54 protein-coding genes and 1 tRNA gene (2 of these 55 cut by a window edge) are annotated in these 56,921 nt (G+C 68.3%); 40 read left to right on the top strand and 15 right to left on the bottom strand.

All coding sequences use genetic code 11. From position 1 onward, the window contains the following. The 5 genes in view from mbtD to C6A86_RS18360 are tightly spaced (each overlapping or abutting the next) and all read left to right on the top strand, a layout consistent with a single transcriptional unit that may run on beyond the window. A protein-coding gene (mbtD, locus tag C6A86_RS18380; RefSeq protein ID WP_396835355.1) for a mycobactin polyketide synthase MbtD crosses the window boundary here: on the top strand, positions 1–1,798 show its 3' portion. The gene continues 1,115 nt to the left of window position 1, outside the view; 1,798 of the gene's 2,913 nt are visible here — the last part of the coding sequence; the start codon falls outside the window, past its left edge; the stop codon is at positions 1,796–1,798. Then, positions 1,795–7,203, top strand: a complete 5,409-nt coding sequence (locus tag C6A86_RS18375) for a non-ribosomal peptide synthetase (RefSeq protein WP_233213180.1) — start codon at positions 1,795–1,797, stop codon at positions 7,201–7,203. Before mbtD ends, C6A86_RS18375 begins: the two co-directional genes overlap by 4 nt. Beyond that, a complete protein-coding gene (locus C6A86_RS18370; protein WP_105365412.1) occupies positions 7,200–11,606 on the top strand; it encodes a non-ribosomal peptide synthetase in 4,407 nt (1,468 codons plus the stop codon). The genes C6A86_RS18375 and C6A86_RS18370 overlap by 4 nt, the downstream gene beginning before the upstream one ends. Then, on the top strand, positions 11,603–12,937 hold the full coding sequence (gene mbtG, locus C6A86_RS18365; RefSeq protein ID WP_304466033.1) for an NADPH-dependent L-lysine N(6)-monooxygenase MbtG: 1,335 nt from the start codon (positions 11,603–11,605) through the stop codon (positions 12,935–12,937). Before C6A86_RS18370 ends, mbtG begins: the two co-directional genes overlap by 4 nt. After that, positions 12,915–13,124, top strand: coding sequence for an MbtH family protein (locus C6A86_RS18360; RefSeq protein WP_105365411.1), 210 nt, complete (start codon positions 12,915–12,917; stop codon positions 13,122–13,124). Before mbtG ends, C6A86_RS18360 begins: the two co-directional genes overlap by 23 nt. Here the strand turns inward: C6A86_RS18360 and C6A86_RS18355 are convergent. Beyond that, positions 13,121–14,059: a hypothetical protein gene (locus C6A86_RS18355; protein WP_233213179.1), complete on the bottom strand. Its 939-nt coding sequence runs from the start codon at positions 14,057–14,059 to the stop codon at positions 13,121–13,123. The genes C6A86_RS18360 and C6A86_RS18355 overlap by 4 nt on opposite strands. A gap of 65 nt (positions 14,060–14,124) precedes the next feature. Between C6A86_RS18355 and C6A86_RS18350 the strand changes: the two genes are divergently transcribed. Then, complete coding sequence (locus C6A86_RS18350; protein WP_105365410.1) at positions 14,125–14,742, top strand: DUF998 domain-containing protein; 618 nt, start codon at positions 14,125–14,127, stop codon at positions 14,740–14,742. Here the strand turns inward: C6A86_RS18350 and C6A86_RS18345 are convergent. After that, positions 14,712–15,020 carry a type II toxin-antitoxin system VapB family antitoxin gene (locus tag C6A86_RS18345; protein ID WP_105365409.1) on the bottom strand — a complete coding sequence of 103 codons (309 nt, stop codon included), beginning with the start codon at positions 15,018–15,020 and terminating at the stop codon, positions 14,712–14,714. The two genes, C6A86_RS18350 and C6A86_RS18345, sit on opposite strands and share 31 nt — an antisense overlap. Positions 15,021–15,196: 176 nt before the next feature. Between C6A86_RS18345 and hrcA the strand changes: the two genes are divergently transcribed. The 8 genes from hrcA (at position 15,197) to era (ending at position 22,412) form a co-directional block, all read left to right on the top strand. Next, positions 15,197–16,228 carry a heat-inducible transcriptional repressor HrcA gene (gene hrcA, locus C6A86_RS18340; RefSeq protein WP_105365408.1) on the top strand — a complete coding sequence of 344 codons (1,032 nt, stop codon included), beginning with the start codon at positions 15,197–15,199 and terminating at the stop codon, positions 16,226–16,228. Between the two features lie 39 nt (positions 16,229–16,267). Beyond that, complete coding sequence (dnaJ, locus tag C6A86_RS18335; protein WP_105365407.1) at positions 16,268–17,422, top strand: molecular chaperone DnaJ; 1,155 nt, start codon at positions 16,268–16,270, stop codon at positions 17,420–17,422. A 24-nt stretch (positions 17,423–17,446) separates the two neighbouring features. Next, positions 17,447–18,190, top strand: a complete 744-nt coding sequence (locus C6A86_RS18330) for a 16S rRNA (uracil(1498)-N(3))-methyltransferase (protein WP_105365406.1) — start codon at positions 17,447–17,449, stop codon at positions 18,188–18,190. An 81-nt stretch (positions 18,191–18,271) separates the two neighbouring features. Further along, positions 18,272–19,312, top strand: a complete 1,041-nt coding sequence (locus C6A86_RS18325) for a PhoH family protein (protein ID WP_105365405.1) — start codon at positions 18,272–18,274, stop codon at positions 19,310–19,312. Between the two features lie 61 nt (positions 19,313–19,373). Continuing rightward, a complete protein-coding gene (gene ybeY, locus C6A86_RS18320; RefSeq protein ID WP_105365404.1) occupies positions 19,374–19,910 on the top strand; it encodes an rRNA maturation RNase YbeY in 537 nt (178 codons plus the stop codon). Further along, positions 19,907–21,190: a hemolysin family protein gene (locus C6A86_RS18315; protein WP_105365403.1), complete on the top strand. Its 1,284-nt coding sequence runs from the start codon at positions 19,907–19,909 to the stop codon at positions 21,188–21,190. Before ybeY ends, C6A86_RS18315 begins: the two co-directional genes overlap by 4 nt. 50 nt (positions 21,191–21,240) lie before the next feature. After that, positions 21,241–21,513 (top strand): cytidine deaminase, encoded by a 273-nt coding sequence (locus C6A86_RS18310; protein WP_233213183.1) that lies wholly within the window; start codon positions 21,241–21,243, stop codon positions 21,511–21,513. Further along, complete coding sequence (era, locus tag C6A86_RS18305) at positions 21,510–22,412, top strand: GTPase Era (protein WP_105365401.1); 903 nt, start codon at positions 21,510–21,512, stop codon at positions 22,410–22,412. The genes C6A86_RS18310 and era overlap by 4 nt, the downstream gene beginning before the upstream one ends. Here era and C6A86_RS18300 read toward each other — a convergent pair. Together C6A86_RS18300 and C6A86_RS18295 are read right to left on the bottom strand one after the other, a co-directional pair. Next, a complete protein-coding gene (locus tag C6A86_RS18300) occupies positions 22,409–22,957 on the bottom strand; it encodes a CAP domain-containing protein (protein ID WP_105365400.1) in 549 nt (182 codons plus the stop codon). The genes era and C6A86_RS18300 overlap by 4 nt on opposite strands. 11 nt (positions 22,958–22,968) lie before the next feature. Further along, the gene (locus C6A86_RS18295; RefSeq protein ID WP_199196359.1) at positions 22,969–24,426 is read right to left on the bottom strand and encodes an amidase; all 1,458 of its coding nucleotides are present in this window, start codon (positions 24,424–24,426) and stop codon (positions 22,969–22,971) included. Between the two features lie 66 nt (positions 24,427–24,492). Here C6A86_RS18295 and recO point away from each other — a divergent pair, with 66 nt between their 5' ends. The 4 genes from recO to C6A86_RS18275 all read left to right on the top strand — a co-directional run bounded on the left by recO (position 24,493) and on the right by C6A86_RS18275 (position 27,017). Next, the gene (recO, locus tag C6A86_RS18290; protein WP_311100818.1) at positions 24,493–25,335 is read left to right on the top strand and encodes a DNA repair protein RecO; all 843 of its coding nucleotides are present in this window, start codon (positions 24,493–24,495) and stop codon (positions 25,333–25,335) included. Next, positions 25,283–26,164, top strand: a complete 882-nt coding sequence (locus C6A86_RS18285; protein ID WP_105362240.1) for a decaprenyl diphosphate synthase — start codon at positions 25,283–25,285, stop codon at positions 26,162–26,164. The genes recO and C6A86_RS18285 overlap by 53 nt, the downstream gene beginning before the upstream one ends. A 71-nt stretch (positions 26,165–26,235) precedes the next feature. Beyond that, on the top strand, positions 26,236–26,622 hold the full coding sequence (locus C6A86_RS18280) for a hypothetical protein (RefSeq protein WP_105362251.1): 387 nt from the start codon (positions 26,236–26,238) through the stop codon (positions 26,620–26,622). Then, positions 26,619–27,017 carry an NUDIX domain-containing protein gene (locus C6A86_RS18275; protein WP_105362241.1) on the top strand — a complete coding sequence of 133 codons (399 nt, stop codon included), beginning with the start codon at positions 26,619–26,621 and terminating at the stop codon, positions 27,015–27,017. Before C6A86_RS18280 ends, C6A86_RS18275 begins: the two co-directional genes overlap by 4 nt. Here C6A86_RS18275 and C6A86_RS18270 read toward each other — a convergent pair. Together C6A86_RS18270 and C6A86_RS18265 are read right to left on the bottom strand one after the other, a co-directional pair. After that, positions 27,010–27,405: a Fur family transcriptional regulator gene (locus C6A86_RS18270; RefSeq protein ID WP_105362242.1), complete on the bottom strand. Its 396-nt coding sequence runs from the start codon at positions 27,403–27,405 to the stop codon at positions 27,010–27,012. The two genes, C6A86_RS18275 and C6A86_RS18270, sit on opposite strands and share 8 nt — an antisense overlap. After that, the gene (locus C6A86_RS18265; protein WP_105362243.1) at positions 27,402–27,755 is read right to left on the bottom strand and encodes a metalloregulator ArsR/SmtB family transcription factor; all 354 of its coding nucleotides are present in this window, start codon (positions 27,753–27,755) and stop codon (positions 27,402–27,404) included. The genes C6A86_RS18270 and C6A86_RS18265 overlap by 4 nt, the downstream gene beginning before the upstream one ends. A gap of 96 nt (positions 27,756–27,851) precedes the next feature. Between C6A86_RS18265 and C6A86_RS18260 the strand changes: the two genes are divergently transcribed. From C6A86_RS18260 to C6A86_RS18250, 3 genes are all read left to right on the top strand, one after another. After that, positions 27,852–29,234 (top strand): glycine--tRNA ligase, encoded by a 1,383-nt coding sequence (locus C6A86_RS18260; protein ID WP_105362244.1) that lies wholly within the window; start codon positions 27,852–27,854, stop codon positions 29,232–29,234. Between the two features lie 161 nt (positions 29,235–29,395). After that, entirely contained in the window at positions 29,396–30,283 is an 888-nt protein-coding gene (locus C6A86_RS18255; protein ID WP_105362245.1) for a type IV toxin-antitoxin system AbiEi family antitoxin domain-containing protein, read from the top strand. 282 nt (positions 30,284–30,565) lie between these two features. Continuing rightward, positions 30,566–30,973 carry an EspA/EspE family type VII secretion system effector gene (locus tag C6A86_RS18250; protein WP_233212908.1) on the top strand — a complete coding sequence of 136 codons (408 nt, stop codon included), beginning with the start codon at positions 30,566–30,568 and terminating at the stop codon, positions 30,971–30,973. 15 nt (positions 30,974–30,988) lie between these two features. Here the strand turns inward: C6A86_RS18250 and C6A86_RS18245 are convergent, their stop codons facing one another. Next, positions 30,989–33,013: a YgcG family protein gene (locus C6A86_RS18245; RefSeq protein ID WP_105362247.1), complete on the bottom strand. Its 2,025-nt coding sequence runs from the start codon at positions 33,011–33,013 to the stop codon at positions 30,989–30,991. Positions 33,014–33,094: 81 nt separating this feature from the next. Here C6A86_RS18245 and C6A86_RS18240 point away from each other — a divergent pair, with 81 nt between their 5' ends. From C6A86_RS18240 to C6A86_RS18230, 3 genes are read left to right on the top strand one after another with little or no spacing between them, the layout of a single operon-like run. Further along, a complete protein-coding gene (locus C6A86_RS18240) occupies positions 33,095–34,372 on the top strand; it encodes a deoxyguanosinetriphosphate triphosphohydrolase (RefSeq protein ID WP_105362248.1) in 1,278 nt (425 codons plus the stop codon). A gap of 20 nt (positions 34,373–34,392) precedes the next feature. Then, on the top strand, positions 34,393–36,342 hold the full coding sequence (dnaG, locus tag C6A86_RS18235) for a DNA primase (RefSeq protein WP_105362249.1): 1,950 nt from the start codon (positions 34,393–34,395) through the stop codon (positions 36,340–36,342). Between the two features lie 55 nt (positions 36,343–36,397). After that, the gene (locus tag C6A86_RS18230; RefSeq protein WP_105362250.1) at positions 36,398–36,688 is read left to right on the top strand and encodes a hypothetical protein; all 291 of its coding nucleotides are present in this window, start codon (positions 36,398–36,400) and stop codon (positions 36,686–36,688) included. Between the two features lies 1 nt (position 36,689). Here C6A86_RS18230 and C6A86_RS18225 read toward each other — a convergent pair whose 3' ends face one another. Further along, complete coding sequence (locus C6A86_RS18225; protein WP_057169726.1) at positions 36,690–36,965, bottom strand: hypothetical protein; 276 nt, start codon at positions 36,963–36,965, stop codon at positions 36,690–36,692. A 130-nt stretch (positions 36,966–37,095) separates the two neighbouring features. Here C6A86_RS18225 and C6A86_RS18220 point away from each other — a divergent pair. The 4 genes from C6A86_RS18220 (at position 37,096) to C6A86_RS18205 (ending at position 38,939) form a co-directional block, all read left to right on the top strand. Then, a tRNA-Asn gene (locus C6A86_RS18220) sits at positions 37,096–37,168 on the top strand. A gap of 408 nt (positions 37,169–37,576) precedes the next feature. Then, on the top strand, positions 37,577–37,855 hold the full coding sequence (locus C6A86_RS18215; RefSeq protein WP_105362911.1) for a hypothetical protein: 279 nt from the start codon (positions 37,577–37,579) through the stop codon (positions 37,853–37,855). A gap of 66 nt (positions 37,856–37,921) precedes the next feature. Beyond that, entirely contained in the window at positions 37,922–38,608 is a 687-nt protein-coding gene (locus tag C6A86_RS18210; protein ID WP_105362910.1) for a hypothetical protein, read from the top strand. A 25-nt stretch (positions 38,609–38,633) separates the two neighbouring features. After that, complete coding sequence (locus C6A86_RS18205) at positions 38,634–38,939, top strand: hypothetical protein (protein ID WP_105362909.1); 306 nt, start codon at positions 38,634–38,636, stop codon at positions 38,937–38,939. 295 nt (positions 38,940–39,234) lie between these two features. On the opposite strand, the gene C6A86_RS18200 is transcribed toward C6A86_RS18205, so the two are convergent. Continuing rightward, positions 39,235–39,588 carry a hypothetical protein gene (locus C6A86_RS18200; protein ID WP_105362908.1) on the bottom strand — a complete coding sequence of 118 codons (354 nt, stop codon included), beginning with the start codon at positions 39,586–39,588 and terminating at the stop codon, positions 39,235–39,237. A 60-nt stretch (positions 39,589–39,648) separates the two neighbouring features. Here C6A86_RS18200 and C6A86_RS18195 point away from each other — a divergent pair, with 60 nt between their 5' ends. Genes C6A86_RS18195 through C6A86_RS18185 form a run of 3 tightly spaced genes read left to right on the top strand, consistent with a single transcriptional unit; the run spans position 39,649 to position 40,653 of the window. Continuing rightward, a complete protein-coding gene (locus C6A86_RS18195; protein WP_105362907.1) occupies positions 39,649–39,933 on the top strand; it encodes a transposase in 285 nt (94 codons plus the stop codon). Beyond that, positions 39,933–40,421, top strand: coding sequence for a hypothetical protein (locus C6A86_RS18190; RefSeq protein WP_233212961.1), 489 nt, complete (start codon positions 39,933–39,935; stop codon positions 40,419–40,421). The genes C6A86_RS18195 and C6A86_RS18190 overlap by 1 nt, the downstream gene beginning before the upstream one ends. A 43-nt stretch (positions 40,422–40,464) precedes the next feature. Next, entirely contained in the window at positions 40,465–40,653 is a 189-nt protein-coding gene (locus C6A86_RS18185) for a hypothetical protein (RefSeq protein ID WP_105362906.1), read from the top strand. A gap of 8 nt (positions 40,654–40,661) precedes the next feature. On the opposite strand, the gene C6A86_RS18180 is transcribed toward C6A86_RS18185, so the two are convergent. Both C6A86_RS18180 and C6A86_RS18175 read right to left on the bottom strand, forming a co-directional pair. Continuing rightward, a complete protein-coding gene (locus tag C6A86_RS18180; RefSeq protein WP_199196151.1) occupies positions 40,662–41,555 on the bottom strand; it encodes a type II toxin-antitoxin system death-on-curing family toxin in 894 nt (297 codons plus the stop codon). Continuing rightward, entirely contained in the window at positions 41,552–41,719 is a 168-nt protein-coding gene (locus C6A86_RS18175) for a hypothetical protein (protein ID WP_158263258.1), read from the bottom strand. Before C6A86_RS18175 ends, C6A86_RS18180 begins: the two co-directional genes overlap by 4 nt. A 229-nt stretch (positions 41,720–41,948) precedes the next feature. On the opposite strand from C6A86_RS18175, the gene C6A86_RS18170 reads away from it, so the two are divergent. Then, on the top strand, positions 41,949–42,110 hold the full coding sequence (locus C6A86_RS18170; RefSeq protein ID WP_158263257.1) for a hypothetical protein: 162 nt from the start codon (positions 41,949–41,951) through the stop codon (positions 42,108–42,110). 225 nt (positions 42,111–42,335) lie between these two features. Here C6A86_RS18170 and C6A86_RS18165 read toward each other — a convergent pair whose 3' ends face one another. Further along, positions 42,336–42,998, bottom strand: a complete 663-nt coding sequence (locus C6A86_RS18165; protein ID WP_233212960.1) for a cutinase family protein — start codon at positions 42,996–42,998, stop codon at positions 42,336–42,338. 104 nt (positions 42,999–43,102) lie between these two features. Between C6A86_RS18165 and C6A86_RS18160 the strand changes: the two genes are divergently transcribed. After that, positions 43,103–43,588 carry an LppP/LprE family lipoprotein gene (locus C6A86_RS18160; protein WP_105362905.1) on the top strand — a complete coding sequence of 162 codons (486 nt, stop codon included), beginning with the start codon at positions 43,103–43,105 and terminating at the stop codon, positions 43,586–43,588. On the opposite strand, the gene C6A86_RS18155 is transcribed toward C6A86_RS18160, so the two are convergent. Then, on the bottom strand, positions 43,578–44,147 hold the full coding sequence (locus C6A86_RS18155; protein WP_105362904.1) for a TetR family transcriptional regulator C-terminal domain-containing protein: 570 nt from the start codon (positions 44,145–44,147) through the stop codon (positions 43,578–43,580). The two genes, C6A86_RS18160 and C6A86_RS18155, sit on opposite strands and share 11 nt — an antisense overlap. Positions 44,148–44,237: 90 nt before the next feature. Between C6A86_RS18155 and C6A86_RS18150 the strand changes: the two genes are divergently transcribed. Then, on the top strand, positions 44,238–47,288 hold the full coding sequence (locus C6A86_RS18150; protein WP_105362903.1) for an MMPL family transporter: 3,051 nt from the start codon (positions 44,238–44,240) through the stop codon (positions 47,286–47,288). 4 nt (positions 47,289–47,292) lie between these two features. Here the strand turns inward: C6A86_RS18150 and C6A86_RS18145 are convergent, their stop codons facing one another. After that, positions 47,293–49,266 carry an acyl-CoA dehydrogenase gene (locus C6A86_RS18145; protein ID WP_105362902.1) on the bottom strand — a complete coding sequence of 658 codons (1,974 nt, stop codon included), beginning with the start codon at positions 49,264–49,266 and terminating at the stop codon, positions 47,293–47,295. 81 nt (positions 49,267–49,347) lie between these two features. On the opposite strand from C6A86_RS18145, the gene C6A86_RS18140 reads away from it, so the two are divergent. Next, the gene (locus C6A86_RS18140) at positions 49,348–50,079 is read left to right on the top strand and encodes a VIT1/CCC1 transporter family protein (protein ID WP_105362901.1); all 732 of its coding nucleotides are present in this window, start codon (positions 49,348–49,350) and stop codon (positions 50,077–50,079) included. 61 nt (positions 50,080–50,140) lie between these two features. On the opposite strand, the gene C6A86_RS18135 is transcribed toward C6A86_RS18140, so the two are convergent. Continuing rightward, entirely contained in the window at positions 50,141–50,584 is a 444-nt protein-coding gene (locus C6A86_RS18135; protein ID WP_233212959.1) for a MarR family winged helix-turn-helix transcriptional regulator, read from the bottom strand. Between the two features lie 107 nt (positions 50,585–50,691). On the opposite strand from C6A86_RS18135, the gene C6A86_RS18130 reads away from it, so the two are divergent. From C6A86_RS18130 to C6A86_RS18110, 5 genes are all read left to right on the top strand, one after another. Then, entirely contained in the window at positions 50,692–52,701 is a 2,010-nt protein-coding gene (locus C6A86_RS18130) for a DUF2232 domain-containing protein (protein ID WP_199196150.1), read from the top strand. Further along, positions 52,698–53,519 carry a CbiQ family ECF transporter T component gene (locus C6A86_RS18125; protein ID WP_105362899.1) on the top strand — a complete coding sequence of 274 codons (822 nt, stop codon included), beginning with the start codon at positions 52,698–52,700 and terminating at the stop codon, positions 53,517–53,519. Before C6A86_RS18130 ends, C6A86_RS18125 begins: the two co-directional genes overlap by 4 nt. A 137-nt stretch (positions 53,520–53,656) precedes the next feature. Beyond that, a complete protein-coding gene (locus C6A86_RS18120; protein ID WP_311100817.1) occupies positions 53,657–54,907 on the top strand; it encodes an FAD-dependent oxidoreductase in 1,251 nt (416 codons plus the stop codon). Positions 54,908–54,985: 78 nt separating this feature from the next. After that, on the top strand, positions 54,986–56,503 hold the full coding sequence (locus C6A86_RS18115) for a TldD/PmbA family protein (RefSeq protein WP_105365454.1): 1,518 nt from the start codon (positions 54,986–54,988) through the stop codon (positions 56,501–56,503). After that, positions 56,500–56,921, top strand: partial view of a metallopeptidase TldD-related protein gene (locus C6A86_RS18110; RefSeq protein ID WP_105365424.1) — the start only. It continues 949 nt past the right edge of the window; only the first 422 of its 1,371 coding nucleotides appear in the window; it begins with the start codon at positions 56,500–56,502; its stop codon lies off the right edge, out of view. Before C6A86_RS18115 ends, C6A86_RS18110 begins: the two co-directional genes overlap by 4 nt.

The raw sequence follows: 56,921 nt of genomic DNA, 5'->3' as shown, positions 1-56,921 counted from the left end.
GGCACATCCGGCGTTGCTGTACGCCATGGCCGACGTGCTCGACGATGTGCCCGACCCGCCGTTGATGGTCGGGTCAGGCCGTCGTGACGAGCCCCTGGTCGAGCGGCTTTCCGCCAACCTGGCCGCGGTGGCGCTGGCCGACGCGGAATTCGGCTGGGGCGGGCAGTCCGCACCGCTGTTGCGCGACTTCCCGTTCGCGCCGATGCGCGCCCAGCATCACTGGGCCGCAGCCGAACCGCTGCCGCCGGTGCCCGGCCTCACGGTGCTGACCGAACGGTGGGAACGCCGCGCACCCGCCGCGCCCGGACCGCGCCGCGCCGCGATCGTGGACCTCGGCGCGGACGGCAGGCTCGCCGCCACCCTGGGATCGCACCTCGAGATCACCGAACCGGTCGAGGCCGACCTGCTCATCGTGCTGGCCCCGGTACTCGAACAGCTGGACGCGGTGGCCGCCGGCCATGCCCTGGCCGCCCTCATCGACGCCGGGCTGCTGGGCTACACCGACGCCATCGGGCCGCGCTGCCGCGACGTCTGGCTCGTCACCGTCGGCGGTGAACAGGTGCGCACCGGCGAACCGGGCCCGCTGCCGGCCCAGGCCGCACTGGCGGCCATGCACCGCAGCATCGGGCTGGAGCTGCCCGATCAATCCTTCGGCCATCTTGACCTGCCGGCCTGGGATCTCGATGATGCGGCGGCCACCCTCGCGGCCGTCGCGCTGGCCGGTACGGCCACCGAAGTGGCGCTGCGCCATAGCGATTCCGGTCCGGCACTGTTCGGGCGCGGCACCGTCGAGGAGCGGCTGCCGCAGCCGGGCTGGGGTGCACCCGGAGTGCTCGACGAGGTGGTGATCACCGGCGGCTCCGGCGCCGTCGGCACCCACTTCGTCCATTACCTTGCCGCGCACGGAGCGCGACGCATCGTGCTGCTCGGCCGCAGCGGTGCGGACCGGCGGCGGGTGGCCGGTGCCGAGGTGCTGGCACCGCCCTGCGATATCACCGACCCGGCAGCCCTGGCCGCCACCGCGGCCGAATTCGGGGGCGGCGGCGCATCGCTGGTCATCCACGCGGCGGGTGCGGCCACCATGGTCGGCCACCGCGACCTCACCGGCCCGGTGTTCGCCGAGGCCGTGTCGGCCAAGGTCGGCGGGCTGGCCGCATTCACCGCGTGCTGGCCGCTGCGCGCGGATGCCCGCATCGTGGCGTGCTCCTCGGTGTCCGGTCTGTGGGGCGGCAGCGGGCACACCGCCTACTCGGCGGCCAACCGGCTGCTCGATGTGCTGGCCGGCCGGTTGCGGGCCGTCGGCAGCCACTGCACCTCGGTGCGCTGGGGGCTGTGGCCGGGCGCCGGCATCATCGACGCCGACGAGATCGCCCGCGTCGAACGGTCGGGCCTGCACGCCATGACCCCGGAGCGGGCCGTCGAGACCTGCCTGCGGGACTTCGCCGCCGACCCGCTGGTGTTCTCCGCCGACCCGACGCGACTGCGGGTGTTCCTGGGGGAAGCACAGGCCGAACCGGCACCGGGGCAGCCGGAACCGTCGTTGGACGGACTGGATGCGGCCGGCGTGCTGCGGGTCGCGCTCGGGTCGGTGCTCAACCTGCCCGCGGGCACCGCGCTGGAGCCGTCCGCGTCACTGCTCGATCTGGGCGTCGACTCGCTGTTGGCGCTCGACCTACGCAAGAAGCTCAAGAAGGCGGCCGGGGTCAATGTCCCGCTGGCGACCATTCTCGGCGGCGCCACTGTCGCCGAGGTCCTTGAGCACCTGGAAGAACCCGACAAGAAGGCGCGCCTGAAGTGACTGACACCGTAGCCGCATCCGTTGACTCATCCCGCCTGGAGTTGATGCGCCGCAAGCTCGCCGAGCGGGGCCTGTCCTCGAGCACGGCCGACGAGATCGATGACAAGGCACTGTCCGACGGCCAGCGCCGGATGTGGTTCGTCCAGGCCTTCGACCCCACCGGTGTGCTGCTGAACATCAGCCTGTCCTACCGGCTGACCGGCGCCCTGGATGCCGACCGCCTGCACGCCGCGCTGAACGCCGTGGCACGCAGGCACCCGTTGCTGCGCACCACCTATTCCGCCGACGAGAACGGTGAACCCCAGGCCGTCCTGCACGAGGACCTGAGCCCGGCGTGGGCCTTCCATGATCTTTCGGGGATGTCCGAGCGGGCCCGCGGGCTGCGCCTGGAGGTGTTGGCCCAGCGCGAGTTCGGCCGGAGCTTCGACCTTTCCGCCGACTCGCCGCTGCGGATCACCGTGGTGCGTCTGGGCGCCGACGAGCACATGATGCTGCTGGTCGCCCACCACATCGCCTGGGATGACGGCAGCTGGAGGGTGTTCTTCGGGGATCTGACCACCGCCTACGGCGGCGCCGACCTCGGGCCGACCCCGCGCCCGCCCGCGCCGGCCGCCGACACCGGCGAGGAGGATCTGGCGCACTGGCGCGCGGTGATGACTGATCCGCCCGAGCCCCTGGAACTTCCGGGCCCCACCGGTTCGGCCATCCCGACCGGATTCCGTTCCCAGCGCACCTCTTTGGCGCTGGCACCGGAAACCGTCACCAAGGTGTCCGCGCTGGCCCGCGACACCGGCGCCACCCCGTACATGGTCCTGCTCGCCGCCTTCGGCGCCCTGATCAACCGCTACACCCACACCGATGACTTCCTGGTCGCCAGCCCGGTGCTGAACCGCGGCACCGACGATGCCATCGGCTACTACGGCAACACCGTGGCCATGCGGCTGCGCCCGCAGCCCACGATGGGTTTCCGCGACCTGGTGCTGGCCACCCGCGACACCGCGCTGGGCGCCTTCGCCCACCAGCGCATCAACCTGGATCGGGTGGTGCGCGAACTGAACCCGGACCGTCGCCACGGCGCCGAGCGGATGACCCGGGTCAGTTTCGGCTTCCGCGAACCCGACGGCGGCGGTTTCCGACCCGAGGGCGTGCGGTGCGCCCGCGGCGAACTACGCGGACACGTCACCCAGCTGCCGTTGGGCTTCATGGTCGAGTTCGATGGCACCAACGCCGTTGTCGAGGCCGAGCACCTCACCGAGATCATCGACGCCGACCTGGCCGAACGCATGCTCACGTCATTTGCGGTGCTGCTGGACAGCGCACTGACCGACCCGGAGCGCCCGCTGGCACGGCTGGATATTCTCTCGGCCAAGGACGCCGAATGGTTGCGCGCGATGTCGCACGGAGAGCGGTTCGACGCCCCCGCCACCACGCTGACCGCGCTGGTGCAGGAGCAGGCTGCCAAGACCCCCGATGTCACCGCCGTGGTGTACGAGGGCCGCCACTACAGCTACCGCGAGATCAATGAGACCGCGAACCGTTTGGCGCACAAGCTCATTGCCCAGGGAATCGGCACCGAGGACCGTGTCGCGGTACTGATGGAGAAGTCGCCGGAACTGGTCATCACCGCGCTCGGGATCGTCAAGGCCGGCGCGGTGTACCTGCCGGTCGACCCGACCTATCCGCAGGACCGGCTGAGCTACATCCTGTCCGACTCCGACCCCAAGGTCGTCCTCCGCGAACTGGACACCGACCTGGACGGCTATGCCTGCGCCGATCCCACCGACACCGACCGGGTACGCCCGCTGCTGCCGGAGAACACCGCCTACCTGATCTACACCTCCGGTTCCACCGGACTGCCCAAGGGTGTGCCGGTGCCGCACCGCCCGATCGCCGAGTACTTCGCCTGGTTCGGACCGGAATATCAGGTCTCCGATCAGGACCGGTTGCTGCAGGTGGCCTCGCAGGGCTTCGACGTCTCGATCGGTGAGATCTTCGGCATGCTCGCCGCCGGCGCCCGCCTGGTGATCCCCAAGCCCGACGGACTGACCGATATCAGCTACCTCACCGACCTGCTGCGCAACGAGGGTGTCACCTCGATGCATTTCGTCCCGTCGCTGCTGGGCCTGTTCCTGTCGCTGCCGGGGGTCAACGAATGGCGCACCCTGCAGCGTGTCCCGATCGGCGGCGAGGCGCTGCCCGGCGAGGTGGCCGACAAGTTCCACGCCATGTTCGACTCGCTGCTGCACAACTTCTACGGCCCCACCGAGACCGTGCTCAACTGCAGCCGTTTCAAGGTCGAAGGCAAGCAGGGTTCGCGCATCGTGCCGATCGGTACCCCGAAGATCAACACCACCATGCACCTGCTGGATGACTACCTGCAGCCGGTGCCGGTCGGGGTGATCGGCGAGATCTACATCGGCGGAACACATGTCGCGCACGGATACCATCACCGCCCCGCGCTGACCGCCGAACGTTTCATCGCCGACCCGTTCAACCCGGGCGGGCGGATGTACCGCTCCGGTGACCTGGCCCGCCGCAACGCCGACGGGGACATCGAGTTCGTCGGGCGCGCCGATGAGCAGGTCAAGATCCGCGGATTCCGGATCGAACTCGGTGAGATCGCCGCCGCCATCTCGGTGGATCCGTCGGTGGGACAGGCCGTGGTGGTGGCCAGCGACGTCCCCGGACTGGGCAAGAGCCTGGTCGCCTATGTCACCCCGGCCGGTGAGGCCGGTATCGTCGAGATCGACCGGATCCGGGCCCGCGTCGCCGCGGCCCTGCCGGAGTACATGATCCCGGCGGCCTATGTGGCCATCGACGAGATCCCGATCACCGCGCACGGCAAGATCGACCGCAAAGCGTTGCCGGAGCCGGAGATCGTGGTCGCCACCGCGTACCGCGAGCCCGCCACCGACACCGAGCGCCAGGTCGCCGCGCTGTTCGCCGAGCTGCTCGGCCGCGACACGGTGGGCGCCGACGACTCCTTCTTCGAACTCGGGGGCCACTCGCTGCTGGCCACCAAACTGGTGGCCGCGGTGCGCTCGCGCTGCCGCGTCGACATCGGGGTGCAGGAGATCTTCGAGATCGGCACCGTCAGCGGTATCGCCGCGCACATCGATGCCATCGCCGCCGCCGGTGGCCGCTCCGACCGTCCGGCCATGGTGGCCGTCCCGCACGAGGGACCGCTGCAGATGTCGGCGGCCCAGTTGCGGCAGTGGTTCCAGTTCCGCATCGACGGCCCCAACCCGGTCAACAACATCCCGTTCGCGGCCCGCCTGAGCGGACCGAACAATCCGGAGGCCTTCGTCGCCGCCATCACCGATGTGGTGAACCGGCACGAGATCCTGCGCACCACCTACCGCGAGATCGACGGGTCGCCGTTCCAGATCATCAACCCGGGGGCGGCGGTGCCGGTGCGCCGGGCCCGGGGCGACGGCGAGCAGTGGCTGCAGGCTGAACTGACCGCCGAGCGGCGCTACTGCTTCGACCTGGAGAACGAGTGGCCGATCCGGGCTGCGGTGCTGTCCACCGGCACTGAGCATGTGCTGTCACTGGTGGTGCATCACATCGCCGCCGACCACTGGTCGGCCGGGGTGCTGTTCACCGATATCCTGACCGCCTACCGGGCCCGAAGTGCGGGTCAGACACCGGATTTCGCACCGCTGCCGGTGCAGTACGCCGACTACGCGGCCTGGCAGGCCGAACTGCTCGGTGGCCGGACCGAGAGCATCGCCGCCCAGCGTGACTACTGGGTGGAGCAGCTGTCGGGTCTGCCGGAGGAGAACGGGCTGCGCCCGGACTTCCCGCGCCGGCCCGTCCCCGGCGGCGACGGTGACGCGCTGCCGTTCACCATCGATACCGATACCCGCGCGACACTGACCGAACTGAGCCGCGAACTCGGCATCACCGAATTCATGCTGCTGCAGGCCGCCGTCGCCGTGGCCCTGCACAAGGCGGGCGAGGGCACCGACATCCCACTGGGCACCCCGGTCGCCGGCCGCACCGAACCCGAACTCGACGGTCTCATCGGGTTCTTCATCAACATCGTGGTGCTGCGCAACAAGCTGGACGGCAACCCGACCGTGCGTGAGGTGCTGAGCCGGGCCCGGGAGATGGCATTGGGTGCCTACGCGCATCAGGACCTGCCCTTCGACCGCGTCGTCGATGCCGTCAGCCCGGTGCGATCGCTGTCGCGCAATCCGCTGTTCGGCGTCGTGGTGCACGTCCGTGAGGAGTTGCCGTCGGATCAGGTCATCGACACCTCGGCGGACGGGGAGACCCGATTCACCGCGCTGGAACCGACATTCGATGTGGCGCATGCCGATCTGTCGCTGAACTTCTTCGCCGAGACGGCACCCGACGGTACGCCGGCGGGCTATGCGGGCACCGTGATCTACCGCACCGAGCTGTACCGGCAGGAGACCGCGCGACGGCTGATCTCCTGGCTGGAGCGGGTCGTGCGCGCGTTCGCCGACGACCCCGACCGCACCCTGCGCGATATCACCATCGCCGACGGGGACGACGGGATCGTCGCCGAGTGGAGCCGTTCGGCCACGCCGCTGGAGGGTCTGCCCCAGACCGTGGGCGCCGACCGCGTGTACGTGCTCGACGAGTGGCTGGCTCCGGTCGCCGCCGGCGTCACCGGCGATGTGTACTACGCCGGTGGCGCCATCGACGCCTCCTACGGAACCGCGGGGCCCGCAGCGGCTTTCCGGTATCCGGAGAATCCGTTCGGGCCGAGCGCCCGGCTGTATCGCACCGGCGACCGTGCCCGGTGGGACTCCGAGGGCACCCTGGAGTATCTGGAACGCGGCGAGCATCGGGTGCAGGCCGCACTCGAGGCGGCCCCGGGCGTCGCGGCGGCGATGACGCGGTACTGGGAAACCCGCACCGGGCCGGCGCTGGGCGGCTACGTGGTGGCCACCGAACCGGTGGCCGATGCGGACACGTTCGTCGCGGCGCTGCGCGCAGCGCTACCCGAAGAGCATGCGGCACTGCCGATCACCGTGCTGAACTCGCTGGACGATGCGATGTTGCCGCGTCCGGTGGTGGTGTCCACCGCGCCGAGCGAACCGGCCCGCACCGAGACCGAAAGGGCGCTGGCCGCCATGCTGGTCGACCTGCTGTCGGTGCAGGAATTCGGGCGCCACGACGACTTCTTCACCCTTGGCGGCGACAGCATCCTGGCCGTGCAGTTGGCCGCCCGGGCGCGCGATGCCGGTGTCCCGCTGACCGCCCGGATGGTGTTCGAGCACCCCGAACTCGCCGAACTCGCCGCGGCGATCGACGCCAAGGCCGGGCAGGCGCAGGTGGCCGACACCCGGCACGAGCCGATGGCGGCGTCGGGGCTGTCCGACGACGAACTGGCCGCCCTGACCGCGGGGTGGGGCACCGACCGAACATGAGCTCGCCAACACCCGCCATCGCCGATGTGATGGCACTCAGCCCCCTGCAGCAGGGGCTGTACTCGCTGGCCGGTCTGACCGACAACGAGGCCGGTGCCGACCCGTATTTCATCGCGATGGCTGCCGATGTCGAAGGCGACCTGGATGCCGGCCTGCTGAAATCCTGCGCCGAGGCGATGCTGGAGCGCCACCCCAACGTCCGGGTCAGCTTCTTCCAAGGAAATCTGAGCAGGCCGGTCGCGATCGTCCCGGCGACCTTCGAGTTGCCTTGGCAGCACATCGTCGCGGATGCCGGCGAGGCCGCCGCCCTGGAGGCCGAGGCGCGCAGTCGGCCCTTCGATCTCGGTGCGGGGCCGTCCATCCGGTTCCTGCTGGTGCAGATGCCCGAGCAGCAGTGGCGGCTGGTGGTCGTCGCGCATCACATCGTGATCGACGGCTGGTCGTTGCCGGTGTTCGTCAGCGAGCTCATCGGCCTGTACCGCGCCGGTGGGGATATCGCCGCGATTCCGCCGGCGCCGAGGCCCTACCGGGACTACATCGGGTGGCTGACCGCCCGGGATCCCGAGATCAGCCGGCAGCGCTGGCGCGACCACCTCGCCGATCTGGACGGCCCGACGCTGCTGTCCCCGGCCCTGGGCGGCGAAGCCGTGGCCGGGCTGCCCACCCGCACCGAGATCGATCTGGACCAAGAGGCCACCTCAGCGCTGCTCGAAGCCGCCAGGAGCCGGGGTGTCACCGTCAGCACCCTGTTCCAGATGGCTTGGGCGACAATACTGTCCGCGTTCACCGACCGCTCCGACGTGGTGTTCGGGGTGACGGTGTCCGGCCGGCCCGACGAACTGTCCGGGGTGGAAGCCATGGTCGGACTGTTCATCAACACGGTGCCCTTGCGGATCCGGCTGGATCCGAGCGAGCGGGTCGGGCAGCAGTGCCTGGCGCTGCAGCGCGAAGCCGCCGAATTGCGCGACCACGGCTACCTCAGCCATACCGAGCTGCGGTCCGCCGGCGGTGTCGGCGAGCTGTACGACACCCTGCTGGTGTACGAGAACTTCCCACCCGGCGGGCTCGTCGGCAGCGGTGAGTTCGACCTGGGATCGGCGGTGATCCGGCCCGCCGCGCTGGAAAGCCTGTCGCATTTCCCGGTCACCATCGCTGCCCATCCGACGCACGGCCGACTCACCGTGCTCGTCGAAACCCTGGATGGCGCGCTGGGACTGCTGGATCCCGAGACCCTGGGGCAGCGGGTGTTGGCCGTCGTGGCGCGCCTGCTGCGATCATGGGGACGCCCGATGCGGGAGGTGAACGTCACCCTCGACGGCGAGGTCGCCACCTCCGAACGCACCGAAACCGCGGGCGCCGCGGGGGGTTTCCACACCGCGGTCGCCGCGGTCGCGGCTGAACGCCCAGACGAGATCGCACTGAGCTGGGATCCCGCCACCTCATCGAGTTCCGGAGGTCGCTGCGAGCTGAGCTACCGCGAATTCGACACCGCCGCCGACCGGTTGGCCGCGGAGCTGCAGCGCAGGGGAGTGCGCGCCGAAACCCCGGTGCCGATCCTGTTGCGCCGCGGACCCGACTACGTGGTGGCCATGCTGGCTGTGCTGAAGGCCGGCGGCCTGATCGTCCCGCTGGATCCGGGGATGCCGTCGGAACGTATCCGCGAGATCATCGGGCAGACCGGCGCCGCCTTGGTCATCGACGACGCACTGCTGGCCGACGTCGGCGCCCCGGGGCCGGACTACCGGCCCGCGCAGGTCCGGCCCGGGCAGGGCGCCTACATCATCTTCACCTCGGGGACCACCGGAAAACCCAAGGGTGTCATCGGAACCCACAGTGCGCTGCTCGCGTACGGTGACGACCACCTGCGCAACGTGCTCGGCCCGGCGCAGGCCGAACTGAACCGCACGCTGAGCATCGCCCACGCCTGGTCGTTCACCTTCGACGCGGCGTGGCAGCCGCTGGTGGCCCTGCTCGGCGGTCACCGGGTGCACATCATCGGCGACGACGTGCAGCGCGATGCGGAGGCGCTGGTCGCCACCATCGGTCGCGTCGGCCTGGACATGATCGACACGACGCCGTCGATGTTCACTCAGCTGCGTGCCGCCGGGCTGTTGACCGATGTGCCGCTGGCGGTGCTGGCGCTCGGCGGGGAGAACATCGACACCTCGGCCTGGCAGGGTATCCGCGCCGAATGTGAACGCACCGGGATGCGGGCCCACAACTGCTACGGCCCCACCGAAACCACCGTGGAGGCCGTCGTCGCCGCGATCGCGGACAACGAGCAGCCCTGCATCGGCCTGCCGACCGACCCGACGACCGCGCACGTGCTGGACAGCTGGCTGCGTCCGGTCCCTGCGGGGGTGGCCGGTGAGCTGTATCTGACCGGCGGGCAGCTCACCCGTGGCTATCTGGGGCGCGCGGGGGAGACCGCGGGCCGCTTCGTCGCCGACCCCGTCACCCCCGGCGCCCGGATGTACCGCACCGGTGACGTCGTCCGGCGCCTCGCTGGGAATGCCCTGCAGTTCCTGGGCCGCAGCGATGATCAGGTCAAGATCCGCGGCTTCCGGGTCGAACCCGCCGAGGTGGCCGCCGCCCTGCACCGTCACCCCGATGTCCGGCACGCGCACGTCGCGGTGCGACGCCACCGCAGCGGACCGCGGCTCACCGCATACGTGGTCACCACGGCGCCGGTGAGCGAACTGCGGCGCATGCTGACGACCACCCTGCCCAGATACCTGGTGCCGCACCACATCATCGACGTCGAGGCCATCCCGCTGACCTCACACGGCAAGGTCGACGACGCCGCACTGGCCGCCCTGGACACCGACCGCGGGGTCGGTCGGCCCGACGAATTCGCCGCCCCCGCCACCGACACCGAGATCGTGCTCGCCGAGGTGCTCGGCGAGCTGCTGGACACCCCGGTGGTGGACGTCAACGCCGACTTCCTGGACCTCGGCCTGGACAGCATCGTCGCGCTGTCGGTGGTGCAGGCGGTGCGCCGGCGTGGCGTGTCCCTGCGGGCCCGGCTGATGCTGGAATGCGCCAACATCCGGGAGCTGGCCACCGCGATCGATACCGATGTCGAGGCCGAGCAGATCGACATCGAGGACAACGGGCCGATCCCGCTGCTGCCCGCCGGGCATTGGCTGCTGGCCCACGGGGACCCGCGCCGGCTGGCATCCACCGAGGCGATCCGGCTGCCCGGCGGCGCCACCCGCGAGCAGTTGGACGCGGTGTTGCGCGGTGTGGTCGACGGCCACGCGGCGCTGCGCAGCCGATTGGACCGCGCGGCAATGGCTTTGATTGATCACCCGGTGGTCGACGTCCTCACCGAGGTCGAGGTGTCGGGTGACCTGACGGCAGCGGTCGCACAGCACACCGACGCCGCGGTGCAGCGGCTGGACCCCGACCGGGGTGCGATGTTCAACGCGGCGTGGCTGCACCATGACAGCGGCGCCGAGGTACTGCTCATCACCGCACACGTGCTCGCCATGGACCCGGCCTCCTGGCAGATCGTGCTTGGTGAGCTCGAAACCGGTTGGCACGCCGTCACCGCCGGCCGCACGCCCGCCGCCGTGCGGGAGCACACCTCGCTGCGGCAGTGGTCACTGATGCTGGGCGAGCGCGCCCTCAAGCTCGACACCTGCGATTTCTGGGCGGGCCAACTCGACGGTGCGGACCCCGATATCGGCACCCGGCGGGTCCGGCCGGACACCGACCGCGCCGGTGACGTCGTGGTGTCGATGTCCTTCGTCGGCCGCTCCGTCACCGCGCAGGTGCTGGCCGCACCGGTCCCGGTGCCCGAGGTGCTGGCCGCGGCGACGGCCCGGGCGCTGACCGCCTGGCGCCGGCTGCGCGGACAGGACACGCCCGCACCGCTGCTGGCGTTGGAGACCTACGGGCGTGCCGATGGCGTGGTTTCGGCCGGACTCGTCGACGATTCCCGTCACATCGATACCGGCGACACCGTCGGCTTGCTGAGCGCGATCTACCCGGTGCGCCTGGAATCCCAGGATCTGCGCGGGGTCGCCGACGAGCTCGCCGCGATTCCCGGTGACGGTATCGACTACGCGCTGCTGCGTCACCTGCGCAGCGATACCGCCGAACGGCTCGGTGCCTACCGCGGGCCGCAGATCCTGCTGAACTATCTGGGCCGGATGCGCCAGGCGCCGAGAGGTTCGGTGCTGACGCTGGATCGGGACCTGCTCACCCAGGTGTCCCGGATACCGGAACCGAATCTGGCGGTGCGCCATGAGATCACGCTGAACGTGGCGATGGTCGACAAGGACGGCTCGCCGGTGTTGGGGACGCAGTGGCGCACGCTGCCCGACATTCTTTCCGCCGAGGACGTCGCCACCCTGCAGGCGCTGTGGCAGGACGCTCTACGAGAGGTGATTCAGTGACCATTGACCCGAAGACATCCGCCCCGACGCTGGCCATCATCGGTGCCGGCGTGAAGGCGATCGCGGTGGCGGCCAAGGCCGCCGAGCTGCGTGCCATGGGCGTGGCCGCCCCCGATGTGGTGGCGATCGAACGCACCGCGGTGGCCGCCAACTGGCAGCCCGCCGGCGGCTGGACCGACGGGCAGCACCGGCTGGGCACCGGGCCGGAGAAAGACATCGGGTTCCCGTACCAGTCGGCGCTGGTGCCGCGGCGCAATGCCGAACTGGACCAGCGGATGATGGGGCACAGCTGGCAGTCCTACCTGATCTCGACCGGGCAGTTCGCCGAGTGGATCGACCGCGGGCGGCCGGCCCCGACGCACAGGCGATGGAGCCAATACCTGACGTGGGTGGCCGACAACACCGGGATGACTGTCCGCCACGGTGACGTCTCCGAGATCGGTCTGCAGTACGGCGATGACGGGGTGCGTTGGGAACTGGGCACCCGGGAGGGAGCCGTGCACGCCGACGCGCTAATGATCACCGGGCCGGGACAGGCCGAGCGGTCCATTCTGCCGGGCAACCCGCGGGTGCTCTCCATCGCTCAGTTCTGGCACCGGGCGGCCCAGCACGAGCTGATCGCCGCGGATCGGGTCGCGGTGATCGGCGGCGGCGAAACCGCGGGCACCATGCTCGATGAGCTTTTCCGGCACCGGGTTTCGACCATCACCGTGATCTCGCCGCAGGTGACGTTGTTCACCCGCGGGGAAGGATTCTTCGAGAACGCCCTCTACTCCGATCCCATCCACTGGGCCGGTCTGACGCTGGCCGAGAAGCGCGATGCCATGAACCGCACCGACCGCGGTGTGTTCTCGGTGCGGGTGCAGGAAGCGCTACTCGCCGATGACCGTATCCGGCATCTGCGTGGCCGGGTGGCGCACGCAGTGGCCCGCGACGAGCGCATCCGGCTGACCCTGCAGACCGAGCGGGGCGGGGAGCGGTTGGAGACGGTGCACGGCTTCGATCTGGTGATCGACGGATCCGGCGCGAACGCGATGTGGTTCGTGCCGCTGCTGCGTCAGGACGCGCTCGATGTCCTGGAACTGGGGATGGGCAAGGCCCTCAGCGCCGACAGCATCCAGGAGTCGATCGGCTATGACCTGTCGGTCAAGGATGTCGAGCCGAAGCTGTTCCTGCCCGGTCTGGCCGGGCTGACCCAGGGCCCCGGATTCCCGAACCTGAGCTGTCTTGGCCGGTTGTCCGACCGGGTGCTGGGTTCTGAATTTTTCACCATGACGGCGTCAGCCGACAAGTCTGCGAGGAGAACCGATGAGCAACAATCCGTTCGATGACGAGAGCGGCACCTTCTTCGTCCTGGTGAACGACGAAGAGCAGCACAGCCTGTGGCCCACGTTCGCCGAGGTGCCCGCCGGCTGGCGGGTGGTGTTCGGGGAGAGTACCCGCGCGGATTGCCTGGCCTACGTCGAGGAGAACTGGTCCGACCTGCGCCCCAAGAGCCTGCGCGACGCCATGTCCTAACCCGCTTCTCGCCGAAACTGTATTCCAGACGGCGGGTACTCGAACTTTGCCTTCGCGCTTACAGTTTCGGCGATGCGGGTGTGCATCTGGCCGTCCCATCCTCCGGCCCGTAACGCGCGGTAGGCGCTGTCGACGACTTCGGCGCCGTGGTCTTCCCTGATGACTTGGATGACGTTCCACCCCAGCTCCCTCAGCCGCGGCAACACCCAGTGGTCCTTGACGTACTGCGGACGACTCGTCTGATGCTGGTCACCGTCGTATTCGAGTGCCACTTTGAACTCTTCCCAACCCAGGTCGAGTGTCCGTAGGTGTCGTCCCCACTGGTCGACCACGGCGATCTGCGTCGTCGGCCAGGGCAGGCCGGCGTCGATGCACATCAGCCGTAGCCGGGTCTCCTGGGGCGAAGCGGCTCCGCCGTCGACGAGCGGGAGAATCGCCTTGAGCCGGGCGACCCCGCGCGCCCCGCGATAGCGCTCGGCGAGCGCCAGCACTTCGACGGGATCGAAGGCGACCGCGCGCATCAGCGCGTCGAGCCGCGCCAGCGCCGGTCCCCGAGCCAGAAACCGCCCCAGATCCAAGGCGGTACGTGCCGCAGATGTGGCGGGAATGCCCGACAGGCATGTCATCTCGTCCTCGGCGAGCCGTTCGTTGCGGACTACCAGACCACGCGGTGGCCTGGTGCAATTCCAGATGAGCTCGATCGGAATGCCGGTGTCCACCCATTCGGCACCGTGTAGTGCCGATGCGGCGACACCCGTCACCACGCCGTGGCGGCGTGTCCACAGCCACGCTGCATTGGTGCGATCCTGCAGAGTGAGGATCTGGTTCTTCGGCGCATGGATGTTCGGGAAGACGGGTCGATGGTGATGCTGCAGCTCGTGGCGGGTGAGGATGCCGTCATTCAGCGCCTCACTGCCGATGATGATGTGCCCCATGGCGTGATCTTGGTTGTCCCCACCGACAAGCGGGCCGAGACTGTACCGGTGATGGAAAAGACCGAGTGAGGGCCTTCTGGAATACAGTTTCGGCGAAAGAGGGACTGGCGGCGCTGCTGTGGCTGCTGGCCGCGGCCGGGTATCTGGCCGCCGAGGCGTTCGCCGCGGTGGCGCTGCCGGGGTACCGCTACGGCAGCGACTACATCAGCACCCTCGGTGACCCCACCGTCTCCGCGCGGGCCCCGCTGATGAACGCGGCCTTCGCCTTTCAGGGGGTGTGCTTCGCCGTCGCCGCGGCATTGTTCGCGGCCGGCGCGACGCGATCGCGGAACCGGTTGTGGTTCTTGGTGTTCGCCATCGGCAACGGTGTCGGCAACGTGCTGATCGCCGTCGTGCACAGCGGGCAGGGCAACCCGTGGCATGTCATCGGGGCGGTACTGGCGATCGTCGGCGGAAACGCCGCCGCCCTGGCGGGATCGGGCATCCTCACGTCGACGGCGTACCGGGCCACGTCGATCACGCTGGGCGCGTCGGGCCTGGTCTGCCTGTTGGTCACGGCCGCCGCGCCGAACCAGGTGGGCGCCTGGGAACGCGGCAGCGTCTACCCGATCTTCGCCTGGCAGATCCTCACCGCGCTCGTGCTGCTGCGGCGTCAGGCCGGCAGCGCGTCGTCCATCTCATAGACCCGGGCGTGTAGCACCGTGCGGTTGCGCAGCGCCGCCCGCACCGCGTGGTGCACGCCCTCCTCCAGATAGACATTGCCCTGCCAGCGCACCGCGTGCGGGAAGAGATCGCCGTAGAACGTCGAATCCTCGGAGAGCAACCGGTCCAGCGCGAGCACCGTCGTGGTGGTCACCAGCTCGTCGAGCCGGATCTGGCGCGGCGGGATCTGGGCCCACTGCCGGTAGGTCAGATTGTGTTCGGGATACGGCTTGCCGTCGCGGACACCTTTGAAGATCACCGGCGGGCTCCCATGAAGGTGAGATTAACCGCAATCGACGGGCAATGTCGGCGAAGTCTTTGCCTACGGAACGATGCCGGAGCGGCCGCTGCGCGACGTGATCTGTGTCGCGGTGAATATGCACTGCTGATCCCCGTAAAATGGCGGCAGACCGGATGACAAAGGGCAGGTGAACAATGGGTAGTGCAGACGATCGTCGCTTCGAGGTGTTGCGCGCCATCGTCGCCGACTTCGTCGCGACCCAGGAGCCGATCGGGTCCAAGACCCTCGTCGAACGCCACAACCTCGGTGTTTCGAGTGCCACGGTGCGCAACGACATGGCCGTCCTGGAGGCCGAGGGCTACATCGCGCAGCCGCACACCAGTTCCGGGCGGGTGCCCACCGAGAAGGGCTACCGGGAGTTCGTCGACCGCCTCGACGATGTGAAGCCGATGTCCGCCAGCGAACGCCGCGCCATCATGACGTTCCTCGAATCCGGCGTTGACCTCGACGATGTGCTGCGCCGCGCGGTGCGCCTACTGGCCCAGCTGACCCGCCAGGTCGCCATCATCCAATACCCGACGCTGTCCGCCTCGACGGTGCGTCACCTGGAGGTCGTCGCGCTGACGCCGGCCAAACTGCTGCTGGTGGTCATCACCGACAGCGGCCGCGTCGACCAGCGGGTCGTCGAACTCGGTGACGCCATCGACGACGGGCAACTCGCTCAGCTGCGCGAACGCCTGGGTTCGGCGCTGGAGGGCAAACCGCTGTCGGCGGCGTCGGTGGCGGTCGCCGACCTGGCAGGCACGCTGGACGGTCACGGTGGTCTCGGCGACGCGGTGGGCCGCGCGGCGACCGTTCTGGTCGAGACCCTCGTCGAGCACACCGAGGAACGGCTGTTGCTGGGCGGCACCGCCAACCTCACCCGCAACACCGCCGACTTCGGTGGGTCGCTGCGCTCGGTGCTCGAAGCGCTGGAGGAACAGGTCGTGGTGCTGCGGCTGCTGGCCGTGCAACAGCAGGCCGGTAAGGTCACGGTGCGTATCGGGCACGAGACCGAGGCCGAGCAGATGCTGGGAACATCGGTGGTGAGCACCACCTACGGCAGCTCGGGCAAGGTGTACGGCGGAATGGGCGTGGTCGGCCCCACCCGGATGGACTATCCGGGAACGATCGCGAACGTCGCCGCCGTTGCCCTCTACATAGGTGAAGTCCTGGGCACCCGATGAGGGAATGCCGCCGCCGGCGGCACGAGAGAGGTTTTTAGCGTGGCACGCGATTATTACGGTCTGCTCGGCGTGAGCAAAGGCGCCAGTGAGTCGGAGCTGAAACGCGCCTACCGCAAGCTGGCCCGTGAACTGCATCCCGACGTCAACCCCGATGAGGCCGCCCAGGCGCGCTTCACCGAGATCCAGCTCGCCTACGAGGTGCTCTCCGATCCGGAGAAGCGACGCATCGTCGACCTCGGCGGCGACCCACTGGAGGGCGCGGGCGCGGGTGGCGGCGGTTTCTCCGGCGCCGGCTTCGGTGGGCTCGGCGACGTGTTCGAGGCGTTCTTCGGTGGCGGCGCGGGCTCGCGCGGACCGATCGGCCGGGTGCGCCCGGGCTCGGATTCGCTGCTGCGGATGCGGCTGGATCTGACCGAGTGCGCGACGGGTGTGACCAAGCAGGTGGCGGTCGACACCGCGGTGCTGTGCGACCTGTGCCAGGGCAAGGGCACCCACGGCAACTCGGTTCCCAAGACCTGCGATACCTGCAAGGGCCACGGCGAGGTACAGACGGTGCAGCGCTCGCTGCTCGGTCAGGTGATGACCTCGCGCCCGTGCCCGGTCTGCGGCGGCGTCGGCGAGGTCATCCCGGATCCGTGCCACCGCTGCGGCGGCGACGGCCGGGTGCAGGCCCGCCGCGAGATCAGCGTCAAGATCCCCGCCGGTGTCGGCGACGGCATGCGGGTACGCCTCGCCGCCCAGGGCGAGGTCGGCCCCGGTGGCGGCCCGGCCGGTGACCTCTACGTCGAGGTGCACGAACAGCCCCACGAGATCTTCGTCCGTGACGGCGATGACCTGCATTGCACGGTCTCGGTGCCGATGTTCGACGCCGCGCTGGGCACCTCGGTGACCGTCGACGCCATCATCGACGGCCCGACCGAGCTGGTCATCCCGCCCGGGACCCAGCCCGGCGCAGTGACCACCCTGCGCGGGCACGGCATGCCGCATCTGCGTTCCGGCGTGCGCGGCAACCTGCACGCCCACATCGAGGTGCTGGTGCCGACCCGGCTCGACGGCACCGATTCGGAGTTGCTGCGCAAGCTCAAGGAGCACCGCCCGCGCGATGTCGCCGAGGTGAAGTCCAGCCAAGGCGGTGCGGGGGCCAACAACGGCGGGCTGTTCAGCCGGCTGCGTGAGACGTTCTCGGGCCGCTAGTTTGTCGGCTCAGCGGAATCGCGCATGAGTAGGGCGCTCTTCTACGTCGACGCGCTGCCCGGTGCGGGCGGTATCGCCGTCGTCGACGGTGACGAGGGTTTCCATGCGTCCAATGTGCGCCGGATCCGGCCGGGTGAGGAACTCGATCTGAGCGATGGCAACGGGACTGTCGCGCACTGTGTGGTCGAGGAGGCCGCCAAGGGCCGGTTGTCCGCCCGGGTGCTCGACGTCACCGAGGTGCCCGGCCCGAGACCGTCGGTGACCGTTGCCCAGGCCCTGCCCAAGTCCGAACGTTCCGAGCTGGCAATCGAATTGGCCACCGAGGCCGGTGCCGACGGCTTCCTGGCCTGGCAGGCGCAGCGCTGTGTGGCCCGCTGGGAATCGGCGGCCAAGGTCGACAAGGGGTTGCGGCGCTGGGGCGCGGTGGCCCGGTCGGCGGCCCGGCAGTCCCGACGTGCCCGCGTCCCCGAGATCGAGGGGTTGGTGTCCACCGCGCAATTGCTGACCCGGGTGCCGGGCGCGCTGACGCTGGTGTTGCACGAGTCCGCGACGGTGCCGCTGGCCGATATCGGCCTGGCCGACGCGGCGGCGGTGCTGCTGGTGGTCGGTCCCGAGGGCGGGATCAGCGACGAGGAGTTGGCCGAACTCACCGGTGCCGGCGCCCGCACCGTGCGGCTCGGGCCGTCGGTGCTGCGCACCTCGACGGCCGCGGCGGTGGCGCTCGGGGCGATCGGGGTGCTGACCAGCCGCTGGGACTTGAGGAACTGAGCATTGGGACAGGTCGGTGACCGGCGGTAAACTTGGGACGCCGATACACCGAGACCACAGGAAGCAGGCACGAAACCGCACGTGACGCCCCGCGAGACGACCGCTGGTCCTATTCCTGGACCGGTACGAAGCAGCATCACTGTTCCGCCCGACAGCATCGTGGGCCTGCTGGGTTCGGCCGATGAGAACCTGCGTGCCCTGGAAGAACTGCTCACCGCCGATATCCATGTCCGCGGTAACGCCATCACCATCAGCGGCGAGCCCGCCGACGTGGCACTGGCCGAGCGTGTCGTCACCGAGCTGACCGCGGTGATCTCCCGGGGCCAGCCGCTCAACCCCGACGCCGTGCGGCACAGCGTGTCGATGCTGACCGGCACCGATGACGCCTCACCGGCCGAGGTGCTCACCCTGGACATCCTGTCTCGGCGCGGGAAGACCATCCGGCCCAAGACGCTCAACCAGAAGCACTATGTCGATGCCATCGACGCGCACACCATCGTCTTCGGGATCGGCCCGGCCGGCACCGGTAAGACCTATCTGGCAATGGCCAAGGCCGTGCACGCATTGCAGACCAAGCAGGTCAACCGGATCATCCTGACCCGCCCCGCGGTGGAAGCCGGTGAGCGCCTCGGCTTCCTTCCCGGCACGCTGACCGAGAAGATCGACCCGTACCTGCGCCCGCTGTACGACGCGCTGCACGACATGATGGATCCGGCCGCCATCCCGAACCTGCTGGCGGCCGGCGTGATCGAGGTGGCGCCGCTGGCGTTCATGCGCGGCCGCTCGCTCAACGACGCGTTCATCATCCTCGACGAGGCGCAGAACACCACGCCCGAGCAGATGAAGATGTTCCTGACCCGGCTGGGGTTCAACTCCAAGATGGTCGTCACCGGTGACGTCACCCAGGTCGATCTGCCCGGTGGCGCGCGCTCGGGTCTGCGCGCGGCCAGCGACATCCTCGACGGCATCGACGATATCCACTTCTCCGAGCTCACCAGCGCCGACGTGGTCCGCCACCGGCTGGTCTCCCAGATCGTGGATGCCTACTCACGGCATGAGGCGCAGCCGGAACTGATCAACCGCGCCCAGCGCAGGTCTTCGGGCGGGCGTGGGCGCAGATGAGCGACGCTTGCGGAGCGAATCAACAGACGGCATGCGGGACCCGAGCCTGCGAGGGGACTGCATGAGTATCGAGGTCTCCAACGAATCGGGGATGGACGTCTCCGAACAGGAACTGGTCAGTGTCGCGAAGTTCGTCATCGCGCAGATGGACGTGAACCCGGCGGCCGAGCTGTCCATGGTGCTGCTGGACACCGCGGCGATGGCCGACCTGCACGTGCGCTGGATGGACCTGCCCGGGCCCACCGACGTGATGAGTTTCCCGATGGACGAGCTGGAGCCCGGGGGCCGCCCGGATGCGGCCGAACCCGGTCCGTCCATGCTCGGGGACATCGTGTTGTGCCCCGAGTTCGCGGCCGTTCAGGCCGAGAAGGCCGGGCATTCGCTCGGGCAGGAACTGGCGCTGCTCACCGTGCACGGTGTGCTGCACCTGCTGGGCTACGACCATGCCGAACCCGATGAGGAGAAAGAGATGTTCGCCCTGCAGCGCCGCCTCCTCGAGGAATGGGTGGCCGACCAAGTGGAGTCCTACCGCCAGGATCTGCAGATCGAGAAGGATCGCCGGCTGTTGGACAAGTCGCGATACTTCGACCAGCAGTGACCGGCCTCGCCCCGCTGCTCGCTGCAGTGTTGCTCGTCGGCCTCGGTGGGCTCTTCGCCGCGGTGGACGCCGCGATCAGCACCGCCTCGCTGGCCCGCGTGGAGGAGATGGTCCGCGATGAGCGGCCCGGCGCCGCCCGGTTGGCACGTGTGCTGCTGGACCGGCCCCGCTATATCAATCTCGTGGTGCTGCTCCGTATCACGTGTGAGGTGAGCGCCACCGTCCTGCTGGTGTCCTATCTGGACGGCTATCTGGGCGTCGCCTGGGGGCTGTTCGCCGCGGCGGCCACCATGGTGGTGGTCAGTTTCGTCGTCATCGGTGTCGGTCCGCGGACCGTCGGCCGGCAGAACGCGTACACCATCGCGTTGTCGGCGGCCCTTCCGCTGCATGCGATCTCGGTCCTGCTGACCCCGATCAGCCGGCTGCTGGTGCTCATCGGTAACGCACTGACGCCCGGCCGGGGCTTCCGCAACGGACCGTTCGCCTCGGAGATCGAACTGCGCGAGGTCGTCGATCTGGCCCAGCAGCGCGGTGTGGTGGCCGATGACGAACGGCGGATGATCCAGTCCGTCTTCGAGCTCGGCGACACCCCGGCCCGTGAGGTGATGGTGCCGCGCACCGAGATGGTGTGGATCGAATCGGACAAGACCGCGGCGCAGGCGCTCTCATTGGCCGTGCGCAGCGGGCATTCCCGGCTGCCGGTGATCGGGGAGAACGTCGACGATGTCGTCGGTGTGGTCTACCTCAAGGATCTCGTGCAGCAGACCCATACCGAATTCCCCGTCGACACCCGCGTCGGCGAGGTGATGCGCCCGGCGGTGTTCGTGCCGGACTCCAAGCCGCTGGACATGCTGCTGCGCGAGATGCAGCGCGATCGCAAGCACATGGCGCTGCTGGTCGACGAATACGGCGCGATCGCCGGTCTGGTCACCATCGAGGACGTGCTGGAGGAGATCGTCGGCGAGATCAACGACGAGTACGACGCCGACGAGGTGGCGCCCTGGGAGGTGCTGGGCTCCAATAGATTCCGGGTCTCCACCCGGTTGCCTATCGAAGACCTGACCGAACTGTACGAGGACCTCGACGTCGGCGAGGACCTGGAGGTCGACACCGTCGGCGGGTTGCTCGCCCACGAACTCGGCCGGGTGCCGCTGCCCGGCGCCCAGGTCAGCTGGAACGGATTACGTTTGCGGGCCGAAGGCGGCCCGGACCATCGCGGAAGGGTGCGGATCGGCACTGTGCTGATCGCCCCGGAAGCGCCACCGGAGGAGGACACGTGAGCGATCTGGACGCCGAGGACGACAAGCTGGTGGTGCTGGCCCGCGGAGCGATGGGCCGCGCCGAAGCCGCTCAAGGGGCCGCCGTGCGTGACCTGGACGGCCGCACCTATGCCGGTGCGCCCGTGCACCTGTCGGCGCTGAGCCTGACCGCGCTGCAGGCCGCGGTCGCCGCCGCGGTGTCCAGCGGCGCGGCCGGACTGGAAGCGGCGGTGCTGGTCGGCGGATCGGCCGAGGATCCCGGTGTCGGTGCGGTGACCGAGCTGTCCCCGACGGCGACGGTGATCGTCACCGACCGTGCCGGTACGCCGTTGGTGTCCCCGTGAGCGACGAATTCCGGTCCGGTTTCGTCTGTTTCGTCGGCCGGCCCAATACCGGCAAGTCGACACTGACCAACGCGCTGGTCGGCGAGAAGGTGGCCATCACGTCGAACCGGCCCCAGACCACGCGGCACACCATCCGCGGCATCGTGCACCGCGACGACTTTCAGATCATCCTCGTCGACACCCCGGGTCTGCACCGGCCACGCACCCTGCTCGGTGAGCGGCTCAACGAGCTGGTCAAGGGCACCTACTCCGATGTCGACGTCATCGGGCTGTGCCTGCCCGCCGATGAGGCGATCGGACCGGGCGACCGGTGGATCTACGAGCAGATCCGGGCCGTGGCGCCCAGGACCACTCTGATCGTGATCGTCACCAAGATCGACAAGGTGCCCAGGGACAAGGTGGCGGCGCAGCTGATGGCCGTCAGCAACTTGGTCGGGGACACCGCCGAGATCGTGCCGGTGTCGGCGACCAAGGGTGAGCAGCTCGATGTGCTGATCGACGTCCTGGTGAGCAAGCTTCCCCCGGGGCCGGCGTTCTACCCCGACGGCGAACTGACCGACGAGCCCGAACAGGTGCTCATGGCCGAGTTCATCCGTGAGGCCGCGCTCGAAGGCGTCCGCGACGAGCTACCGCACTCGCTGGCCGTCGTGATCGACGAGGTGACCCCGCGAGAGGGCCGCGATGACCTGATCGATGTGCATGCCATCCTCTATGTGGAGCGCGACAGCCAGAAGGGCATCGTGATCGGCAAGGGCGGTGCCCGGCTGCGTGAGGTGGGCACCGCGGCGCGCACCCAGATCGAGAAGCTGCTGGGCACCAAGGTCTATCTGCAGCTGCAGGTCAAGATCGCCAAGAACTGGCAGCGTGATCCCAAGCAGCTCAGGAAGCTGGGCTTTTAGGGCGTCCAGCCCGGCACCTGGCCGAAATCCCGGATATCCGACGGGACCGGTGGGGCGCCGTCACCCTTGCCGTACACCGCGACCACCACGGTGCGGTCGAAAAGGCTCTCCGACCAGACGCCGATGTGCACATTCGAGCAATCGGCCATGATCGCGTAGTAGTCCGGCCGGTGGTACCACTGGTTGATCAGCTCGATACCGCTGATCGCCAGCGCCGGGTTGATCGCCACCGTCTCGGCGACGGGCCCGGCGTAGCCGGCGTTGCGGGCACGGTCGGCGACGGTCGTGCCGTCGGACCCGATATCGCCGTTGAGCGCCCGGTTGTTGAGCACATCGTTGGTGTGCCACTGCGCGGCGAGGCGCAGCTTCGGGTTGATCTTGATGTCGGTGTCGCAACCGGCCCTGTGCTGCACCGTGTACACGTTGGCGACCACACCGTCGTTGAGTCGACGGTTGTCGGCGTTGGCGGCGGGCGCGGCCAGCAGCGCCCCGGCGGCGAAGGCGGCCACCGCGACGGCCGTCGCGCAACGGCGGGTGTTCGTCATAGGGGGTGACCTTACGTCAGCGCGGGACTGTCCCACCAAGGTTCCGGCTGCTTGGCCATCCAGCCGTTCACCCCCTCGAGCGCGGCGGCCAGCGAGATCAGCATGGGTTCGCTGTCGGCCGGACCCATCAACTGCACCCCGATGGGCAGCCCGTCGGAGGTGAATCCGGCCGGGATGTTGATCGAGGGCCAGCCCAGCAGGTTCCACGGCCAGGTCACCGGGCAGGCGCGGATCATGGCCCGGTCGGTGGTCAGCGGGCCGCGGTCGTCGTACTCGTCGACCAGCGGCGGTGGCAGTGCGGTGGTGGGGGCGAGCACCACGTCGGCGATGTTGAAGATCCAGCCGACCCGGCGCTGGGCCTGTGCCTCGGCCGCCCGCGCCTTGCGCAGGGTGTGCTGCGACAGCAACCAACCGGTCCGGATATTGCTCACGGTGCGTTTGTCGAGCGTCACGCCGGATCCCAGCCGTTGCTGCCACTCCAGCAGCCCCGAGGTGGAACGGGACAGGAAGTTCCATGACATCCGCAGCCCGTAATCCGGATCGGCCTTGATGACGGTGTGCCCGAGCTGCCCGAGCTGATCGGCGACGCCCTGCAGTGCGGCCGCGATCTCCGGGTGCAGCTCGGAACGGAACACGTTGAACGGAAACGCCGTGGACATCGCGACGCGCAGCGGGCCGGGGGCGCGACCGACGTGGTCGGACACCTGGACCGGGGCCGGTTTGTGCAGATCGCCGTCGGCGTTACCGGAGGCGGCGTCGAGCACGATGGCGGCGTCGGTGACGGTGCGGGCCAGCACGCCGTTGACGGTGATGCCGTTGAACGCCTCGGGCAGCGGCCAGGTCGAGATGCGGCCGCGCTGCGGTTTGATCCCGACCAGATGCGTCCAGGCCGCCGGTATCCGGACACTGCCCGCCCCGTCGGATCCGATCGCGGCGGTCACCAGACCGGCGGCCACCGCGGCGGCGCTGCCCCCGGAGGACCCACCCGGACTGTGCTCGCGTGACCACGGATTGCGGGTGTGGCCGAATCCCGGGCCGCTGGTGAACGGCCACTGACCCAGCTCGCAGGTGTTGGTCTTGCCGACGATCACCGCACCGGCCGCCCGTAACCGCCGCACCACCTCGGCGTCGGCGGTCGCGACCGGCCGTTCCCCGTCGGTGCCGAACCGGGTGGCCACCCCCGCCACGTCCACGTCATCCTTGACCGCAATCGGGATTCCCAGCAGTGGAAGTTGTTGCCCCGCAGCGCGTTTGCGATCAGCTTCGGCGGCATCGGCCAGCGCCTGCTCGGTCAGCACCACCCGGAAGGCATTCAGGGTGGGCTGGCTGGCTTCGATGGCCGCCAGGGACCTGCGTACCAGTTGGTCGGAGGTGACCGAGCCGCTGGCGAGTCGGTACTGCAGCTGGGTGAGAGTGGGAAATCTGGGTGCAGGAGTCATGCGGACGGGCGTTTTATGAGTGAGAGCCATACTGGGTTTGAGGATATCCGGCGTTGCGGTGCGGTCGATGTCACCGCGCGGTGACACACTGTCCCGATGCGGTTGTACCGGGATCGAGCGGTGGTGCTGCGCCAGCACAAGCTCGGCGAGGCCGACCGGATCGTGACTCTGCTCACCCGCGAGAACGGCGTGGTCCGCGCGGTGGCCAAGGGAGTGCGCCGTACCCGGAGCAAGTTCGGGGCGCGGCTGGAGCCTTTCGCGCACATCGACGTTCAGCTGCACCCGGGGCGCAATCTCGACATCGTCACCCAGGTGCAATCCATCGATGCGTTCGCCGTCGACATCGTCAGCGACTACGGCCGCTACACCTGTGCCTGCGCGGTGCTGGAGACCGCGGAGCGCCTCGCCGGGGAGGAACGCGCCCCGGTGCCCGCGCTGCACAGCCTGACGGTGGCGGCGCTGCGTGCGGTGGCCGAGGGCCGCCGCCCCCGCGAGCTGGTCCTCGATGCGTACCTGCTGCGGGCGATGGGGATCGCGGGCTGGGCGCCGTCGCTGACCGAATGCGCCCGGTGCGCGGCGCCCGGTCCGCACCGGGCTTTCCACGTCGGCGCGGGTGGCAGCGTGTGCGTGCACTGCCGGCCATCGGGGGCCGCGACCCCTGCGCAGGCCGTGATGGATCTGATGATCGCGCTGCACGACGGTGACTGGGAGTTCGCCGAGGCGTCCACCTCATCGCATCGCAGCCAGGCCAGCGGGCTGGTGGCCGCGCATCTGCAGTGGCACCTGGAACGTCAACTGCGGACATTGCCACTGGTGGAGCGCGTATACAGAGTTGATACCGCGGCCGTTGAACGCAGAGCAGGGGTGGTCGGGCAGGATATGGCCCATGGCTACCAAACGGGGCAAGACCACGTACCCGCAGCTGCCCCCGGCGCCTGAGGACTACCCGGTTTTCCCGGACGTCTCGACGTGGCCGGTGGTGTTCCCGGAGCTGCCGCCGCGCACCAACGGTAAGTTCTCCCGGCCGCCGCAGCACCCGTCGAAGGCGGCTGCTCCGCAGATCCCGGCCGACCAGGTTCCCAACCACGTCGCCGTCGTCATGGACGGTAACGGCCGGTGGGCCACCCAGCGCGGGCTGGGCCGCACCGAGGGACACAAGATGGGTGAGGCCGTCCTCATCGACATCACCTGCGGCGCCATCGAACTGGGCATCAAACATCTGAGCGTCTACGCCTTCTCCACCGAGAACTGGAAGCGCAGCACCGAAGAGGTGCGTTTCCTGATGGGCTTCAACCGCGAGGTGGTGCGCCGCCGCCGCGAGAACCTGGATGCCATGGGTGTCAACATGCGCTGGGTGGGCTCGCGGCCGCGCATGTGGAGCAGCGTCATCAAGGAGTTCGACATCGCCGAGCAGATGACGGTCGGCAACGACGTCATCACCGTCAACTACTGCGTGAACTACGGGGGCCGCACCGAGATTGTCGAGGCGGCAAGGCAACTCGCCGAAGAAGCGGTCGCGGGCAAGGTCAACCCGAATCGCATCAGTGAGGCGTCCTTCGCCAAGCACCTGCACCGCCCCGATATTCCCGATGTCGACCTGTTCATCCGGACATCGGGAGAGCAGCGGGCCAGCAACTTCCTGATCTGGCAGGCGGCCTACGCCGAGTACGTCTTCCAGGACAAGCTCTGGCCCGACTATGACCGCCGCGACCTGTGGGCGGCGTGCGAGGAATACGTGAACCGCAACCGCCGGTTCGGGCGGGCCTGATGGCATCCGGCGGGCAGGAGCGCAGCGACCCGGGAATGTCATCCGGCGGGCAGGAGCGCAGCGACCCGGGAATGTCTTCGCTCGAGGATCGGCTCTTGGCCATTGCCGAGGCGCTGCTGACGGCCACCCGTGAGGACGACGGTGCGCTGACCGTGCACCACGATGGCACCTTCGCCTCGCTGCGGGTGGTGAGCGTCGGCGAGGGGCTGGACATGGTGTCGCTCAACCAGGTCCTGGCCTGGGACCTGCCGCTGGACGACGAGCTGCGCGCGACGGTGTCCGAGCACACCCGGGGCACCCTGCTGGGCACGGTCTCACTGGCCGAGAAGGATGACACGTCAGCGGATGTGCTGCTGCGCTACAACTTTCCGGGCTCGGGCCTGTCCGACGAGGCGCTCGGCACGCTGATCATGATGGTGCTGTCCACCGGCGCCGACGTGCGGCGCACGTTGACGTGACTCCGGTGATCCGGATCGTCGCGGCCGTCGTCCTCGACGAGCGCAACCATGTGCTGGTGGTCCGCAAGCGCGGGACCACGGCGTTCATGCAGCCCGGCGGAAAGATCGAACCGGGGGAGACGCCGGTGCAGGCGCTGCACCGGGAGATCCGCGAAGAACTCGGCGCCGGCGTGGTGGAGGATTCCATCCGCTCGCTGGGACATCACGACGCGGCGGCGGCCAACGAGCCCGGCCATCGCGTCGCCGCCGACCTGTTCCTGGTCAGCCTCGATGATCGACCGCAGCCGGGCGCCGAGATCGTCGAGATGGCGTGGGTGGACCCACACGCACCCGGCGATATCGAGCTCGCCCCGCTGACCGTCGGCGCGGTGCTGGAGTTCGTGCGCGTCAGCTGACCTCGGCGCACTTCCCGCACACCCCGAAGATCTCGATGGTGTGGCTGACATCGGTGAAACCGTGCTGCGCGGCGACCTGGTCGGCCCAGACCTCGGCGGCGCCGCCCTCGACCTCGACGGTGGCACCGCAGATCCGGCACACCAGGTGATGGTGGTGATGTTCCGAGCACAACCGGTACACCGATTCCCCGGTGTCGGTGCGCAGGGTGTCGACCTGGCCGGCGGTGGCCATGGACTGCAGCGTGCGGTACACGGTGGTCAGCCCGATACCCTCGCCGCGTTTGCGCAGTTCGTCGTGCAGTTCCTGCGCGGACCGGAAGTCCGCGACGTCGTCGAGCAGCGCGGAGATCGCCGCGCGCTGCCTCGTCGAGCGCACCACGGGGGTCATGCGGTGTCCTCGGCGGCGTGGGTGACGGCCGCCACCACGATCTCGGCCAGGTGATGGTCGACGAGGCGGTACATCACCTCGCGGCCGCTGCGTTCCCCGGCCACCACGCCGGCGGACTTGAGGATGCGAAGGTGCTGGCTGACCAGCGGCTGGGGCACGTCCAGCGCGTCGACGAGTTCGTGCACGCAGCGCTGGGATTCGCGCAGTTGCAGGACGATGGCGATGCGCAACGGTGCGGCCAGCGCGCGTAGCAGATCCCCGGTGATGTCCAGGATCTCCCGTGACGGTAGCTCCGGGAACGGTGAGCTGGCATGCTCGTGCTCATGGCCGGTAGTGGAAACGGTTTTCATTATCTAGCCAGATTACATGCACATCTGCGCATGTCAATGGTTTGGCGGGGACTCCCCGGCGAGAGGGTCCCGGTCTCATCGCTACGCTGTTGACCCGTGGCATCCCTCATCGACACCGTTGCAAACCTGGCGAAACGCCGTGGCCTCGTCTACCAATCGGGCGAGATCTACGGCGGTACGAAGTCCGCCTGGGATTACGGACCACTCGGGGTGGAGCTCAAGGAGAACATCAAGAAGCAGTGGTGGCGTTCGGTGGTCACCGGCCGCGATGACGTCGTCGGCCTGGACAGCGCGATCATCCTGCCCCGCCAGGTGTGGGTGGCCTCCGGGCACGTCGCGGTGTTCAACGATCCGCTCGTCGAATGCCTGAACTGCCACAAGCGCCACCGGCAGGATCACCTGCAAGAGGCCTACGCGCTCAAGAAGGGTGGCGAGCCGGATGACGTCCCCATGGGCGAGATCGTCTGCCCCGACTGCGGCACCAAGGGTCAATGGACCGAGCCGCGCGATTTCAACATGATGCTCAAGACCTACCTGGGGCCCATCGAGTCCGAGGATGGTCTGCACTACCTGCGTCCCGAGACCGCGCAGGGCATCTTCGTCAACTTCGCCAATGTGGTGACCACCGCACGCAAGAAGCCGCCGTTCGGTATCGGCCAGATCGGCAAGAGCTTCCGCAACGAGATCACCCCGGGTAACTTCATCTTCCGCACCCGTGAGTTCGAGCAGATGGAGATGGAGTTCTTCGTCGAGCCGTCCACCGCGCCGGAGTGGCACAAGTACTGGATCGAGACGCGGCTGAAGTGGTACACCGATCTCGGGATCAACCCGGAGAACCTGCGCCTCTACGAGCACCCGCTGGAAAAGCTGTCGCACTACAGTGCGGGCACCACCGATATCGAGTACAAGTTCGGTTTCTCCGGCAACCCGTGGGGTGAGCTGGAGGGTATCGCCAACCGTACCGACCACGACTTGTCCAGCCACGCAAAGGCTTCCGGTGTCGACCTGACCTACTACGATCAGGCTTCGGACACCCGCTACACGCCGTACGTGATCGAGCCGGCGGCCGGTCTGACCCGCTCGCTGATGGCGTTCCTGGTCGATGCCTACACCGAGGACGAGGCTCCGAACGCCAAGGGCGGGGTGGACAAGCGCACCGTGCTCAAGCTCGACCCGCGACTGGCCCCGGTCAAGGCGGCGGTGCTGCCGCTCTCGCGGCACGCCGACTTGTCGCCCAAGGCAAAGGATCTCGCCGCCGAGCTGCGGCAGAGCTGGAATGTCGAGTTCGACGATGCCGGCGCGATCGGGCGGCGCTACCGCCGCCAGGACGAGATCGGCACCCCGTTCTGCGTGACGCTGGACTTCGATTCGCTCGACGACCAGGCGGTCACCATCCGTGAGCGCGACGCCATGACCCAGGAGCGGGTGGCGATCTCCGAGGTGTCCAATTACCTTGCCGTGCGGTTGAAGGGCTGCTGACCCACTTCCCGCGAGCGTGCGTGTCTGTTGGCAGACACGCCGCAGCGGGAGCCGAGATAACGCACGCTCGCGGCGGCAGCGTTGTGCACAGTCGCCGATTCATCCCCAGATGTGATGACGGGGGTCGTGCAGGCCGGCCCGCCTGACCGACGATCGGCTGCATGCCCGACGACGTTGCCGCATTGCTCGCGCGCCAGGGTGGGGTCGCCACCACCGCCCAACTCCTGAACGTGTTGAGCCGCAGTCGGCTCGACACCGGGATCCGGACGGGCGAGCTGATCAAGGTGTGGCCGGGCGTGTACTCCGGTGAGGAACCGGACAACCTCACCCGTCTCCGCGGACTGGACCTGCGGGCGGGTGTCCCCATCGCCATCTGCCTCGGAACAGCAGCTGCGGCATATGGTTTCGACACCGAAGACGTCATTGACCTGCATGTGCTCGATCCGGATGGCCATCAGCTGAGGGCTTCTGATGGCGTGATCATCCACCGCCGCGACGGTGCGCCGCTCGCGACGGTCGACGGTCGACGGGCCACAACTGCGGCGTGGACGGCGGTCGAAGTCGCCCGCGCTCTGCGTCGTCCGCGTGCGTTGGCGACTCTGGATGCGGCATTGCGGACTGGCACCTGTGATCGCGGACAGCTGTTCGATGCGGTATCGGAACAACATGGACGCCGCGGCATTGTCCATGTGCGGGAGCTGGTTCCGCATGCGGCGGCTGCTGCGGAGTCACCTATGGAAAGCGAAGCGCGTCTGGTGATGCTCGACGGGAAACTGCCGATGCCGGATCTCCAGTACGAGATCATCGACCGCTCGGGACGGCATTGGCGGCTCGATTTTGCCTGGCCGCTCCACAAGCTGGCCGTCGAGTACGACGGCTTCGACTGGCACAGCGACCCCGCCAGCTTCGTTCGGGACCGGCAGAAGCGTGCCGCCCTGCAGGAAATGGGTTGGACCCTGTTGTCGATCGTGGCCGACGATGTCCGGCGACGGTCGGGCGACTTCCTGAGACGCCTGGAGTTCGAGTTGTCGCGTTCCGCAGTGGCGTGAGCGTGCGCAGACTCGGCTGGGCACGCGGCGTGTCTGCCAGCAGACACGCACGCTCGCCGACAAATGGTCAGGACAAGCTCGCCGACCAGCTCAGCAGGTAGCCCGAATTACTGCGCCGGAGGCACTCTGGGCTCATTTAGGATGTGAGTCGAGGGATCAAAGGGGGCGGCGATCAGCGTTCTGGGGGCATTTCTTTCGACGTGGGACAGCGCCCGCGCGACGCTCGGCGAGGGCACACCGGTCGGTGGGGCGGAGTTCGACCGCAGCGGCACACTCGACGAGTTGCATCGCGTGGTCGCCTCGACCGCGCCCGGTGAGCATTGGACGGGCGCCGCGGCCGAGGCCTACTCGGGTCGCAACGAACGGCTCGTCGGCACGATCGGCGGGCTCGCCGAACTCGATCGGCGCCTCGGATCCGAGGTGGACCGGTCGGCGCAGGTGGTGGTGGCGGGGCGGCGGGACCTGGACGCGGTCAAACAGTGGGTGTCGAGCGCCGCGGCCAGCGTGCCGCCCAACGCGGCCGGTGAGTGCGCCCTCATCGCGGTGGTGTCACGCGGTGTCGGCGAAGTCGCCGAGATTTTGCGCCGGTCCAACGCCGATATGAACGGCATCGCAGCCCGGATCCACGATCTCGGCGCGGGCTATCAGAGCTTGGGCGAGCGTGAGGGCGGCGACGGCGACAACCGATGATCCGGACGGGCAGCCCTAGAACCGACCGCCGCCACCGCTCATCCCGCCCCCACTGAACCCTCCGCCGCCGGAGCCGCCGAACGTGGTGGAACTCCATCCGCCGCCGCCACCCATACCTCCGCGCAGCGCCCCGGACAGGATGTTGCCGATGATGATGCCGCCGATCATCGCGCCGGTATTCGAGCCGCCACCGCCACCGAAACCGCCGTAATTGTTGTACTGCTGTTGAGTTTTGGCGACATCGCTGTTGGCGATCGTCTGGGCCTGCCCGGCGAGCATCGCCGCACCGTTGGCGTGCGCGATCGCCTCGGGCAGATTGGTGCCCTGCTTGTCCTGTGCGGCCTGCAGTTGGCGCACGGCTTCGGCGAGCCGGGTGCGTGCCTCGGGTCCGATGCTGCCGCGGCGGGTATCGATGAAATCCGAGACACCGCGCACCCGGGACTGCGCGGAGAACAACGCCTGTTCGAACGCGCGGCGTAGCCGTTCGCCGGCCGCGCGCTCCTCGGCGACGCTGTCCAGCAGCCGGTCCAGGTCGGCGTCGGCCTGGGTCAGCGCGGTGAAGGCGCCCAGCGGGTCGGTGCCGCCGTTGGCCTGCGCTTCGGTGACCGCGCGGGTCGCGGCATCGCGGGCGGCGGTCAGGGCTTCGGCGCCGGTGATACCACCTTGCGCCAGTTGGTTACCGGCGGCCTTGATGCCGTTCTGGATGTCGGTGATCGCATCGGGCAGGGTGGCGATCGCGCGGTTGATATCGGTGGTGGCGCTGTCGATGGCGTCCAGCATGGTCCTGGCCTGGCCGAGCGCCGACTCGGCCGCCCGGATCGAGTCGACGAGCCCGCCCTGGCGTCCCGCCGGCCGCGCCACCAGCGTCCGGGCGTTGGTGATGTTCTGATCGGCGAAGGCCAGCCGGTGCTTGGCGGTTTCGGCGTTGCCGGTCACCGAGTTCAGCGCCGTGGGGGAGAACTGCTGATGCAGGGTGGCCAGCGTCTGTTCGGCCGGCGCGAGGCGGGCGGTGAGATCGACCATCTGCTGGGTGAGTGCGTCGAGCCGGGTGGGCGCGTTGATCACCAGATCGCGTAGCTGCGAGAACGCCTCGCGCTGCCGGTCGAGTTCGCGATCGGCCTTGGCCGCCGCCACGATCACCCTGGTCAGCAGATCGCGGCGCTGCTGCGGGGTTTCGGGCACCGCATCGTCGAGGATCTGGCGCACGTTGAACGCCTGGGCCAGCGTCGTCTTCGCGGCGCTGACCGCGGTGCGAAACGGTGCGGTCTCCTTCTCGCCGAACTCCTCGACGGCCAGCGCCAGTTCGTTCTCGCTGGTGCGCACCGCGTTGTCGACCTCGACCACGATGGAGCGGGACAGCTCGTCGAGGGTGTCCAGCGGCACCGCCGCCAGCGCGCTCGGGTCGGCCGGATCGATGCGCTGGGCGGCCGCGAGATCGGCCTCCCGGCGCTTGCGCTTGCGGCGCCGGGACCACAGCAACAGGCCGGCCACCGCCGCTGCGATGACGGCCAGCATCACCAGCACACCGAACCAGTTCAGTTCGGAATCAGAGGATCCCGACGACGTCGAGGACGAGCCGGCGGGCCCGTCGAGACCCTCGGCCGCCGCGATCGCCGCCTCGGCCCACTGCTGGGCGCGCAGCGCGGGCTCAACCTGATTGCGGCGCAGGGCATCCACATCGACACCGCCGGCCGCCGCGGTGGGCGCCAGCAGCGCGTAGGCGCGGTCGGTCGTGGCCACCGCCAGCAGCGCGTCGTGGTCGCCGAAATCGCTGGTCCGCATGGTGGCCCGGGCCCAGTCCGCGGCCGGCGAACCGGAGAACGAGTCGACGAACACCACCCAGAGCCGGACCTTGCGGTCGGTGTAGAGCTTGTCGATCGCCTGGGTCACCTCGGTCATGTCGGAGGCGCTCAGCGCGTTCGCCTCATCCACCACATAGCTGGCCAGCCGGAACGGCGGCTGCCCCGCGGCGGCGGGTGCGAGCAGGAGGCCGGCGGTCAGTACCGCGAGGGCCACACTGAGCAAACGGGCGATACGCATGCCGTCAATCTAGTGAACACGGGCGCTCCGCGACGGCGGCATGTCCGAACGGCGGCAGCGCTGCTGGCAGACTGTGCGGCGGTGGCAACGCAACGTGACACATCCGACCCCTACGACGACTTCGACCGGCAGCGGCTGGTGCCGGAGTCGCCGAAGGGTAGCGCGCTGCCCGGGACCGACACCGAGCACCGCACCGCCTTCGCCAGGGACCGCGCCCGCGTGCTGCACAGCGCCGCGTTGCGCAGGCTCGCCGACAAGACCCAGGTGGTCGGTCCCCGGCACGGTGACACCCCACGCACCCGGCTGACGCACTCCCTGGAGGTGGCCCAGATCGGCCGCGGCATGGCCGTCGGGCTGGGGTGTGACCCGGATCTGGTCGATCTGGCCGGGCTGGCCCACGACATCGGCCACCCGCCCTACGGGCACAACGGTGAACGCGCGCTCAACGAGATCGCCGACGCGTTCGGCGGATTCGAGGGCAACGCCCAGAATCTGCGGATCCTGACCCGACTGGAACCCAAAGTGCTTGACGCCGAGGGCCGTTCCGCGGGACTGAACCTCACCAGGGCGGCGCTGGACGCGGTCACCAAGTACCCGTGGACCCGTGCCGAGAACCCCAGGAAGTTCGGTTTCTACAGCGACGACCTCGTCGCCGCCGGCTGGTTGCGCGACGGGGCACCCGCCGGACGGCCATGCCTGGAGGCCCAGGTGATGGACTGGGCCGACGATGTCGCCTACTCGGTGCACGATGTCGAGGACGGCGTCATCTCCGGGCGCATCGACCTGCGGGTGCTGGCCGACGCCGATGCCGCCACCGCGCTGGCGGACCTGGGCGCGAAGGCGTTCCCGGCGATCAGCCATGACGAACTGCTCGACGCGTCGTCGAGGCTGTCGGAGATGCCGGTCGTCGAGGCGGTCGGCAAGTACGACGGCACGTTGACGGCGTCGGTGGCCCTGAAGAATCTGACCAGCGAGTTCGTCGGCCGCTTCGCCAACGCCGCGATCTCGCACACCCGCGCCGCGGCGGGCCCCGGACCGCTGCGCCGGTTCGACACCGATCTGCAGGTCCCGGGTCTGGTCCGCGCCGAGGTGGCCGTGCTCAAGATGCTGGCCCTGCAATTCATCATGTCCGACCACCGTCACCTGCAGGTGCAGGCCGACCAGCGCACGCTCATCCGGGAGGTCGCGCTCGCGCTGTGGGCGCAGGCGCCCAGCGGTCTGGACCCGCAGTTCGCGCTCGAATTCGCCGAGGCCGCCGACGACGGATCCCGGCTGCGTGTGGTGATCGACCAGATCGCGTCCTACACCGAGTCCCGGCTGGAGCGAGTGCACGAAGTGCGCTCACCCAGACCCTTGTGACGGGCCGATAGACTGCCCGGATGGCCGGTATCGACACGTCACGGGGTGGCCGGGGCCGCATCCCCGATCGCGATATCGCCGCCATCCGCGAACGTGTCCGCATCGAAGATGTGGTGGGCGACTACGTCCAGCTGCGCAAGGCCGGGGTGGACTCGCTGAAGGGGCTCTGCCCGTTCCACGACGAGAAATCCCCGTCCTTCCACGTGCGGCCCAACCACGGGCACTTCCACTGCTTCGGCTGCGGAGAGGGCGGTGACGTGTATGCCTTTCTGCAGAAGATCGAACACGTCACGTTCGTCGAGGCCGTGGAACTGCTCGCCGACAAGGTCGGCTACACCGTCACCTACACCGGGGCCTCGGCCACCCACGTGCAGCGCGACCGGGGCAGCCGCAGCCGGCTGATCGCCGCCAACGCCGCCGCCCAGGAGTTCTACGCCGAGGCCCTGCGCTCCGAGGAGGCCGCACCGGCCCGCCAGTACCTGATCGAGCGCAACTTCGACGGTGAGGCCGCCGCCAAGTACGGCTGCGGTTACGCGCCGTCGGGCTGGGACACCTTGACAAAGCACATGCTGCGCAAGGGTTTCGAGTTCAAGGAGCTGGAGGCGGCCGGGCTGAGCCGGGAGGGCAAACGCGGCCCGATGGACCGGTTCCACCGCCGGTTGCTGTGGCCGATCCGGGTGTCATCGGGGGAGACCATCGGGTTCGGGGCGCGGCGACTCTTCGATGACGACCATATGGAAGCCAAATACGTCAACACCCCGGAAACGGTGCTGTACAAGAAGTCTCACGTGCTGTTCGGTCTGGACCTGGCCAAGCGGGATATCGCCAAGGGGCATCAGGCCGTCGTGGTCGAGGGCTACACCGACGTGATGGCCATGCACCAGGCCGGGGTGACCACCGCGGTCGCCGCCTGCGGTACCGCGTTCGGTGACGAGCACCTCTCGATGTTGCGCCGACTCATGATGGACGACAACTTCTTCCGGGGCGAGCTCATCTACGTGTTCGACGGCGACGCCGCAGGCCGGGCCGCCGCGGTGAAGGCCCTGGAGGGTGAGCAGAACCTGGCGGGGCAGTCGTTTGTCGCGGTGGCCGCCGACGGGATGGATCCCTGCGATCTGCGGCTGCGCTCCGGTGACGGTGCGCTGCGTGACCTGGTGGCCCGCCGCGCCCCGTTGTTCGAGTTCGCCATCCGCACCGCGCTGGCCGATCACGATCTGGACAGCGCCGAGGGCCGGGTGTCGGCGCTGCGGCGCTGTGTCCCGATGGTGGCGCGCATCAAGGATCCGACGCTGCGCGACGAGTACGCCCGCCAGTTGGCCGGCTGGGTGGGCTGGCAGGACGTCGGCCAGGTGCTCGGCCGGGTCCGTGAGGAAGCCGGCCGCAAGGGCGGACGCACCAATGGTCGTGGCGCGGCGACCTCGAACCGGCGCTCCGGCGCCGAACCGCCGTCACGGCCTCAGGTGTCGGTGTCGCGTCCCGATCCGCGGGACCCGATCCTGCGGCCCCAGCGCGAGGCGCTCAAGTCGGCGCTGCAGTATCCGGGGCTGGCCGGGCCGGTGTTCGACAGCCTGTCGGTCGAGAATTTCACCCATCCCGGCTATGCCGCGGTGCGCACGGCGATCGCCGCCGCCGGCGGCATGACGTCCGGGCTCTCGGGCGGCCAGTGGATCGACACCGTGCGCGATATGGCCGGTTCACCGGAGGCGGCCAACCTGATCAACGAGCTCTCGGTGGACGCCATCCGGATCGAGGACGACGAGAAGCTGGCCCGCTACATCTCCGGGGTGCTGGCCCGGCTGCAGGAAGTGTCGGTCGGCCGCCAGATCGCCGAGGTCAAGTCGAAGCTGCAGCGGATGTCCCCGGTGGACAACAGCGACGAGTACCACGCCCTGTTCGGGGACCTGGTGGCCATGGAGACCTACCGCCGCAGCCTGCTGGAGCAGGCCAGCGGTGATGACTTGACTGCATGATCGTGACGCACGCGTTACAGTGAGTGCGCAGCTAACTGTCTAGAAAGGCTTCGCCGTGGCATCTCTGAGCGATCAGACACGCAAGTTCCTCTTCGCCGGCGCCTTCGCGGTCGCCGCCGTTGCGGCGCCCGCGCTGGCACTTTCGACGACTCCGGACGCCTCCACGCAGGCCGGTCCGGCCTGCCTGGCCTGGTTCGGCAACAAGGAGGACGGCAATTGCCTGTCCACCTCCAACGGCAACGGTGTGGCCGTCGGTACCCCCGGTGCCGGGCTGTGCAACGGCGGGTTCTGCACCTCGCCGATCTTCCCGGGCAACACCTGGAACACCAGCATCCCGTTCGGCTGAGTTAGAAGCTCTTCCCGTTCTGCGGGTTCGGCGTCTCGACGTCGACCTGCTCGGGGTGCAGCACCGATGTCTCGGCGTCGATCGCCGTCAATCTCACCATCGCCGGATCGGGTGACACCCGGTCGGCCACCTTGCGGCGCCCGGCGTCCAGCACGGCCTTGGTCGCCGGGTTCTCGGTGACCGCTTTATAGGTGGCAGAGATCTGCTCGTATCGGCGCCGGCCCGCTTTCGCGCCCAACACATAGCCGACCCCCAGTACGAACACGAACCGGAACACAGGGCTCCCCTCACGGTGACAACAGATTGCTTATATCCTGCCTCACGCACCCGGAACGCGGGTGAAGGGGCGTCTGACATGGCGATTCGGGAGCAGCCGGGTGCATACGCTAGAGTCTGTTCCGCATCATTCCCCTGTAGCTCAATTGGCAGAGCTTCCGACTGTTAATCGGACGGTTGATGGTTCGAGTCCATCCGGGGGAGCAACCACGGCCGGCGCGCAAGCGCCGGCCTGAGTGCTATCCAGGGGCCGAATCCCGTACTTTCCCCGCAAAATCATCCCGCACCATCACGCCTCCCGAGAATTTCTGCAACACAGCCCGGGCATCCGGACCACGACGTCCGCCGCTGCGCGTAATGCGACTGGCGGATGTCGTGGTCCGGGAGGCGGTGCTGCGGGAGCGGATAGGCGCGGGCGATCGCGGCCGGGCTGCGGGACCAGGCGCGGCAGCACCCGGGGTTCCACTGCGACAGGACGTCGAATCTGGACACATGTTCTCGGTGTCGGGGATTCTGACGGTCGGCGAGCTGGTCGCCGCGATCACAGAGGCGTTGCGCGGGGTCTCTTAAAACCGCGGGTGGCGCTGGGCGAGCGGTGGTAGGCACGTTGCCATGGAAGAACCGATGCAGAGACCGACCGATGCGCCGTGGCCGATTGAAGAGGTTTACCCGCGCGATCTCGTGGTGGATGACGTGGTGAAGTGGAACGGCAACTTCTCATGGCTGCGGGTAGCGCGGATCGTGGATGCGGGCCCGAATCAGCCGGATTGGGAGAAGGAGCTGGGCAGTCGGGGTTTTGTGCTTGAGCCGCTCGACGGTGAGGGGCCGAAGACGGTTGGTTACGACAATCACAATGTCCGGCAGGTGTGGCGGCGGGTTCGCGAGCTGTAGTCGAAACAGTTGGCGCGGGGCGCGCCGCATCCAAGCGAGCGACTGCGCATGCGATAGTCCGAGACTGTGAGCGCCTCGCCTCGGCCACCGACGGCCAAACTCAGTCGCGCAGAGTTCTTCACCCTGCTGGGCGCGGTGTTCGCCGTGTTCCCGATCGTGTTCTGCGCAATGCGAGTGCTGGTGGTTTCCGAGGGTGATCCGAACACGCTTCGCGTATTGGTGCAGAACCTTGACCTGAAGACGCTTGTGCTTGCGACGATCTTGCCTCTCGGCGGCACGGTGGTGTTCTGGATCCAGGTAACGCTGTGGCTATTCGCGTACGCCGGCGTTACGAAACCGGAGTATCGCCGATTGGTGAAAGCCGCGTTCTTTTGCCTACTCCCAATCACCGGCGCGATCGTGTGGGTCGCCATGCCACGCGGGCAGCTGTTGGTGTGTGTCGGCTTATTGGTGGTCGCCTTGCTGACGGTCGTCGCCCACCAACAAATGGCGGAAGGAAAACCGCGGGATCGAGTTACAGCTCTTGGTGGGATGGTTTTTATCGTCACGGTTGTGGCGTTGCTGATTTCTTTCGTTTCGAATGACACTTTGTGGTTGCCATGGGAAACGATCGAGGTTAAAGGCCGTCCCACAGTCGACGGTTACGTCTTGAGTTCGGATGGCGAGTGGACGCGATTCATGGTGTCGCTCGACAGAACCATCCACGTGGTGAGAACCTCTGAAGTGAAGTCGCGGACCGTAATCGACCGTTGAGGCTCGCGCAGGTTACGGTCGGACAATGCCTACACCTAGCATCTTCAATTTCGACGCAGACAACCTTGGGGCATACGAGCCCGAGAAGACCGACAAGCTGCTGACCGAGCAGCCGGCCGTGTTTTTGAATCACCTGCGCGTAGCACAAGCTCTACGAGGATGGGCCAAGCGAGCGGAGGACAGGACTTTCGGTAGCGAGGAGTACCAGAAAGGGTATATCCGGGCGCTGCGCGAGGTGGCCGCACACCTACGGCAGGGCGACTACGTCGAAGGTGGCGAGATGTTGTTCTCAGAGGGGCCCGAGGCGGAGGCGACCGCCAACGACGAGTGAGTCACGGACAGATCGGCCCGTCACCCTGGTGGGGTGACGGGCCGCTGTTGTGTGCGGGTCAGCTTTGAAGGTCGGTGCGGGCGCCGCGGCCCGGTCTGTTGGCGTGCCACTCGTCAATGGTTTCAGGTAGCCAGCCGCGGGCGGCGCCACGTTCGGGCTGTCCGTCCGCTTGGACTGGCCCGACGATGACGTCGGGATCGGGCATTTTGGCCTTGGACAGGCTGCGAGGGGCTAGGCCAAGGCGTTCTTCGACCTGAGATATCGACATGTAGAGCTGAGCCACGACGGTCTATTCCTACCGGGTTATGTTGCGGCCGATCGGCATCGAGGGCCGTGACAGCATGATCAGGATGCTCTCGGATCGCTCGCTTTGCGTCTTGGGGTCGTTCTCTTCGATGGTTCCCCTGCTGACGCCGAGTTCGCTGGCGGTGGCGGTCTTGATTCCGGCATGGTGTTCGTCGATGTTGATGGTGACTTGGTAGCCGTCGTTTGCGCCTTGGTCCCAGGTGGCAGCGGCCGCTCGGTCGCCAAAGACGATTTGGCGCTCTGTCGCGGGGGTGTCTCCGCTGTCGTAGAGGAGGGTCAGATTGTTGAGTGCGGCGGTTTCGATGGCTTCGGCGAGGAAGTCGTCGAGGTCGAATAGAGGCATGGAGTGGACTTTACCGCTTTAAGCGGTTGCCGTCTGTATTACTGTGTATTACACTCAGGTATGGCGATCAACTGGAGCAAGCGAGGCTGGTACATCGCCAAGCATTACGTGTCCGTGGCCCAGGCCAACGAAGCACTCGCAGACCCGGAGCGCGTGGTCTTTATCCCGGACTACAACAGCACGTCTGGCGAGAGCAACCGCACCATCGGTTACTCGCCGAGCGCCGGTGCGATTCTGACCGTCATCACCGTCTTCAGCCACGAGGATGACGTCACCTACGGTGCGAACGCTTGGAAGGCCAATGCGCGGGATCGGCGCTACTACGAGCAGGGAGGCACGGACTGATGAGGGAATCGTTTGACGATCGTCTAACGCGGATCGGTACGGAAGCGGAGGACGGCGAGGCTGACCAGTCGGATCGGCCACTGCCGGACAATGTGTCGGTGAGCCGGCCTGGGCGTGGTCGGTCGAAGGTGCTGCAGGTTCGGCTCAGCCCGGACGAGTTCGAGGCGCTGGAGGGGATTGCGGCCGGCCGTGACCTGCCAGTGTCGACGATTGCACGGGAGCATCTGCTGTCGTTGATCAGAACGCAGCCCGAGCGCGATGAGCACCGAGGAGTGTTCGTGAGTTACTCCACTAGCGGTCCGGCTTCGGTGGAGGACGCAGCGAAGTTCTTGGCGGCGACACTGCAGCGCATGGGGTCAATGCAACAGGAGATGTCTCAGATGCTGACGTTAGTCGCGACGTGTACATCGAAGATCGATGGCGGTTTCGCGGAATTCTCGCAGTCTCGGGGAGAGAAGACCACCGAGGTGCCTGCCGAGCGTCCGTAATCGCTCACGCTGCCTGCGACTCCCTGCTCATGTCGTTGGAGGCATGATCGGCGCGGGTGCGCTGCTGGCGGCCCGCCGTGAACGCAAGGCAACGTCACCGGCGGAGTCGGCGCGGTGGCTGGGTCCACAGTTCAACGTCACCGCCACCATCGCGCTGCTTTCGGATATCCCAGAGTGCTTGCTGTCGGATGTGCGCTGGGTACGCCGAACCTGCACCCGCGATGGCCGGTAGGTGGATGCTTAGAGCGTGGCGGCCAGGCTGGCCAAGTTCGGAGCACCCTCCTGTTTAAGCAACTGAAAAGGCAACTCCGCGATCACTTCACCGTCGAGGCTAAGTTCGACCGTTGCTGGCCCGAACGCCAGGAAGATCGGGGTTAGTTGGATGTGGAACAACAGGGGCAGTAGACCCGACTGAGCGTGCTGGGGATGTCCGCTCGGCGGTGGTGAGAATTGCCTGAGTTCAAGAGTCGCAGAAGGCGTGTTGATGCGCTTTCCGCCCGGCTCGGGAACGAGAGTCGCGGTCAGGGTGTGAGGGACGATGTTGTCGCCGGAGTTCCAATGGAAGCGGCCAATCACCGCGAACTCGAACGGCAGCGGAAACAGTCCCGGATGATCCTCGACCGTGAAGGAGAAGATGCCGCCCCTCATAACGTTGAACGTGCCGTTGCCGAAGGGTTGTACGGCCTCAGCCAAGAACACATATTCCAGCCGATGGTGCTTCGAGGCACCGGCTCGCTGACGGGCCCATGCGGTATGCAGAAACTCGCCTGCTTTACCGATCGACGCGTTCGGCTCATCCTCGGTCTTGAAGATGTCCTGGCCGATCGATTGCACGAAGATCTCGGCGCCGATGTCGTTGATGTGAGGGAGTTCGTAGCCGTTCTTGTCCAGGAAGATGTTGGCGGCCAACCATGCGGTTCGTTTGTTACCGTCGGTGAAGTACTGGTTGCTGGCGATTGAGTGGAGCAGCGCGCCTGCCTTCGCCCAGATATCGGGGAAAAGGTCGGCGTCGCCGAAGCCGCTCTGGGGTCGGAAAGCAGCTGACTCCACGCCATGCATGTCGCCGACGCAACCAGGGCCTACCTGGCTTTCGTTGATGGCGATCAGCGACTGGGCGCCCAGGTAGTAGGTCACTTCAGGCGCTCAAGGACACCGGCCCATCGGCGGGTGTGCTTAGTGAGCAACTGGGCGACCTCGTCGGGTTCGATTTCGATGGCAGCCTCGCTGTGACCAGCGGCCAAATCGTCGCGCGGCGCTGACACCGCGGCGGCCGCTTGTTCACTCAGTTGCTTGGACATCACCCCTGATGGTACGTGTGATACCAGGTCACAGCAGATGTTCAATGGGGCCGGACACACCAACGATGAATGACATCGGCGAAACTCTGCGCTATCGATCCAGTCGCAAGGTGTGGCAGATAGTTCTGCTGTTGTCCGATCCGCACCACGGCCGGTCACGGCATCTTCGGGTCGACCTACAGTCGGGTTCGTAGCTCGCGGGACCGACCTGAGTGCCATGATCTGCATCATGGCGATCGCGTATGCAATCCTCGTCGGAGTTGCCCTGCTGGTCATCGGGTTCTTCGCGGGTTTCTTCGGCGCGACGATCGGCCTCGGGTGGCTGGCCTACATCGGATGGTTCGTCCTGTGTCTGGTTGTCGGAGCGGTAGTCACCACCGCCCGGCGGTAGGAGGTACTGCCTGCCCGTACCTTCCTCGCATAACACCTCTGACATACCGGATACACGCAATGAACTGGCATGGGCAGCGGTAAACGAATCCTGCTGCCCGCCAGCACTTTCGCGAACCTTTGAGGAGATCCGTCGGGACGACATATCCGCATCGGACGGTTGATGGTTCGAGTCCATCCGGGGGAGCACGACAGGCCGGCGCGCAAGCGCCGGCCTCACTGCTTTCTAGGCGATCCTGCCCGCGGCGGCCGCCGCTGCCGCGTCGGTCAGACCGTTGTAGGGATAGGTCGCATGGGCCAGCGAACCCAGCAGCGAAGCCGGCGAGCCATCGCAGATGTTGTCGCCCGGTGCACACAGGTCCAGTGACTTACCCGAGTACGACGGTGCGATGTTGGCCGGCGGCGCACCGTATTGGGACAACAGCGACGCGCTCGGTTTACCGAACAGCACCAGTCCGGCGACCCGGCTCTGCACGTCGGCCGGCAGGTCTGCGGTGGCGTAGGCGGCGACCGCTGCACCCTGGGAGTATCCGCCGACGATGAGTTTGGTGTTCGGGCAGTTCGCGGCCGTCGACCGCACTCGTGCGGCGGCGTCACCGACACCGTCGAACATGGTGGCCGGGAACACCGCCCGGTTCTCGAAATCGCCGCTGGCGGGGTAGTTCACCGGGTAGACGCCGATGGACTTACCGGGGGACTGCGCGCGCAGGGTGTCGACGAACGCCTGGCCGGTGGCACCGAGGCCGGGTGGCTCGTCGCTGCCGCGGGCGAAGACCACCTCGGCATCGGGGCATGGTTCGGCGGAGGCGCCAGGGGCGGAGCCGGTTGCCAGCATCGAAGCGGTCAGCGCGCCGACAACGACCAACCGGCGTAAATGGCGTATTCCCATGGCCTGGATGCTACGCGGAGTGTTCGCTGAGCACATCCGGGCGACGGGACTGGCCGGCGCCGGAGGATCGGGGAGAGCGATGTTCACTCCGTAAGCTCACTGCCATGCGGCTCACCCGGATCGCCTCGGCCCTCACGGCCCTCACATTCGCCCTGGCTTCATGTGGGTGGAGCCCACCCAACTCGGCGCCGCAGTCCACCTCGGACTGCCCGGCCGCGGACACCCCGACCGCCGAGACAGTCAAGACCGCCGTGCAGAAGGTCGGTGAACGCTGGTCGGAGGTATCGCGGGGTAACACCGGTGACTGCCGCCTGCACTGGGTGGTGATCGGCACCGGGGACACCGCCCAGGATGCCGCCGTGCAGGTGCTGTTCTTCGACCGCGATGCGCCGCTGGGCCCGCCGACCCCGCGGCCCCGCCCGTACACCACCGTGGTCCCGTTGGGGGAGAAGATCGCCACGGTGCAGTACCAGTGGCTGCAGGGTCAGGACAAGCCGTGCTGCCCGACCGGGATCGCTCAGGTGCGCTTCCAGATCGGCGAGGACGGCGCGCTCCAGGCGTTGGATCCGATCCCGACCCCTACTCCTTAGTGCCGACTTTCGACTCGTAGAGCTCGATGAGCGCGTCCTCGACATGCTGCAGCGGCTCGGCCGATTTGGTGGCCTGGCACACGACGATGGCGCCCTCGACCGCGGACACCGTGACGCTGGCCAGCCGCGCGGCGTCCTCGGCGCTGACATCGGCGGCCTCGAGGTGGCGTGCCAGTCGGCGTTGCCAGTCGATGAAGACCGCGCCGGCGTTGTCGGCAGCTTTGTCGGCCTCCGAGCGGCCCAGCGCGGCGGCCACGATCGGGCATCCGGACAGAAAGTCGCTGTGGGTGAGGGTGTCTCGCCACGCGGCGACGAAGGCCCGCACCGCGGGAACCGGGCCGAGGGTGGCGGCCAGGTGATCGATGGCATCGCCGGTGTAGCGGCCCGCGGCCAGGGTGGCATCGGCGACGAGTTCGGCCTTGCCGCCGGGGAAATTCAGATACAGCGACCGGCGTGCGGTGCCGCTGAGCTCCAGTAACAGCGACAGGCCGGTACCGGCGACGCCGTTGCGCCGGATCAGATCGATGGCACTGGTGACGAGCCGATCGCGTGCCTGCATGGGAACCTCTCTTGCGGTGTACTGATCAGTCTACTAACGTCTGCCCGGTCCGGTAGACCATTTGGTCTACTGCATGACCAGGGGGCGGTAATGCAGCACAGCGACAGTCGGCGCTTCGGCGCGTTCAGCAGGTTCTGCGCCCGGCACGCCTGGGTGGTCATCGGGTTCTGGGTGGTGCTCGTCGGCGCACTCAACATCGCCATCCCGCAGCTCGAACAGACCGTGGCGGAACGGTCGGCGCCGTTCATGCCCGCCGATATCCCGGCCGCGCAGACACTGCGGCAGATGTCGCAGGCGTTCGGGGTGCCCGAATCCTCGGCCATCGGCAGCGTGCTCATGGTCAACGAGCAGGGCATCGGACCCGCGGAGGAGAAGCTCTACGGTGAACTCGTCGAGGCGCTGCGTGCCGACACCGGCAATGTGGCCTACGCATTGGACGTATTCGGCAACGAGCGGTTGCGCGACATCGCGCTGAGCCCGGACGGCAAGGCCATCAACGTGCTGGTGGCCGGCGTCGGCGATGTCGGCTCCACCGAGGCGCACAAGAACACGATTGCGATACGCGACACCATTCACTCGCTGCCGACCCCGCCGGGCGTGCAGCTCTACTACACCGGCCCGTCGCCGACACTGGCGGATCTGTTCAGCTCCATGGACTTCTCGCTGTTGATCATCACCGCGGTGTCGGTGGTGCTGATCATGCTGGTGCTGCTGACGGTCCACCGATCGGTGGTCACCGCGCTCATTCCGCTGCTCACCATCGGGATCGCGATGGGGGCCGCCCGCCCGGTGGTGTCACTGCTGGGGGCATCCGGCACGCTGACGGTCTCGAACTTCACCATCGCCCTGATGACCGCGATGCTGCTCGGCGCGGCCACCGACTACGCGATCTTCATCCTCGCCGGCTATCACGAGGGGCGCCGAAAGAAGTTGTCCGTCAACGATTCATTGGCCTACGCCGGTGGCCGGGTATCGGGCATCCTGATCGCCTCGATGCTCACCATCGCGGCCGCCGCGACCGCGATGGGCTTCACCGAACTCGGCATGTTCAAGGCAGCGGGCCCGCCCATCGCGATCGCCATCGTGATCGCGCTGGCGGTGTCGATGACGCTGCCCTATGCCTTGCTGTCCGTGCTCGGCAGGCGCGGGTTGGCCGAACCGCGCCGACTCGACGAAAGGCGTTGGCGTCGCATCGGATCCACGGTGCTGCGCCGGTCGGGCGCGCTCGCGGCGGCCTCGCTGGTGCTGCTGATCGCCGCGGCCACGGTGCTGCTCACCTTCCGGGTCAACTTCGACGAGAACGCCATGCAACTCGACGCCACCGAGAGTTCCGCCGGCTATCAGAAGGCCTATCAGCATTGGGGCGTCAACGAAGTCGCACCCGAGTACCTCATCGTCACTGCCGACCATGACATGCGGAACACCAACGATCTCGCCGCGCTGGACCAGATCGCCGAACGGATCACCAAGCTCCCCGAAGTCGCGTACGTGCGCGCGTTGACCCGCCCGGACGGACACCAGCTCAAGCAGACCACCGTCGGCTATCAGGCCGGTGTGGTCGCCGATCGTCTCGGTTCGGCCCGTGACCGCGTTGACGCCGCGCACCCCGATCTGCAGCGCCTGGCGTCGGGCACCTCCGCGCTGCGTGACGGTGCCGCCACCGCGGACGCCCAACTTCCCCAATTGGTCTCCGGCATAAAAGAAGTCACCGCGCTGGCGCATGAGGTGCTGGGCAGCTACGAGTCCGCGAACACCGCGCTGGCCACCGCGACCGGAGCGCCCGCCGACCTGGACGCGGTGCTGGCCGACCTGAACTCCTCGGTGAATCTGCTCGACGTGGCGCTGCAGGTGCTCACCCAGAACACCCAGGTGCTCGATGCGGGCCGCACCATGAGCGCGGCGCTGGGACCGGCGCTGGCCGTGGAGGCGCGACCGGACTGCCTGGCCGACCCGATCTGCGCGCGGGCCCGCGCCGGCATCGCCGATCTGGATGCGATATCCGGCGGGGCGGTCGGCCGGGCACTGCGCCAGGTACAGCTGGCCACGGCGATGCCGCAGGAGACCATCGACAGGGTGCGCGCGGCCGAACCCGCGATCAGGAACACGGTGGCGGGCCTGCAGAAGCTGGTGGCCACCGCGCCGGGGGACTCACCGGCGCAGAGCCGGGCCCGGCTCGACGAACTGGTGCGCGGCGCGGACCGGCTGTCCGACGGTGTCTCGGAGCTGTCGGCCGGCCTGGATCAGGTCAAGGGCGGCGTCGATCAGGTGGTCGGTCTCACCGGAGCGCTCAGCGACGGGCTCTCGGAGGCCACCGACTATCTGTCCACGCTGAGCGCGCACACCTCCGACGGGCCGGGTGCGGGCTTCTACCTTCCGCCCCAGGGGCTCACCGACGCCGGCTTCCGTGCCGCCGAGCAGTTGCTGTTCGCGCCCGACGGCAAGACCGCCCGGCTGCTGGTGATCTGGCAGGTCAACCCGTACAGCGCCGAGGCGCTGGATGCGACCCGGCACCTGCCGGTGGCGGCCGGGGAGGCCGCCACCGGGACCTCGCTGGCCGGTGCGCACTTCGCCAGCACCGGCCTGGCCTCGCTGTCGGCCGATATGCGCGATCAGGTGTGGCGGGACTTCGCCGTCTACGCCGCCGTCGCCATCGTCGGTGTCCTGCTGGTGCTGATCGTGCTGCTGCGCAGCATCGCCGCACCGGTGTTCATGGTCGCGGTGGTGACGCTGTCCTTCGCCGCGGCGGCCGGAGTCAGCGTGCTCGTCTGGCAGCACCTGATCGGCATCGATATCGACTGGTCGGTCTTCCCGGTGTCGTTCATGGCACTGATCGCCGTCGGCGCCGACTACAGCATGCTGTTCGCCGCCCGTATCAGAGACGAATCCGCCGACGGGATGCGGCGCGGCATCCTGCGCAGCTTCGCCAGCACCGGCAGCGTGATCACCACGGCGGGCGTGGTTTTCGCGCTGACGATGTTCGCACTGATGAGCGGACGGGTGATCAACCTGTTGCAGATCGGCTTCACCGTCGGCGTCGGACTGCTCATCGACATCACGCTGGTGCGCACCATCCTGGTGCCGGCCGCCATGTCGCTGATCGGTGACCGGATCTGGTGGCCGGGCAAGGCCCGGCGCGGCTGATGCGCTACTTCGGCTCGATGGTGCCGGCGCTGACGGCGTCCTGCTCCTCGTGCTCGTCGGCGTCCGGGATGTGCTCGGGATGCAGCATCTCGGCGTAGCGCAGCTGCTCGGGGATCCCGAACCCGTCGACGAGCAGTTCGGCGTGCGGGCGCAGCTTGCGGCACCGGTCGTTGATGGCGCGGGTGACGGCCTTGGAGCGTTCGACCGACAGGAAGCGGTGCTCGACGAACCAGGCCTTGTCGTCTTCGATCACCGACAGCGCGTACAGATCACACACCAGGCCGAGGATCTCGCGGGCGTCCTCATCCGGGCAGGCGTCGATGCCGGCGACGAAGGCCTCCAGGATGATTCGGTCGATGTGCGCCTGCGCGGTGTGCAACACGTGGTCCTGCACCGCGTTGAACGCCTCGAACGGTGACATCTCCTTGGCCTTGCTCTGCAGTCGGCGGGCCACCGAGGCGAGCATGTACTCCTCGCGGTCCTCGAACATCTTCACCTGGGTACCGCGGTTGAACAGCGAGCCCTCTTCCTCGTTGTCCTCGCGGGTGTCCACGATGGTCTGCATGATCGTCTGCGCGGCGGTGCGCTTGAGCACCCGCTCGCCGGCGAAGTTGGCGGCAAAGCGCACCCATTCCACCGGGCTCATGCCCTTGATGTCATCGGCGTAGGCCGTCAGCAGTTCCTTGGCCACCAGCTGGGTCAGCACGTGGTTGTCACCCTCGAAGGTGGTGAACACGTCGGTGTCCGCCTTGAGCGCGATCAGCCGGTTCTCCGCCAGATAGCCTGCGCCACCGCAGGCTTCGCGCGCCTCCTGGATCGCCGCTGTCGCATGCCAGGTGTTGGCGGCCTTCAGGCCCGCGGCGCGCGATTCCAGCTCGCGCTGCTCCTCGGCGTCCGGGCTGTCCGAGGTCTGTAGCTCGTGGGTTTTGGCCACCAGTTCGTTCTGGGCGAACTGCAGCGCGTAGGACTTGGCGATCAGTGGGAACAGCCGGCGCTGATGCACCAGGTAGTCCATGATCAGCACTTCCTGATCGGCGCCGGGAGCATCGAACTGCCTGCGCTCCAACGCATATCGGGTGGCGATGTCAAGCGCCACCCGGGCTGCGGCGCCGGCGCTGCCGCCGACGGTGACGCGTCCGCGGATGAGCGTGCCGAGCATGGTGAAAAAGCGCCTGCCGACATTCTCGATCGGTGAGGAGTAGGTGCCGTCCTCGGCGACATCGGCGTACTTGTTGAGCAGGTTCTCCCGCGGGATGCGCACGTGGTCGAACTGGATGCGGCCGTTGTCGACGCCGGGCAGTCCACCCTTGTAGTGACAGTCCGAGGTGGTGACGCCAGGTAGGTCGTTGCCGGCGTCGTCGCGGATGGGCACGACAAAGCAATGCACGCCGTGCCCCTCCCCGTCGGCGGTGATGAGCTGAGCGAACACCGCTGCCACTCTTGCGGTCTGGGCGGCGCCGCCGATGTAGTCCTTGCGCGACGACGGGGTGGGGGAGTCGATGATGAACTCCTGTGCCGCCGGGTCGTAGGTGGCCGTGGTCTCCAGGGACTGGACGTCGCTGCCGTGACCGGTCTCGGTCATCGCGAAGCAGCCCAGCAGTTCCAGGTTGATGATCTTCTTGACGTAGGCGTTGTGGTGCCGCTCGGTGCCAAGATTCTCGATGGCACCGCCGAACAGGCCCCACTGCACACCGGCCTTGACCATCAGCGACAGATCGCTCATCGCGAGCATCTCGATCTGGGTGACGGCGGCGCCGACGTCACCGTTGCCGCCGTGCTCCTTCTTGAAGCCGTCCTCGGCCGCGCCGCGGGAGGCCATGATCTTCATCTGCTCGCCGACCTTGGTGCGGGCGATGACGGTGTTGGGCGTGTAGTGCGGCCGGAACACCTCACCGGACAATTCGGCACGTACCTCGTTCTTGACATCGCGCCAGCGGCCGTCGAGCGCGTTGCGGAGATGATCTGCGGTAGTGGTCATAGTTGACGGTAACTTGCCCCCGCATCGACAAAGGCAAACCTGAGTACAACGACGAAAAATCGTCGGCGTTGAATTTGCGACATGACCGAACGGTCCGAACCCGAATCACCCACCGGCCTGCCTCACGTGGCCGATCATCAGCACGCCGACGTCACCGGCGGGTGGCTGCGCGCGGCCACCTTCGGCGCGATGGACGGCCTCGTGAGCAACACCGCACTGATCGCGGGTGTGGCGGCCGCGGCTAATGCGCATGCCGTGGTGCTGGCCGGGATCGCCGGTCTGCTGGCCGGGGCCTTCTCGATGGCGCTGGGCGAGTTCACCTCGGTGACAACGGCCAATGAGCAGATCGACTCCGAGGTGAAGGTGGAACGCCGCTCGTTCCGCAATCACCCCGATGCTGAGCAAGCGGAGTTGACGGCGATGCTCGTCGATATGGGCATGACGCCGGCGACGGCGGCCACGGCGACCGCCGAGATTCACCGCGACGAGACGCGGGCGCTGAACTTCCACCTGGTGCAGGAACTCGGGGTGGACCCCCGCGAGAAGCCCTCACCCTGGGTGGCCGCGGGATCGTCGTTCGTGATGTTCACCCTCGGCGCGATCGTGCCGCTCATCCCGTATCTGCTCGGCTTCGCATCGCTGTGGGCCGGGCTGGCCTGCGGCGGTCTGGGCCTGCTGATCACCGGCGGCCTGGCGGCCAAGTTCACCCGCAAGCCGCCGTGGTGGTCGGCGTTGCGTCTGCTGTCGCTCGGTGGCGTCGCGATCGCCGTCACCTACCTCGTGGGATCCGTTGTCGGAGTTGCGGTTACCTGAGAGGTCCACCTCGAATTGCGCGAGTGGTCGTGAACCGGCGAGATTTACGACCATTCGCGTATTAGCGTTCATGCTGGGCGTCATCGAGCAGCCCGCGCAGCACCCGGATCGCGTCGACGAGCGCGGCGCGCTCGGCTTTGTCGAGATGTTCCAGATAGGGGTTGATCGCGGCACTGCGATCGGCGCGCACCCGGCTGAGGATCTGGCGGCCCTCTTCGGTGATGCCGATGAGGACGGCCCGGGCGTCGTCGGGGTCCTCGGCACGCTGCACCAGGCCGGCGTCCTCGAGACGGCGCACCTGGGTGGTCATCGTCGGTTGCGAGCAGTGATCGAGGGCGGCCAGATCGGAGATGCGGGTCTGTCCCTGGTCTTCGATGGTCGAGAGCAGTCGGGCTTGGGCGAAGGGCAGCGGAAGCTCGATGCGCTGATTGGCCAGCCGGTTGATCCGCGCGACGACGGCCAGCAGGTCGGCGCCGAGAGCCGCGGTGTTGTCCGGGCGAGTCACCTGCCCAAGGTTACATAGGGACGCTATGCATGGGCAAAACGGGGTGACGTGGGAGCCGTCACAGTCCGGACGACCGAAGCACTCCGGCGAACTGGCAGAATCGGGTGATGCCTCCCGGTTCGCCAACGTTGCGCCGGGCCGGGTCATTGCAGCCGAACGAACTTGCCCAGGCCGCCGTGATGGCGGCTCTGTGCGCGGCCATCGCGATCATCGCCGTCGTCGTCCCGTTCGCGGCCGCGCTGTCCCTGCTGGGCACCGTCCCGATGGGCTTGCTCGCCTACCGGTACCGGCTGCGCGTCGTGCTGGCCGCGACCATCGCCGCCGCGCTCATCGCCTTCCTGATCGGCGGCTTCGGCGGCCTGATGACCGTCATCAACTGCGCCTATATCGGCGGGCTCACCGGCATCGTCAAACGCCGTGGCCGCGGCCTGCCGGTCGTGGTGCTGGTATCCGTGGTGGCCGGCGCCATATTCGGTATCGCGGCCGTGGTCGCGCTGCTCATCGCCTCCCGGCTGCGTGAGCTCGTGTTCACTGCCATGACCGCCAACGTCGACGGCTCGGTCGCGATCTGGAGCTACATCCCCGAGCTTCGCCCCGCCGCCGAGAAGTTCCGGGAACTGTTCGGGCTGGCCCTGGAGCACTGGCCGATCCTCATCTTCTGCTACGGACTGTTCGCCATCATGGGCGTCAGCCTGGTCGGCTGGTGGGCACTGTCGCGGGTACTGGCCCGGCTGCTCGGGGTGCCCGATGTGCACAAGCTGGAGACCGTCATCACCGACGGACCGGTCGTGCCGGTCCCGATGGCCCTGCGTGATGTGGTGTTCCGCTATCCCGGAACCACCCGCGACGCGCTCGGCCCGCTGTCGATGGACGTACACCCCGGCGAACACCTCGCCGTCACCGGCGCCAACGGATCCGGCAAGACCACGCTGATGCTGATCCTCGCCGGACGCGAACCCACCGAGGGCACCGTGGCGCGTCCCGGCGGGGTCGGGCTCGGCGCCCCGGGCGGCACCGCGGTGATCATGCAGCACCCCGAGAGCCAGGTGCTGGGCACCCGGGTTGCCGACGATGTGGTGTGGGGGCTGCCCCCAGGTACCCACGTCGACGTGCCCGAGCTGCTCTCCGAGGTGGGCTTGGAGGGGCTGGGCGAACGCGACACCGGCAGTTTGTCCGGCGGCGAGCTGCAACGTCTGGCGGTGGCCGCCGCGCTGGCACGCAAGCCCGCGCTGCTGATCGCCGACGAGGTCACCAGCATGGTCGACCAGCAGGGCCGCGACGGCCTGATGTCGGTGCTGGGTGGGCTGACCCGCAAGCGCGACATGTCGCTGGTGCACATCACGCACTACAACGAGGAAGCCGAGGCCGCCGACCGGGTGGTCAACCTGGCCGGCGGATCGGAGATGGTGCAGTCCGCCGAGGTGCCCACCCCCAGCGGTGAGACTCGCTCGGAGGTGCCGGTGCTGGAGCTCACCGGCGTCAGCCACCGCTACGCCGACGGAACCCCCTGGGCCAAAACCGCTCTGCGCGATATCAACCTGGTCGTGCACGAGGGTGACGGTGTGTTGATCCACGGACTCAACGGCTCCGGTAAGTCGACGCTGGCGTGGATCCTCGCCGGGCTGACCCTGCCCACCACCGGAACCTGTCTGCTCGACGGCAAGCCGGTCTCTGATCAGGTCGGCGCGGTCGCACTGTCCTTCCAGGCCGCCCGGCTGCAGTTGATGCGCAGCCACGTGCACCGCGAGATCGCCTCTGCCGCCGGTTTCCCCGCCCGCGACCGGGCCCGGGTGGTCGCCGCGCTGGCCACCGTCGGGCTGGAACCCGCACTGGCGGACCGTCGTATCGACCAACTCTCCGGGGGCCAGATGCGCCGCGTCGTGCTGGCCGGGCTGCTGGCCCGCTCACCGCGAGCCATCGTGCTCGACGAACCGTTGGCCGGGCTCGACGCCGCCAGCGCCCGCGGACTGCTGCGGCTGCTGGAGGAACTGCGCCGGGGCGGGCTGACGGTCGTGGTGATATCCCACGATTTCGCCGGGCTGGAAGAACTGTGCCCGCGCACCCTGCACCTCCATGAGGGCGCGCTGGTGCCCGTCGCGTCGGGAGCCGCCTCATGAGCGCGCAACGCCGCCCGGTCGTGCTGCTGCGACCGGTGCCCGGCGACTCCGTCATCCACCGGCTCTGGGCCGGAACGAAACTCGTCACCGTGCTCGCCCTGGCGGTGCTGTTGATGTTCTACCCAGGGTGGCTGCCCATCGCGCTGGTCACGCTGCTGGTGGCGGCCGCAGTGGTGCTGGCGCGGATCCCGCGGGGCGCGCTGCCCTCGATTCCGGGCTGGCTGTGGTTGATCGTGCTGCTCGGTGGGGTCACCGCGGCCTTCGCCGGCGGCACCCCGATCGTCGACCTCGCCGGACTCGAGCTCGAACTCGGCGGGCTGCTGAAGTTCCTGCGCGTCACCGCGGTGTCGATCGTGCTGCTGGGCCTGGGCGCGCTGGTGTCCTGGACCACCAACGTCGCCGAAATCGCGCCTGCGGTATCGACGTTGTGCCGGCCGCTGCGCTGGCTGAAACTGCCCGTCGATGACTGGGCCGCCACCCTGGCGCTGGCGCTACGGGCGTTCCCGATGCTGATGGACGAGTTCAGCGTGCTGTACGCGGCGCGGCGGCTGCGCCCGCGGCTCCGGGCGCAGACCCGTCGTGAACGACGCAAGCAGTGGATCTCCGAGGTGATCGACCTGCTGGCCGCCGCGGTCACGGTGGCGCTGCGGCGCGCCGACGAGATGGGCGATGCCATCACCGCACGCGGCGGGGCCGGTCAGATCGCGGCCGCCCCGGCGCGCCCCAGCGCCGCCGATTACGTGGTGCTCGCGCTGGTGGCGGTGGTCTGCGGCGCCGCCGGGTATCTCGAAGCGGCGTCCTTCCTCAGCACCAGCTGACACACCCGGACCGGTCCTGCCTGCCGGTTGTCGGGACCCGACAATCGGCGCTCGGCGGATTGGCCGATTCCGCAGCGCCGTCGCGCTGCGGCCCTCCCATGATGGTGTGACTACCAGCCAAGGAGCGGAGGGATCACATGGTCGGCGTCGATCGCGTCGGCGAGGGGCCGCGCAGTGTCATCGTGGTGGGAGCCGGGATCGTCGGGTTGTCCACGGCGTGGTTCCTGCAGGAGCGCGGTGTCGCGGTCACCGTGGTGGACCGCGAGGGGGTGGCGGCCGGTTCGTCCTGGGGTAACGCCGGGTGGGTCTCACCGGCACTGACCCTTCCGCTCAACCAGCCCGGCGTCCTCGGCTACGGGTTGCGTTCCCTGTTCAATTCCTCGGCCCCACTGCATATTCCACTGCGCGCCGACTTCGGGCTGGCCCGGTTCCTGGCCAGCTTCGCGCGCCACTGCAACCATGCCTCCGCCGAGCGGGTGGTGCGCGCCAACCAACCGCTCAACGCCGAATGTGTGGAGGCCTTCGACGTTCTCGTCGCCAACGGGGTGGACGCACCGGTCACCGACTCGCCGATTGTCGCGCTGTTCGAGAACGACGCCGCGGCCGACGAACTGGGTGCCGAGATCGGGATGCTCGAGCGTGCCGGACTGCCGGTGCAGACCCGCCGACTCAGCGGGGCGGCGCTACGTGACGCGGTGCCGCTGGCGGCGCCGGACGCCACCGTGGCGCTGGCCGTCGAAGGGCAGCGCTACGTCGACCCCGGCCGGTTCGTGACCGCACTGGGGCGGGCGGTGATCGAACGCGGTGCCACGCTGCGTACCGAACGCGTCGTCGATGTGAGCACCAACGGCCGGGTGGTCGTGCGCACCGCCGGTGGTCAGGACCTCACCGCCGACGCCGTCGTCCTGGCCACCGGCGCATGGCTACCCCACCTCGCCGAGCACTGGATCCGGGTGCCGATCCGGGCCGGCCGGGGGTACTCGTTCACCGTCCCGCTGGACCGCGCGATGCCCGGCCCGATCTATCTGCCGACCGTGCGGGTGGCCTGCACGCCCTACCGTGGCGCGATGCGGGTGGCGGGCACCATGGAATTTCGCGGCCCCGATGAGCCCGTGGTCCCGGCCCGGGTGCGCGCGATCGTCGACTCGGCGGCCCGCCTGCTCGACGGTGTGCGCTGGGAGGGACGCAGCGATGTCTGGGTCGGCCCGCGCCCGGTCAGCGCGGACGGACTGCCGGTGGTCGGGCAGGTCAGCGCCGGGCTCTATGTGGCCGGCGGGCACGGCATGTGGGGCCTGGCGCACGGACCGGTCACCGGCCGGCTGCTGACCGAACAGATCACCACCGGTAAGCAACCCGAAGCCCTGCGTGCCTTCGACCCGTTGCGCTAGCACTTTCCACCCGTCGTCAGGGGCGGCGCGGCGACCACCCGCCCCTGACGACAATCTCCTGCCATTACGGTGGGTTCCGTGACACGTCGAACCGTCGACCCCGACTTCCTCGCGCTGCCCCGCCGGGCGCTGGCCGATGCCGCGTTGTCGGCGGCCCGCGCGGCCGGGGCCAGCTACGCCGATCTGCGGATCCACCGCCTCACCACCGAAGTCGTGCAGCTACGCGACGGCGAGCTGGAGAGTTCCACCCTGGACCGCGAGATCGGGCTGGCGGTGCGCGTGATCGTCGACGGCACCTGGGGCTTCGCCTCGCACGCCGAACTGGATCCGGCCGTCGCCGCCGACACCGCGCGCCGCGCCGTGCGGGTCGCGACCACGCTGGCCCCGCTGAACGGCGAACGCATCGAGCTGGCCGCCGAGCCGGTCTATGACGACCTGAGCTGGGTGTCGGACTACCGCATCGATCCCTTCACGGTGCCCGGACCGGACAAGATCGCCGTGCTCGCCGACTATTCGGAACGACTACTGGCCGCCGACGGTGTGGACCACGTGTCGGCCAGCCTGCAGGCGGTCAAGGAGCAGACCTACTACGCCGACACCTTCGGCACCTCCACGACTCAGCAGCGGGTGCGGGTGCAGCCGTCGCTGGAGGCTGTCAGCGTGGACCCGTCGGCCGGATCGTTCGAGACGATGCGCACGCTGGCACCGCCGACGGCGCGCGGCTGGGAGGCCGTCGCCGATGACAGCGTCTGGAACTGGAGCGCCGAGCTGGCCGAGTTGCCGGCGTTGCTGGCCGAGAAGGTGAAGGCGCCCACCGTCACCGCCGGCGCATGCGACCTGGTCATCGACCCGTCCAACCTGTGGCTCACCATCCACGAATCCATCGGGCACGCCACCGAATACGACCGGGCCATCGGCTACGAAGCCGCCTACGCCGGCACCTCGTTCGCCACCCCGGACAAGCTGAACAGCATGCAGTACGGCTCACCGGTGATGAACGTGACCGCCGACCGGACCGTCGAACACGGCTTGGCCACCATCGGTTTCGACGACGAGGGGGTGCGCGCGCAGAGTTGGGACCTGGTGCGCGACGGACTGTTCGTCGGCTACCAGCTGGACCGGGTGTTCGCGCCGCGGCTGGGGGAGTCACGGTCCAACGGATGTTCCTACGCGGACTCCGCCCACCACGTGCCGATCCAGCGGATGGCGAATGTCTCGCTGCAGCCGGGCGCCGCGGACCTCAGCACCGACGACCTGATCTCCCGGGTGTCCGAGGGCATCTACATCGTCGGCGACAAATCCTGGTCAATCGACATGCAGCGGTACAACTTCCAGTTCACCGGGCAGCGGTTCTTTCGTATCCGGGACGGCAAGCTGGATGGACAGCTGCGCGATGTCGCCTACCAGGCCACCACCACCGACTTCTGGGGATCGATGGAAGCCGTCGGGGGGCCGTCCACGTGGCGGCTCGGCGGAGCCTTCAACTGCGGTAAGGCCCAACCCGGCCAGGTCGCGCCGGTCAGCCACGGCTGCCCGTCGGCACTGTTCCGAGGAGTGAATGTGCTGAACACCCAAGCCGAATCGGGCCGCTCATGATCGCCGCACAGCAGCTTGTCGACCAGGTGCTCGCCGAGGCCGCGCGCCTCGGCGGTGCCGACGAGACCACCGTCATCGTCACCGACCGCGCCGACGCGTCGCTGCGCTGGGCCGGCAATTCGATGACCACCAACGGCGAATCCCGGGGCCGCAGCACCACGGTCATCTCGGTGGTGCGCCGCGGTGAGCAGGCGCACGTCGGGTCGGTGAGCTCCACCGAGGTCGATCAGGCCGCCCTCGCGGCGCTGGTCGCGGCGTCCCAGGCCGCCGCGACGTCGGCGCCGGCGGCCAGCGACAATGCCCCCGCGCTGCCCGGCGGGCCGGCCCCCGAGGACTGGGACACACCCGTGCCGAGCACCGGGGCCGACGTATTCGCCGATGTGGCAACCAGTCTGGTGCGCGGCTTCCGCGGCGAGGA

The organism is Mycobacterium sp. ITM-2016-00316 (assembly GCF_002968335.2).
Classification (GTDB): domain Bacteria; phylum Actinomycetota; class Actinomycetes; order Mycobacteriales; family Mycobacteriaceae; genus Mycobacterium.
This window is presented reverse-complemented; position numbering and strand designations above follow the sequence as displayed.

Coding starts and splice junctions, on each gene's coding strand:
- C6A86_RS18370 (WP_105365412.1), top strand. CDS start 7,200: ATGAGCTCGCCAACACCCGCCATCGCCGATGTGATGGCACTCAGCCCC.
- C6A86_RS18360 (WP_105365411.1), top strand. CDS start 12,915: ATGAGCAACAATCCGTTCGATGACGAGAGCGGCACCTTCTTCGTCCTG.
- C6A86_RS18355 (WP_233213179.1), bottom strand. CDS start 14,059: ATGGGGCACATCATCATCGGCAGTGAGGCGCTGAATGACGGCATCCTC.
- hrcA (WP_105365408.1), top strand. CDS start 15,197: ATGGGTAGTGCAGACGATCGTCGCTTCGAGGTGTTGCGCGCCATCGTC.
- C6A86_RS18330 (WP_105365406.1), top strand. CDS start 17,447: ATGAGTAGGGCGCTCTTCTACGTCGACGCGCTGCCCGGTGCGGGCGGT.
- ybeY (WP_105365404.1), top strand. CDS start 19,374: ATGAGTATCGAGGTCTCCAACGAATCGGGGATGGACGTCTCCGAACAG.
- C6A86_RS18310 (WP_233213183.1), top strand. CDS start 21,241: ATGGGCCGCGCCGAAGCCGCTCAAGGGGCCGCCGTGCGTGACCTGGAC.
- C6A86_RS18300 (WP_105365400.1), bottom strand. CDS start 22,957: ATGACGAACACCCGCCGTTGCGCGACGGCCGTCGCGGTGGCCGCCTTC.
- C6A86_RS18295 (WP_199196359.1), bottom strand. CDS start 24,426: ATGGCTCTCACTCATAAAACGCCCGTCCGCATGACTCCTGCACCCAGA.
- recO (WP_311100818.1), top strand. CDS start 24,493: ATGCGGTTGTACCGGGATCGAGCGGTGGTGCTGCGCCAGCACAAGCTC.
- C6A86_RS18285 (WP_105362240.1), top strand. CDS start 25,283: ATGGCTACCAAACGGGGCAAGACCACGTACCCGCAGCTGCCCCCGGCG.
- C6A86_RS18280 (WP_105362251.1), top strand. CDS start 26,236: ATGTCTTCGCTCGAGGATCGGCTCTTGGCCATTGCCGAGGCGCTGCTG.
- C6A86_RS18270 (WP_105362242.1), bottom strand. CDS start 27,405: ATGACCCCCGTGGTGCGCTCGACGAGGCAGCGCGCGGCGATCTCCGCG.
- C6A86_RS18265 (WP_105362243.1), bottom strand. CDS start 27,755: ATGAAAACCGTTTCCACTACCGGCCATGAGCACGAGCATGCCAGCTCA.
- C6A86_RS18255 (WP_105362245.1), top strand. CDS start 29,396: ATGCCCGACGACGTTGCCGCATTGCTCGCGCGCCAGGGTGGGGTCGCC.
- C6A86_RS18245 (WP_105362247.1), bottom strand. CDS start 33,013: ATGCGTATCGCCCGTTTGCTCAGTGTGGCCCTCGCGGTACTGACCGCC.
- dnaG (WP_105362249.1), top strand. CDS start 34,393: ATGGCCGGTATCGACACGTCACGGGGTGGCCGGGGCCGCATCCCCGAT.
- C6A86_RS18215 (WP_105362911.1), top strand. CDS start 37,577: ATGGAAGAACCGATGCAGAGACCGACCGATGCGCCGTGGCCGATTGAA.
- C6A86_RS18205 (WP_105362909.1), top strand. CDS start 38,634: ATGCCTACACCTAGCATCTTCAATTTCGACGCAGACAACCTTGGGGCA.
- C6A86_RS18200 (WP_105362908.1), bottom strand. CDS start 39,588: ATGCCTCTATTCGACCTCGACGACTTCCTCGCCGAAGCCATCGAAACC.
- C6A86_RS18195 (WP_105362907.1), top strand. CDS start 39,649: ATGGCGATCAACTGGAGCAAGCGAGGCTGGTACATCGCCAAGCATTAC.
- C6A86_RS18190 (WP_233212961.1), top strand. CDS start 39,933: ATGAGGGAATCGTTTGACGATCGTCTAACGCGGATCGGTACGGAAGCG.
- C6A86_RS18185 (WP_105362906.1), top strand. CDS start 40,465: ATGATCGGCGCGGGTGCGCTGCTGGCGGCCCGCCGTGAACGCAAGGCA.
- C6A86_RS18175 (WP_158263258.1), bottom strand. CDS start 41,719: ATGTCCAAGCAACTGAGTGAACAAGCGGCCGCCGCGGTGTCAGCGCCG.
- C6A86_RS18170 (WP_158263257.1), top strand. CDS start 41,949: ATGGCGATCGCGTATGCAATCCTCGTCGGAGTTGCCCTGCTGGTCATC.
- C6A86_RS18165 (WP_233212960.1), bottom strand. CDS start 42,998: ATGGGAATACGCCATTTACGCCGGTTGGTCGTTGTCGGCGCGCTGACC.
- C6A86_RS18160 (WP_105362905.1), top strand. CDS start 43,103: ATGCGGCTCACCCGGATCGCCTCGGCCCTCACGGCCCTCACATTCGCC.
- C6A86_RS18155 (WP_105362904.1), bottom strand. CDS start 44,147: ATGCAGGCACGCGATCGGCTCGTCACCAGTGCCATCGATCTGATCCGG.
- C6A86_RS18150 (WP_105362903.1), top strand. CDS start 44,238: ATGCAGCACAGCGACAGTCGGCGCTTCGGCGCGTTCAGCAGGTTCTGC.
- C6A86_RS18145 (WP_105362902.1), bottom strand. CDS start 49,266: ATGACCACTACCGCAGATCATCTCCGCAACGCGCTCGACGGCCGCTGG.
- C6A86_RS18140 (WP_105362901.1), top strand. CDS start 49,348: ATGACCGAACGGTCCGAACCCGAATCACCCACCGGCCTGCCTCACGTG.
- C6A86_RS18130 (WP_199196150.1), top strand. CDS start 50,692: ATGCCTCCCGGTTCGCCAACGTTGCGCCGGGCCGGGTCATTGCAGCCG.
- C6A86_RS18125 (WP_105362899.1), top strand. CDS start 52,698: ATGAGCGCGCAACGCCGCCCGGTCGTGCTGCTGCGACCGGTGCCCGGC.
- C6A86_RS18120 (WP_311100817.1), top strand. CDS start 53,657: ATGGTCGGCGTCGATCGCGTCGGCGAGGGGCCGCGCAGTGTCATCGTG.